Below are 49,149 nucleotides of genomic sequence, written 5' to 3' on the forward strand. Positions count from 1 at the left end.
CCGCCCAACGGTCAGACCAGCCGAGGGCGACGAGGGGATCGGTCGGCGACGTGATGCGAGCAGTCTCCCACCGCTGCCCCTCGGCCGGTCACTTCATCCGGTGGGAGTCGCCGCCTCGGCGGCCGGTGGCCGCCAACCCGGGCGAGCCCACGCTCAGGGCGCATTAATGCCAGCATTGCATGCAGGGCTCGCACCCGAACCCCGTGGGAGACTCGAGCATGGCCACGTTGACCATCAGGGCCTTCGACGACGATTGGAAGAGGGCACTGCAGCGCCGCGCCGCCGAGCACGGCCGTTCCATGGAGGCCGAGGCCCGAGCCATCCTCGGTGAGGCACTGGACGACGGCCCGGTCGAGAGGGGGTTGGCGAGCCAGATCCGCCGACGGGTGGCTTTGACCTCGGGGGCCGAGCTCGACATCCCGGAGCGGAGCGACCGACCCCGTGCTGCGGATCTCGAGGCGTGATCGTCCTCGACACCAAGGCCTCACCGCGGACGATCTGCGGGCGACCTACTGGGCTCCGTGACGCATCGATCAGGCGAGGACCTTGGTGAGGGTCTCGCCAAGGAGGGTGACGCGGCCCTCGATGTGGCCGTTGGCGGGGGCGCTGACGGTGACGCCGTCGATCCCGGTGGTGAGGCGCTCGGAGAACAGCTCGCCGATCTCGTCGGGGTCGCCGTGGGGCACCATGGCGCGGACGCCGGCCGCCTCGTCATCCGACATGGAGGCGAGGTCGAGGCCCCGCCCGCCGAGAAACGTGTCGAGCTCGGCCACCGCCTCGTCGTGGGTGGGGGCCACGCACGCCAGCCCGCTCCACGACACGGTGATCTCCGAGCGGTCGCGACCGAGCGCTTCGCAGTGGCCGTCGAGGGCTTCGAGCTTGGACGGGATCTCCTCGGCCCCGCAGATCAGGTTCGAATCGTCCGCGTACTGGGCCACGAGGCGCAGCGTCTTCTTGACCCCGCCGCCGCCGATCATGATGGGGATCTTCCCGACCGGGGGCGGCGAGTTGATGGCGTCGGAGACCTGGTACCACTTGCCGTCGAGGCTGGGACGCTCGCAGGCGAACATGCCCTTGATGATCTGCAGGGCCTCCTCGAGCTTCTCGAAGCGGTCGGTGAAGGTGCCGAACTCGAAGCCCAGCGAGTCGTGCTCGAGCTCGAACCACCCGGCGCCGATGCCGAGCTGGGCCCGGCCCCCGGAGACGACGTCAAGGGTCGTGACCGTCTTGGCCAACAGGGCCGGGTTCCGGTAGGTGTTGCCGGTGACCAGCGCCGAGAGGCGAGCGGTCGAGGTGTGCTGGGCCAGGGCCGAGAGCAGCGAGTAGCACTCGAGCATCTCGAGCTCGGGCGGGCCCAGCATGGGCAGCTGGTAGAAGTGGTCCATCACCATCACGGTGTCGAAGCCCGAGGTGTCGGCCTCGCGGGCCTGGCGGGCGATCACCGGAAAGAGCCCGGCCGAGTCGGTGTCGGGGTAGGTGAAGTTGGGGATCTGGTAGCCGAGTCGCGTCATGCCCCTGACGCTAGGACCGCTCCGCCCCACCTGCTCGCAGGCCACACTGGTCGGGTGGGTCGCACCGTCAACCTCGGCCGAGGGCAGATCGTGCCCTACCCGGAACCGTCGAGCCCCGAGGCGACCGCCGTCGGTAAGGCAAACCGGCGAACTGGCACCAAACCCGAAGTCGAGCTCCGGCGGGCATTGCACGCGACGGGGCTCAGGTTCCGAAAGGACCTTCTCATCCGTGCTGGCGGCACCAGGACGCGCGCAGACGTCGTCTTCCCCAAGCAGCGGCTCGCCGTCTTCGTGGACGGCTGCTTCTGGCACGTCTGCCCTGAGCACTTTCACATGCCCAAGACGAACCTCGGGTACTGGGAACCGAAGCTCCAGGCCAACATCGAACGTGACGCGAGGGTGAGCAAGGGTCTCTCGGCCGATGGCTGGCAGGTGGTCCGGTGCTGGGAGCACGTCGGCGTCGACGATGCGGTGCGCGTCGTCGCCGCGGCGCTTGTCGGACTCGGCCACGTGCGGGCTGGCGAGCTGCTTGCGGCAGCTTCGCCCGTTGTCGCACCCCCTCCGTAGGCTCTGGCCGAACGAGCCACGTGCTCGGAAGGGGGCCTCGGCCTCGGGTCATCCAGCACCGCGCCCGAGGAGGAAGCCGTGGCGGCGAGACGAGAGATCGAAGGTCAGATCGTGATGCCCCTTCGAGCGGAGGGAGGACCGTTACCCGGCGAGCCTCAGCTGCTAAGTTCCCGTTACGTGAGAGGTCCGAACGCGAGTTCCCCACCAAGCTTTCGTTTCGTTGATCTCTTCGCAGGCGTCGGAGGGTTCCATCACGCTTTGGCCGATCTTGGAGGTGATTGCGTCCTCGCGGTTGAGCTCGACGAAGAGTGTCGCCGGGTGTATCAGGCATCGTTCCCGGAGATGGATCCGTCGCAGATCCAGGACGACATTCGCAGGCTGACCAGGGGAAGTCCTCGGCCGGGCGCGGCCGATCTCGGCCTCGACCAGGTCCGTGAGCGCGTTCCGGAGCACGAGGTGTTGTGTGCCGGTTTTCCCTGCCAACCCTTCTCCAAGTCGGGGTTCCAGCACGGAGTCCGCGACCGGACCCGAGGGACGCTCTTCTTTGACATCATGTCGATCGTCCTGGCTCGCCAGCCGGAGTTCGTGATCCTTGAGAACGTACGCAACCTGGCCGGTCCACGCCATGAAGACACGTGGTGGACGATCGTCGAGTCGCTGCGAGACGCGGGGTACTGCGTGTCCGACGAGCCGGTGGTGCTGTCTCCTCACCTCCTCTCCCCGGATCTGGGCGGCGCTCCACAGGTTCGAGATCGCGTCTTCGTCTTGGCCCGGAGGCTGCCGTCGACGAGCGCGATCGAGCTGCGCCACGGTCAGCCCCTGGCTCGGCGGGAGCCGACTGCCGGGTGGGACCCCGACGACTGGAGCGTGGCCGACATCCTCGACGACGACGTCGACATGAGCATCTACGGCATCCGCGATGTCGAGCGGACCTGGCTCGAGGCGTGGCAGGCGTTCGTACAGGGCATCGATGCTGAGACGTTGCCCGGGTTCCCAATCTGGGTCGATGCATTCCGCGTGCGCCCGGTCATCGGCCCCGGCACGCCACGCTGGAAAGAGGACTTCCTCCGGAAGAACAGCGCCTTCTACAACGAGCACCGGGGGTTTCTGGACAGTTGGCGCCGGGAGAGGTGGGGACCGCTCGGCCTCAAGGTCGCCGAGTTCGTGCCCTCGCGTCGCAAGCTCGAGTGGCAGGCCCGCAAAGCTCAGCCTTGGTCCCACGATCGCGACCTCGAGGGTCTCGTTGCGCACTTCAGGCCCTCGGGGGTGCGGGTGAAGCCTCCGTCGTACCTTCCTGCGCTGGTCGCGATCACCCAGACCAGCGTCCTGGGTCCGCAGATCACCGGAACCGATTGGCGGCGCGTCACGCCGCGGGAGGCTGCGCGATTGCAGGACATCCCGTTCCGGGGGTTCGTGGCCGCAGAAGTTGCTGACAAGACCATCTACAAGCAGCTGGGCAACGCCGTGAACGTCGGCGTCGCGCGCCACCTCGCGAGAAGGCTGTTCGACGACGGCGATGCCCCGTGGTGCAACTTCGGTCGGTTATCGACAGCAGGCCAATGGTTAGTGAATCACTAAGATCGTCCTTCCAGGGCACCGCTACGTGTCCAATCTCGAGCATTTACCCGGGGCGCCTTGGACTGAAGAGGCTTTCGTACTCTTGGCTTTGGGTAATGAAGAGATCCGGAGGCACATCTGAGGCGTAAACGCCGAACCATAGCGAGGCCGGCGCGAAGGTGCCGTTGATGACGGCCTGCTGGAGGAGGCTTCGCACAGTCTCCTTAGGGATTTGACGACCTCGATTGTTCTTCTTCACCTGTATGTCTTGCAGGGTCTGCTTCGGTAAGAGGTATAGACCAGGCCGCAAGTACTTGGACTCCAAACTCAGTTCAGTAGCAAATGGAGGCGCGGACTTTGCGACGCGCTCGCAGAAAACTATCTCGACATCGTTCGCACCTGACCCCTTAGCGATCTGTTCGGCGATCCTTGGCCACGCCGCTTTGAAGGGTAGGGCCTCACGCAAGCCAAGGCTGACCTCGTCGTGGCTTGAACTATAGATGATCTCCAGGCTCTGTTGGCCTGCCCAAACACCAATGCCCACTCGCGATTTATTCCGCAGTCGGGCGTTGGTCGAGGCGAAAGAGACCGGCCTACTCAAGTTGGGTGCCAGGCCCATCCTTGGCCTACGAGGGTCGCCAGATCCCAAAAAAATTGCGATAGGATGCTCGGCAGACCAGACGGGCTCAGTGTGAGTGGCATCCCAGTCGATTCCAACATCGCTCACGGTGTGAATCACTTTATGTGAGTACTTAGTGTCTTCTATGGCGTAGTCCCACTCCTTCTCTCCCAGTTGGGCCCGGTTGAAAGTGAGTGTCGGTTCCACTCGATTGATGTAGCTTCCGAGCGCATCAAAGAAGAGATCCTCGAGCAGCGCTGCAGCGTTGAGGCGGTAGTAGTTCTTCCGATACTGCAACTCAGCTGCGGCAAGAGGCATCATGAACTCCGGACGAGCAAACATTCGCCTTACGGCTTCCCCGAGTCGGTGCTCGCTAGGAGACATGCGGACACTCTACGGTCTCACGACGTTCCACGATGGACTCGGCGTTGAAAACATGTTCTTGGTCGCCGGGATCGATGTTGTGGAGTCTCAATCGGGTCACCGGACGGCGGAGTTAGCGCGACAGCGGCGGTGCCGGGGTGGTGCGGGGGCCGAGCCAGTCGACGAGGTCGTCGGCCACGGCGGGGTGGTGCACGAGACGGACGTGGCCCACGCCGGCGTGCTGGCGCACCCGGACGTTGGGTCCGCCCCCCTTGGCCGGTCCGGTGGAGCTGCGGGGGTGGACGAGGCCGTCGCCGAGGAGACGGCTGAGCGGGTGGGTCGGGGTGCGGAGCGTGGAGGCGACGAACGAGTGGTGGGCGTGGGGCAACAGCTCGGCGAGGGTGCGGATCGCCGGCACGGGATCGTCGCCGTCGGCGGCCACGGGCGGGCGTCCGGGCCAGCCCTCGGTCAGGTCCCGGATGCCGGGGCTGCGCAGGTCGAGGATCCCACCCAGGCCCCGGGTCTCGGGGAGGCGCCCGAACGTCTGGGCGCCGCGGGCGGCCAGCACGGCCAGCCACGATCCCCGGTGCGGGGTGCCGAGGGTGACGACGTGGCGCACCCGGTCGGTCCAGGGCTGAGCCTCCTCGACCCCGTGGTGGCAGGCCACGCCGACGACCAGCCCGCCCATCGAGTGGCCGACGAGGGCGACCTCGGCCACCGGCACCGGCCACGCGTCCACGAGGCGGTCCACGAGGTTGGCGAGGTCGCGCCCGCTGGCGGTGACCGGGAGACCGGTGTTGTAGCCCACCTCGAGCGGTGTCCAGCCCTCGTCCGCCAGCCGCTCGGAGTAGGACGGCACCGGCCGGCCGTCGCGGTCGGCGGACCACCATCGCCACGACGCCGTCGTCTCCGCCAGCCCGTGGACGAGGAACACGACGCGGTCGGCGACGGCGCCGACCTCCTCGGCGAGGACGGCGGGATCGGTCGACACCGGACGCCCGTGCTGGGTGAGGGTGGTGCGCACGGTGAGATCGTCGGCCCGCCCGTCCATCCAGTCGCCGAGCAGGCCGCTGGCGAAGGCGAGGGCCTGGGCACCCCGGGGATGAGCCGAGAGCGAACGCCGGTCCTGGCGGCCGTGCGCCATGGCCAGCAGCGTGCCCGCCGCGGCCCCCGTGAGCCGGGCCCCACCTCGCACCGACGCGTACACCGCACCGGAGAGGCCGTCGTGGACGAGGCGCACCGGGGTGGCCGCCGGTCCGAAGGGCCGGAACACCCGGTCGGCGAGGGCCCGATGGGTGTCGCGCACCGGGATGGTGAGCTGGTCGACCAGGGCCCCGGCCAGCCGGGCAGCCCCCGCCACCTCGTCGATGACGGGCTCAGCGGCCGCCTCTAGGTCGCGCGGAGTCGTCATCGCCCCCCGAGGCTGCCACACCCGTGACCTTCGGACCCATGTCCGCCACCACGGTGGACTCGGGCCCCAAGGTCGGCGACCAGAACGCCTGACGGCGCCGGATCGGTCCGGGGCGTGGCTACCCTCGGCCCCGTCGACGTCGGCCGCAGGCCGTCTGACCCACCGACAGGAGCCACCGTGGCCGACAGCGAACCGCCTGTCTCCCCCGTCGAAGGGGCCTCGACGGGCGACTTCAACGACGCTCTCGGGCTCGAGTTCGTGTCCGTCGGCCCCGACGAGGTCGTGCTGCGCCTGCCCATCGGACCTCACCTGCACCAGCCCTACGGCATCGTCCACGGCGGGGCGTGGTGCGCCGCGGTCGAGACCGCGGCGAGCGTCGGCGCCGCCACCTGGCTCGCGGACAGGGGCAACGTGGTCGGCGTGTCGAACCACACCGACTTCCTGCGCGCCGTGCGCGAGGGCACCGTCACGGTCCGGGCCACCCCGATCCACCGGGGCCACACCCAACAGCTGTGGCTCGTCGAGCTCCACGACGAGACCGATCGGCTCGTGGCCCGTGGGCAGGTCCGGCTCCAGAACCTCGAGACCGCCGGCACCCTGGCCTCACCGACCCCCGGATGACAGCCCCGCTCCCGGTTGCGGTCGGCAACGACGCCGATGAGACTCGCCCGGGACCATCCCCGAGGGGGTCCGCGCCCCACCCGATGCCCAACCCCCAGGAGGGCCCGTGACGAGCGAGGGGTACCACGAGCCACTCGACAAGCTGAGCGAGCGCACGCTCGATCACCACCGCGCCATCGCGGCGCTGATGGAGGAGCTCGAGGCCGTCGACTGGTACGACCAGCGCGTCGAGGCCACTGGCGACGAGGAGCTGGCGGCGATCCTCGCCCACAACCGCGACGAGGAGAAGGAGCACGCCATCATGACCCTGGAGTGGCTCCGCCGACGCGACCCGGTGTTCGACGAGAACATGCGCACCTACCTCTTCACCGAGGGTTCGGTCCTCGATGCCGAGGACGACGCCACGAGCGGCGACGATGCCGACGACGCCGAGGGCGGCCCCGCTGCGGCCGCGACACCCGCGTCTCCGGGCGACGGCAGCCTCGGCGTGGGCAGCCTGCGCGGCGACGACTTCTCCCTCTGATCCTCCCTCCCGCACCGACCTGGAGCCTCCTGCTGTGAACCACCTCCTCCGCGACCTCGCCCCCGTCTCCGAGGCCGCCTGGGCCGAGATCGACAGCGACGCCACCCGCCACCTGACCCACTTCCTCGCCGCCCGCAAGCTGGTCGACTTCGTCGGCCCGTGCGGCTGGGACCGCTCGGCAGTCAGCCTCGGGCGGGCCTCGACGTTGCCCGACTCGCCCCTGGCCGGCATCGTCGCCGCCCAGCGCCAGGTGCTGCCCCTGCTCGAGCTGGGGCGCCAGCTGACCCTGGTGCGCTCCGAGCTCGAGGCCGTCGACCGTGGAGCCGCCGACGCGGATCTCGATCCGCTGGCCGACGCCTGCCGCGAGCTGGCCCTCGCCGAGGACAGCCTGGTGTTCAACGGGTTCGAGGGCGCCGGCATCACGGGCATCGCCGCCGCCTCGCCCCATGTTCCGATCGCCCTCTCAGAGCAGTTCGACCGCTATCCCAACCACGTGGCCAAGGCGGTGGCCGTGCTCAAGGAGGCCGGTGTCGGTGGCCCCTACGCCATAGCCCTCGGGCCCCGCTGCTACACCGGCGTCATCGAGACCACCGAGCGGGGTGGGTACCCGATCCTGCAAGCACCTGCACCTGATCCTCGGCGGCCCGGTAATCTGGGCGCCGGCGGTCGACGGGGCCATCGTGCTCAGCCAGCGCGGCGGCGACTTCTGAGCTCACCGTCGGCCAGGACATCTCGGTCGCCTACCGCAGCCACGACGCCGACTCGGTCACCCTCGAGCTGCAGAAGAGCGTGGCCTTCCAGGCCCCGTCCCCCGAGGCCGCCGTCGCCCTCCGCTACGAGGATTGACTTCCTCGCGGCCGACAGTTCCACTTGGTAGGTTGCTGATCCCACCAACTGAGCGAGGTGTCGATGAGAGTCGAGACGTTCAGGGTTTCGACGTCCGGTCAGATGAGCTTGCCGGCCGCAGCCCGTCGCCGCTGGAACCTCGACCAGGGTGGGCCGGTCGAGGTGATGGACCTCGGCTTCGGTGTGCTCACCGTCCCGGCGGGAGAGGCACGGCGGCCTCTGGACGAGGTCCTTCCGGCTGAGGACCACTACGCCGCGGTCGCCGCCGACGACGATCCTGACCTCGCGACGACGTGACGGTCGTCCTCGATGACCTCCTGGTGTCCAACCGGGACGACGGGCCCGGCGTCCGGCGGTGCTGCGAGAGACTCGGCGTCGCCTACGACGCCCTGCCTCGCTGAGGCCGGCTCCTTTGAGTTGAGCCGTCCACGAGCCCGATCTGGGCTCGGACCTGGCAGGTGCAGGCCGCTCTGGTAGACACGTGTCCAGCGTGGCACGATGCGGCGGCTGCCGACCCGAGGAACGCCCGATGACCGCACCGGACCCCACCACCGTGACCGCCGCGCTCTGGGACGCCGTCTACGCCCGGGACTGGGAGCGGCTCGCGGCCCACCTCGGCCCCGGGGCGATCTACTACGACGTGCCCACCGGGCCATCGACCGCGGCCAAGGGACCCGACGCAATCGTCGGACGGCTCCGGCTCGGCATCGAGCCGCTCGTCCGCTACGAGCACGTCGGTGGCCGGGTGGCCACCGCGGGCGACATCGTCATGGTCGAGCACGCCGAGATCTGGGGCTGGGAGACCGGCGAGGAGACCACGCTCCCGTTCGTGTCGGTGCATCGGGTCGAGGGCGACTCGGTGGTGCTGTGGAAAGACTACTGGAGCTACGGCCAGCTGCTCGACCACGCCCCCGAGTGGTGGAAGGAGCGCCGCTTCAGCGCGGATCTCTGGTGGCTCCACGACGCCGCCGACGACCCCGGCCTGTGAGGGCGGTGCGGGTGCCCGTCGGCGGCGGCATCGAGCTGGCCGACGTGCCCCAGCCGGACCCCGGGCCGGGCCAGGTGCTGGTGCGGGTGGCCGGAGCGGGGCTCTGCCACTCGGACGTCACCATCGCCCGCGTCCCCGACTTCTACGGCGGTGGTCCCTTCACCCTCGGCCACGAGACTGCCGGGTGGATCGCCGGGTGGGGCCCCGGCGTCGTCGGCCTCGAGGAGGGCGCGCCGGTCGTCGCCCACGCCGAGTGGGGCTGCGGCGGGTGTGCGACGTGCCGCCGGGGCGACGAGCGCCTCTGCCCCGTCGTCGCCCCCATCGCCGGGGCCGGGCTCGGCGCCAACGGCGGCATGGCCGAGTACCTGCTCGTGCCCGCCGCCCGCTACCTCGTGGCCCTGGGTGACCTCGACCCCCGCGACGCCGGCCCCCTCGACGACGCCGCCCTCACGCCGTACCACGCCATCCGCAGGGCCCGCGACGAGCTGGTCGGCGGCTCGCTGGCAGTGGTCATCGGAGCCGGCGGCGTCGGCCACATGGCCATCCAGATCCTGAAGGCGGTGAGTGCGGCCACCGTCGTGGTGGTCGAGCCCAACGAGGCCCGCCGCTCCTTCGCCCTCGACCTCGGGGCCGACGTCGCCGTGCACCCCGACGACGACCTGGCCGGCCAGGTGCGGGCTCTGCGCCCCGACGGCGCGTCGGTCACCTTCGACCTCGTCGGCACCGACGCCACCCTCGCCCTGGCCGCGTCGGTGGCGTCGCCCCGCGGACGGGTGGTGCTGATCGGCACCAAGCTCGGGTCGTTCTCGTTCAACCTCCTCTCCCTGCCGTGGGAGTGCCGGCTGCACACCTCCTACGCCGGTGAGCCCCGCGAGCTCGAGGAGGTCGTGGCCCTGGCCCGAGCCGGGCACATCACCGTGCACACCCGCCACCTCGACCTGGACGCGGTGCCCGCCGCCATCGCCTCGCTCGAGCGGGGCGACCACGGCGTCGGCCGCGCCATCGCCGTCCCCTGACCTCGAAGGGTGACCCCGGGTCGTCGCCGCACCCGACGGTGTGGTCCCATGGGGCATGGCTCGAAACGTCCTCGGCACCGAGCTGCAGTCGTGCAGCACCGATCCCGTCACCGGCTTCTACCGCGATGGCTGCTGCAACACGGGCGGCGACGACGCCGGGGTGCACACGGTGTGCGCGCGGGTCACCGCCGACTTCCTGGCCTTCTCGGCCCAGGCCGGCAACGACCTCTCGAGCCCTATGCCCCAGCACGGCTTCGCCGGCCTCCAGCCGGGAGACCAGTGGTGCCTGTGCGCCAGCCGGTGGCACGAGGCCCTCGAGGCGGGCGCCGCACCGGCGGTCGTGCTCGAGGCCACCCACGTCGCCACCCTCGAGTGGGCCGACCTCGCCGACCTGCAGGCCCACGCCGCCCCACCCCGCGCCGCCGCCGACTGATCCCACGGGCCCGCGCGAGGCTCCCGCGGCCGGCTGCAGGACCGTCACCACCATCAAGGTCGAGATCGCCACCCTGCTGGACCGAGAGGGCGCAGGGAGGCGGCCGTTTCGCAGGTCTGGCGCCACAGCTGCCGGACGTGCGGTCAAGGGAGGATGAGGTGGGTGTCGCCGAACTCGTGCCAGAGGTAATCCTCGGCGATGGCCGCCGCGTAGGACCGGCGCAGCAGGGCCTCGCCGCCGACGGCCTCGAGCATCAGCAGGTGCGACGCCTCAGGTTCGTGCCAGCCGGTGAGTATGCCGTCGACGACTCGCACCCCGCGCTCGGGGGTGACCACGAGATCGGTCCACCCGTCGAAGCGACGGACCCGACCGGCGGCGTCGACCGCGGACTCCAGCGCCCGCACCACGGTCGTGCCGATGGCGATCACCCGCCCACCGGCGGCACGGGTCTGGGCGACGCGTGCGGCGGTCACCTCGGGCACCACGACCCGCTCGGGGTAGGGCAGCTCGTCGGCCTCCAACGACGCCACACCCGTGTGGAGCAGCACCGGCGTGACGCCAACGCCCTTGGCCACCAGGCGGGTGAGGATCTCGGGGGTGAAGGCCCGTCCGGCACTGGGCATCTCTGCCGACCCGGGGTTGGTGACATAGACGCTCTGGTAGGCCGCCAAGGGCCACTGGCGCGCCACGTAGCCGTAGCGGATGGCCCGGCCGTGGGTGCCGAGCCAGGCTCGTAGGGGCCCCGGGGTCGCCACCGCCGCGACCCAGAGGCGACCGGCCTCGCCGTAGGGCTCGACGAGGGCCAGGGAACCGCCGGCGGCGAGGGTGAGCTCGCCCACCGGGAGCGGCCCGTTCCACCGCTCGGTGGTGCCCCCCGACGGTCGCCGGGGCTCGACCACCCACTGCCCGTCGTCGAGGCGGGTCGACAGGTGGACCACCAGCCGCGTCCCGTCCACCGCAACGGCGTCGATCGCGGCGGGCAGGGTGCCCGACGTGTTGACCACGACCAGGTCGCCGGGGTCGAGAAACGTCGGGAGCAGGGTGAAGGTCGAGTGCACCAGCACCTCGTCACCGCGGCGGGCCACCATCAGGCGCACCGCGTCGCGGGACAGGCCCCGAGCCTCGGGTGGTTCGTGGGCCTCGAGCGCGGTCGGTAGCTCGAAGGCGAGGCGACGGGGCGCGGGTGCCGGGACCCGCGAGGGACCCGGTCCACCGCTCGCGGCGGGCCCTCGGTCGGTGGCCGCCGCGGTCACGTCGTCGCTCCGGCGCGGTCGGCCGCCCGATAGCGGCCCGAGGGTGGACGCTCGGCCAGGAGGCGCCGCAGGACGGGCAGGACCGTCTCGGGCTCGGGGCGGTCCGAGATGTCGTCGCCGGGGAACGCGTCCTGGTGCATCCGGGTGCGCATGTCGCCCGGGTCGAACCGGTACACGCGCAGGGCGGGTTCCTCGGCGCCGAGGATGTGGGCGAGCTGCTCGAGCGCCGCCTTCGACGCGCCGTAGGCGCCCCAGCCCTCGTAACCCTCGACCGCCGCGTCGGAGGTGACGGCCACGACGGTGCCGCCGGCGGCGCGCAGCGCGGGCAGGGCCTGCTGGACCAACCCGACCTGGGCGACGGTGTTGACCCGGAGGGTCACCTCGAGATCCGCCAGCGACAGCTCGGCGAGCGACGGGAGCGGGCTGGGCCCGAGGGTGCCGGCGTTGGCCACGAGCAGGTCGAGCGGACCCCGCTCCTCGGCCGCCTCGACCAGGGCCCGGCGGTGGGCCGGGTCGGCGATGTCGCCGGCGAGCGCCCGGACGGTGCCGCCCGCCGCCTGCAGCTCGCGGGCCACCTCCTGGAGGGGGCCGGCGGATCGGGCGTCGATGACGAGGTCCCACCGGTCGCGGGCCAGGTCGAGAGCGAGAGCCCGACCGAGGCCTCGGGATGCGCCGGTGACGATTGCGGTGGACATGGGTGGTCTCCTTGGTGGGTTCTCGGTTTAAACAAGCACCTACTTGTGATATTCCACGGCGCTGAGCCGGCGGGGTGCCGAGGACGAGCCGGTGATCGGGCCATGACCGGTTGCGACCCGCGGCCGAGGTCCTCGTCGACGAGGCGCGGGTGCGGGCCCTGCTCACCGAGCAGCACCCCGACCTGGCGGACCGGACCCTGCGGTTGCTCGGCTCGGGCTGGGAAAACGTGCTCTACCGGCTGGACTCCGCCGACGCCCCCGGCTACGGCGAGCTGGGCCTCCGCACCCTCGCCGCCGTCCTCGCCGACGCCCCTGGCACAGGGCTGCGGTCCCCGACCGACGCGGAGGGACACTCCTAGAGGAAGGGCACCAGCAACGGGTCGAGCAGGTCGTGGAGGGCCCGGCGGGCGAGCTCGTCGTCATGGAGGGGCAGGGTGCTCTGCGGCGTCGTCACCAGCGTGGCCGCGAACCGCACGAGCAGCTCAGCGGTGTGGCGGGCCCGATCGGTCGGCTCGCGCCCGTTGGCCCGGCGGTCCTCCTCCACCAGGAACGTCACCGCCACGTTGATCAGCGCACCGGCCTCGACCGACAGGAGGCGCAGCAGCTCGGGCTCGGAGCGCACCAGCGGGGCGAGCGGCGAGCTCTCGACGGCGCGGAGGCCGGCGAGCAGTCCCTCGATGATCCGGTCCTCGTGGCGCTCGAGGTGCCCGACGGCGGCGGCGATGGCAGCGAACATCCGCCGCACCTCGCGAGCCAGCACGGCGTGGATCAGGTCGTCGCGCCCGTCGAAGCGGCGGTAGATCGTGGTTCGCCCCATGCGCCCGTGCTCGGCGATCGCCTCGACGGTGCAGTGCCGGAGCCCGCCGGAGAGCAGCACCGAGGCGGCGGCGTCGAGGATGGCCTCGGTGATGTCATCGGTGGGGTCAGGGGCGAGCTCGGGACCGGCCACGGCCCCGACGAGGGGGCCGAGGCGGATCTGGGGGACCCGGCGCATCAGCGGGGGCGCACGGCGACGGCTCCGCCCGCTGCGGTGCTCGGTGCCCCGGCGGCGAGGTGCGCCGTCACGCCGCGACCCGGCGGCGGGCCTCGATGGCGATCATCGGCGGGGGCAGCAGGGCCCCGAGGTTGCGGATGATCGCCCGGCACAGCGCCAGGTCGACCGGGTTGGTGCGTTCGATCCCCATGAGCCGGCGGGCGAACGGGGGCAGGCTGGCCATCGCGCCGGCGTGGAGGGCCCGCCAGAGCGGCCGGGCCGCCGAGGGGAGGAAGGGTGGTTCGGCCAGGTAGCGGAGGCCCTCGCGCGCCTGCTCGCCGATGGCCAGGTCGGGCCGGTGGCGGTCGAGTGCGGCCATGGCCTCGGCCCACGTCCGGGGCGGGTCGAGAACGCCGACGGCGGCTCCGACCCGTGCGTTCTCCGCGATGTAGCGGTCGAGGTCGGCATCGCTCAGGGGGTGGGCACCGAAGCGACGGTGGGCCGCCGCGGTGGCCACGAACTGCGCGACGTGGACGAAGTCGAGCAGCTCGGGCTCGTTGGCCGAGTACGGCCGGCCGTCGGGGGCCACGCCCACCACCCGGTCGTGGATGCGCGGCAGCAAGGCGGTCGCCCGCTCAGCTTGGTCGCTGGTGCCGAAGCTGACGGTGAGGACGTACTCACCGGTGCGCTGGGTGCGGCCCATGAAGTCGCCGTCGAAGGCGCTGTGCTCGACCACACCGGCGAGGGCCCGCGGGTGGAGCGCCTGGAGGGCGAAGCTGGCGAACCCGCTCACGAGCAGCGAGTGGTCCGAGTGCACCCGCCAGGTGGCGCTGTCGGGCCCGAACCAGCCCGGGTCGCCCGCTCCCGCAACGGCTTCCTCGACCGGGTGGGGCGGGGGCCGCTCGGCGCCCATCATGCGCCCGAACGCCATGGCCAGGGGCTGGGCGATCAACGGTGCCGACACCCGGCCCGATGCCCCGGCGGCCAGGCCGAGGGCCAGCTCCATCGGGCTGGGTAGGGCGGGCCGCCACAGCTCGACGTCCGACGTGGGGATCCCCCGGGGGGTGGGAGCGGACGGCGGCAGCGTGGACGACGAGGTGGTGGGGGCGGCCATGAGGCCTCCGTTCGCGAAGGGGTCGGTACCCGACCGACCAAGGGAAGAGGAACAGAACCTGCACCTTTGTACCGGCCACGACAGGTGTCGGCAACGTGGAGACGACGACCGGGCCCGACCCGCGCCGCCGCCGGGTGGCCGCGGTGACGACGGCCGATCTAATCGGTCCCCGGCGCGGGGGCGCGGTTGCGGGTACGGTCGGGTCGCCGGGCGGCGAGGAGACCCTGATGAAGCGTGCACTGATGCCGGCCCTGGCCGCCATGGCCCTCGTGTTGAGCCTCACCGGCTGCGCGGCCACCGACAACAGCAGCGTGTCGCGCCCGGGCCAGCCCCTGGTGCTCACCGGGGTCCAGCTGCCGGCGCTCGTCGGCAAGGCGCCCGGGCGCATCGTCGCCTTCCGTCACACCCGCCGCGACGACACCCCGCGGTGGACCCAGATCCCGGTCCAGATCGACGAGCGCAAGGTCGTCCCCTTCGGCACCCAGCCGCCCGACAACCGAACCCCGGGCGTCACCGGCACCGTCTACGGCCACGGTGGCGGTGGACCCGCCGCCGTGCAGTACGTCGACCCGAACACCTTCGTCGGACCCGACGACGACCCCGCCTTCGACGGCAACGACGAGCTCGTCTTCATGGTGAGCGACAGCGGCGGCAAGCCCCGGCCCGAGGATCCTCAGACCCCGCCCGGCGTGGTGGCCGGCAGCGGTGTCGCCGTGCAGATGGACGATCCGCAGCGTGACGGCCAGCACGCCTGGGTGTACCTGTTCGTCTCCAACGGGTCCCTCGATCCGTCCGCCGGCAAGGACTACGTCGACTACGACTTCGAGCTCACGAGCGGCGACTACAAGACGACCTACCGGCGCAGCCAGGGCCGCAACCCCGAGACCTCCCGGGTCGTGACCGACCAGTACCGGATCGACTTCAGCGACCGCTGGTTCGAGGACAGCTGGCAGGTGCGCGCCGGCGACGCCTCGGGGGTCGACCTCCTCGACGGCCACAAGAACCAGTTCGCCATCGACTTCTGCGGGCGCAGCAACGCCACCTTCGCCGACGCCGAGGGCGCCTTCGTCGCCAACATCGACGGTCCGGTGCGGGCCATCCGCTCCTACGTGGGGGCCAACAGCGGGCCCCGCACCCAGCGAACCCACAAGATGTACCGCGACCGCGAGACGATCGTGACCAACCTGCGGGTGCACGCCATCCCGGGGGTCATGGACTTCATCGACTACAGCGCGGCGGCATCGGGGATGGTGTACCGCAGCTCCACCCGGCCCAGCGGCGTCAGGGTGAACGGCGCTCCCGACCCGATCTCCACCGAGCCGGCCTCCTGGGAGGTCGTCAACGGCCCCCAGGGGGCGGTGTTCACCCGCTCGGTCTTCTCCACCAGCGTCGCCGGTCTCGACGATCGGACCTCATGGTTCTACCGCGACCAGGTGGACCCACCCGAGGAGCAGTGCTGGGGCGACGACTCGTTCTACGCGGCGTCGGGCAACGAGATCACCGGCGGCATCCCCAACACCGATCCCGCGGTGGGCCCGGCGGCCACGGTGACCGGCACCCGCACCGTCCACTTCTCGCCGCCCTTCGACGACGGCACCCGGCTGGTGGCCGCGGCCCGGGCCCTCGCCGCCGACCTGGCCCAGCCCCTCCGAGTCACCGTCAGTCGCCACCAGCCCTAGCCCGGCACCGCCCCTAGCCCGGCACCGCCCTAGCCCGGCACCGCAGGACCGCACGGAGCAACCGCCACGCGGAGCCGGCGGGGCCCATCTCAACGTGTCAACATGAGCCACCGCAGGAGTCCCGGCGCAGTCGGCCGGACTCGGGGGAGGGGCCATGGTGGATGAGCGCTGGTGTGGATCGTGCGGTGAGCGGCTGGGGCCCGGGGGCGGCTTCTGTGGTGCGTGCGGGACGCCGACCGCGTCTGGCGCAGACGGGTTGCCCGCGGGACCGACGCCTCCTGCCGTCACCACGACCGGCCCGGCACCGGTCACGATGGGCGCGGCGGCGGTCGGCGGGCCCGGCGCGCCCCCGCCGCCGCCTTCCGCCGGTGGCGGGAGCCAGGTGCCGGGGGCCGCAGGCGCCGGCAGCTGGCGCTGGGCCCTGGTCGGTGCCGTCGTGGTGGTCGCGGTGCTCGCCGGCGCGCTGGTTGCGGTGGTCGCCTCCCGTGACATCGACGCTGGCGAGGATGAGGCTGCCACCGTTGAGGTCGTGCTCGAGCCCGTCGGCCACGTGAGCGAGGAACCCTTCACCGAGTCGGTGGTGAGCGAGGGCGTGGTCCCCGCGGAGCTGCAGGCCTTCTCCACGGTCGAGGGCCCCGGGGCGCGCCCCTCCGCCTCGTCGGACGTCGTCATCTCCCAGGTGGCCGGCGACCGGTCCGGCCTCTACGGCTCGACGGCCGAGGGTGCGGTGTGCGACGCCGACGCCTTGGCGGTGCGGATCCTCGCCGACGAGGAGGTCAACCGCGTGTGGTCGGGGGTCATGGGCGTCGACCCCGGCGACTCCGCCGCCCTCATCACCGCCGCCCTCACCCCGGTCGTCCTCGGCCGCGACACGGCGGTGACGAACCACGGCTTCGGGCCCGACGGGGCTGCCCCCTACCAGTCGGTCCTGCAGGCGGGCACGCCGGTGATGGTCGACGCGAACGGAACCCCTCGGGCCCAGTGCGGGTGTGGGAACCCGCTGCTGGCCCCCGACGCGGGCGGCGGGCGAGTCGACCTGGTGGGCGACGTCTGGGAGGGCTTCGACCCGCGGCAGGTGACCGAGGTGCGGCCGTCCGACGAGCCGGTGACCGAGATCGAGACCGTCGACATCGAGTCCCGCGAGCCGGTCACGGTGCCAGTCGGTGGCGAACCCGACACGGTGGAGCTCGACGGCCTGCTCGTCGCCGACCATGCCGGTGTGCACGTCCACGGGGAGGCGGGTGAGCGGCTGGCGACCGTCATCGACGAGCCGGTCGGACAGGTCTTCGACGACGGCGCCGGTGGACTGGTCTGGGATGCGCCCGCGCCCGTCGATCAGGAGCCGGCACCCGTCACCGACCCTGAGAGGAGCAAGGTCTGGCACCTCCCAGCGGGGGCGGAGGAGCCCGAAGTCGTCTTCGAGAGCGAGGACCCCGGTGCCCGACGCTACGAGCTGGAGAGCGCGGGCCGGTTGGGCGACCGCTCCTACGTCGTGGTCACCGAGATCGTGGCCGACCCGTCGGGGCCGGGCCTCGACCCGTTCGAGGGGGACCTCGTGGCCCTGGACCTGGGGTCCGGTGAGACCGAGGTGATCGCTGACGACGTGACCCGGGGCGCCTTCGAGGACGGGTACCCGTCCTCGTCGCCGGTGGCTCGCTCTGTCAGTCTCAACGCCGAGATGTTGGCCTACGCCACCTACACCAGCACCGCTGAGTACGACGGCGAGGTGACGTGGACCCTCCTCGGGCCCGGGTTCGAGGCCATCGAGTCCTCGTGTGTTGGGGTCTCCACCGCCTTCGCGGCGGACGAGCCGTGTCCGACGGGGGGCACCCTCGACAGCAGCGGGGAGGTCGTCGCGCCCTACCTCAGCGAGTCCGGCGACAGCGTCGCCGGGTTGGAGGTGGGTGATCCTCGCGCCGGCGCCCCGCTCCGGCTCGTCGAGGTGTCCCAGGGGGTGAACCTGACCGAGTGGAGCGGCGCGACGGAGCTCGACGTGCTCGACGGTCGGGCCATCTACTCATACCGACCCGAGCCGGGGTTCGAGGCCCTCGCGGCCATCGACATCGACCTGGCCGACGGCACGTCCACCGAACGAGAGCTCCCGGGCCTGGTCCGCTTCCTGCGCGCCCCCCTGGTGCGCCCGGCCGAGACCGACGCGTCCGCCCCGGAGCCGGCGCCGCCCACCACCACCACCACCACCACCACCACGACGGCACCTTCGACCACCAACCCGCCCACGGCCGCACCTTCGACCACCAACCCGCCCCCACCCATGACCACCGCACCGCCCACCACCATCGTGCCGCCGCCCGAGCTCGACCTGCTCAACATGGTGCTCCCCGCCGGCGCCTGCGGCCCCGACACCCTCGCCGTCCCTTTGATCGGCGGAGAGGGTGAGGCAGGCGAGGTCTTGTACGAGGACACCGTCTACGCCTCGGTTCAAACCGACGAAGCGGTGCAGGTCGACGTCGACGGTGACGGTCGTCCCGAAACGGTGGTGTCTGTCGTGTGCAGCTTCGGTGGGTCCGGTCACGTGAGCCCGCTGGTCACCCTGCGCCCGACATCAGACGGAGTCGAGATGGCAGCCGAACCCATCCCGTTCGGTCGGGGCGACCGCGACCCGACGGCGATCGAGCTTGATGGCCAGGCCCTCATCGTGCGCGGGCTTGCCTACCTCGACACCGATGCAGGGTGCTGCCCGTCCGGGTCCTTCACGACTCGCTTCGAGCTCGAGGACGGTGCGTGGGTTGAGGTTGGCTGACCGGAACGTCGCGCACGTCGTTGCAGGTGGTCCCGGCGCGCTTGCGTACGACGGTACGAGGGCTGATCCACGGGCGCGACACCGCCCCGGGCGGGGGAGGGTGACCCGGGGCGGTGCGACGCGGTGCTGGTGGCGGTACGAGAGCGTCAGGCCTTGACCTGGGCGTCCTTGCGAGCGGGGTTGGCCTGCTCGCCGGCCTTCGGGTCGGTCTCGTCCTGCTTGGCCCGGACGCCGTCGGCGACCCGGTCGCCGAGGTCCTTGTCGACGTTGCGCCAGTACTCGAAGGCCCGCTCGAGCACGGGCTCGCTGACGGCGTTGAGCAGGTGCCCGACGATGTTGTCGACCAGCCGGGTGCGGCCGTCGTCGTCGAGCACCTCGCGGACCATGGTGCCGGGCTGGCCCCAGTCGTCGTCCTCGGCGTGGCTGACGTAGCTGGCCCGCACCATGTCCCCGTCGGCCTCCCAGCCGGCCGGCTCACCGTACCGGGCGGTGTCGGCCGCGGGGCCGCCGTAGGAGTTCGGGGCGTACACCGGGTCCGACACGTTGGTGACCCGCATCGCCCCGTCCTTGCTGTAGCTGTGGACGGGCACCTGGGGCCGGTTCACCGGGATCTGCGTGTAGTTCGTCCCGAGCCGGGCGCGGTGGGCATCGGCGTAGGAGAACAGACGGGCCAGCAGCATCCGGTCGGGGCTGGGGCCGATGCCGGGCACCAGGTTGTTGGGCTGGAACGCGGCCTGCTCGATCTCGGTGTGGAAGTCGGTCGGGTTGCGGTCGAGGGTGAGCCGGCCGACGTCGATCAGCGGGTAATCACCGTGAGGCCACACCTTGGTGAGGTCGAACGGGTTGAACCGGTAGTCCTTGGCGTCCTCGAACGGCATGACCTGCACCTTGAGCGTCCAGCTCGGGTGCTCGCCGTCGCGGATGTGCTCGAAGAGGTCGCGCCGGTGGTAGTCGGTGTCGATCGAGGCCATCTGGTCGGCCTCGTCCTGGGTGAAGAACTCGACGCCCTGGTCGGTCTTGAAGTGGTACTTGACCCAGAACTTCTCGCCCGAGGCGTTCACCCACATGTAGGTGTGCGAGCTGTAGCCGTTCATGTGCCGCCACGTGCGGGGGATGCCCCGGTCGCCCATGAGCCAGGTGACCTGGTGGGCCGACTCGGGTGACAGGGTCCAGAAGTCCCACTGCATGTCGTGGTCGCGCAGGCCGTTGTCCGCCCGACGCTTCTGGGAGCGGATGAAGTGCTGGAACTTCATCGGGTCCTTCATGAAGAAGACCGGCGTGTTGTTGCCGACCATGTCGTAGTTGCCCTCGGTCGTGTACATCTTGAGCGAGAAGCCGCGGGGGTCACGCCACGTGTCCGGGCTGCCCCGCTCGCCGGCCACGGTGGAGAACCGGATCAGAGTGTCGGTCTTGGTGCTCGGCGCGAAGACGGCGGCCTTGGTGTACTGGCTGACGTCGCTCGTCACCTCGAAGTGGCCGAAGGCGCCTCCGCCCTTGGCGTGGGGCTGGCGCTCGGGGATGCGCTCCCGGTTGAACTGGGCCATCTGCTCGATCAGGTAGTGGTCCTGCAGCAGGATCGGCCCACCGGGACCGACGGTGAGGGAGTGTTCGTCGCTCTCGACCGGGATGCCGGCGTCGGTGGTGGTGGGGGGACGGTTGTCGGTCATGGCGTCGTCTCTCGGGTCGTGGATCGGGGATCCGATGGGCTGGGGGGGTGGTGCAGGTGGTGGGCTGCGCAGTGCTGTGGTGGCGCTCGGCGTCGGGGTCCGAACGGCCGCGGGGGCGGCGGTCCTGCATGCCGGGCAGGTGCCCCAGTAGACGACCTCGGCCTCGTCGACCTCGTAGCCGTGGCGCTCGGAGGGGGTCAGGCACGGCACGACGTCGACGGCGCAGTCGACGTCGTCGATCGCGCCGCAGGTCCGGCACACCAGGTGGTGGTGGTTGTCACCGGCGCGGGTCTCATAGCGCGCCGAGCTGCCCGCCGGCTCGATGCGGCGCACCAGCCCGGCGTCGGAGAGGGCCCGCAGCACGTCGTAGACCGCCTGGGTGGACACGGTGCCCAGGTCGCGGCGGACCGCCGCCGCGATCTCATCGGCGGCGGCGTGCGGCGATGCGTCGAGCATCCGCAAGGTGGCCACCCGGGGGCCAGTCACCCGCAGTCCGGCGCCACGGAGGGCGATGACGGGGTCGAGGGCCGACGTGGTCACGCGGACCTGTCTACGCCTTCAACTGGAACGAGTCAAGAGTTGGGTGAGATCGATTGTGAGGTCGTCCCGGGACTGCTCAGACCCGCACGACCTCCAGCCCGGCCACGCCCTCCAGGGGGTCGAAGTCGGCGTCCTGGGTGACCACCGGCAGCCGGTTGGCCGCCGCCGTGGCCGCAATCCACAGATCGTTCACGTTGACCCGGCGACCGGACTCGGCGAGGTGGGCCCTCATGTCCGCCCAAACCTGAGCCACCGACTCGTCGATGGGGAAGACGATCAGGTCGCCGGTTCCGTCGAGGGTCGTCTGGCGCCGGACCTGGATGTCGGGGTCCGAGGCCGTGAGCACGCCGACGCTCAGCTCGGCCACCACGACGACCGACGTGGCCAGTTGGGCTGGCAGCGCGCCGACCGCGCGACCGGCTTCGGTCGCGATGAAGACGCTGGTGTCGAGAAGGCCGGCGGGAGGGACGGCCATCGGGACTAGACGATCGGTCCAAGGTCGTCGGTCGTGTCGCCGGCAAGCCGCTCGAGGTCGTCACGCAGGCCGGGGTCGGCCTGGACGCGAGAGAGGCGCTCCCGCATCTCGGCGCCCGAGACCCACCGCCGGCGCCGGAGGGGCACGACCTGGGCGACGGGCCGGCCCCGTACGGTGATGGTGATCTCCTCGCCGGCCTCGACCCGGCGCAGGACGTCAGCGGTGTGGTTGCGCAGTTCCCGGGAGGCGACCTCGGCCATGGCGACGACCGTAGTACGTGCGTCGCACATGCCGTCTGGAGGCCACCACGGCGGCTCAGCGCCGGGCCAGGGCGAAGGGGAGCACGGGACCGGTGCCGGCGTCGCGCAGGGCGGCGGCCACCACGGTCATCGTCCAACCGGAGTCCCGCAGGTCGTCGAGCAGGAGAACCGGCCCCGAGCGCACCGCCGGCTCAGGGAGCCCGGCACCGTCGATGACGAACGCCCCCCACACGTTGACCAGCTTGTGGGCCGAGTTCTGCTGGTCGGCCTGGGGCGGGCGGCCCTCGCGGCGCCCGACGGCGGGGTGCACGGGCAACTTCCCCAGGGCGCCGAGGCGCTCGGCGGTCGCGGCCAGGAGGGCCTCGTGGCGGGTCGAGGGGATCCACGTGATCCACGTGGGTCGCGCCTCCCACGGCCAGCGCTTGAGCACCGCCGCCATGGCGTCGATCAGCTCGTCGTCAGGGGCGCCGGAGGCCAGCGCGCGGGCCACCACCGGCCACCACCCGGCGTCGTCGACGCGGGTGAGGGCGCGGCCCTCCTCGGCCCGGGCGGCGGGACCGATGTTGCCCCGCGGCTCGGGCAGTCCGCGGGCCCACTGCTTGCGGGGTTCGAGGGGCACGTCGACGCCGCGCAGCAGCTCGACGGCGCGACGCACCACGGCGGGGTCGAGCTCGACGGGGTCGCCGGTGCCCGTGCACACCGCGCAGCGCCCGCACGGAGCGGCGTCGACCTCGGGGTCGTCGAGGCTGGTGCGCAGGAAGCCCATCAGGCACGAGGCCCCCTCGGCGTAGGTGAGCATGGCCTGGGCCTCCTGGCGGCGCGCCGCGCTGACCCGGTCCACGCGCTCGGTGTCGTAGTGCCAGTCGTGCCCGGTGAGCACCCAGCCCCGCCCCTCGCGCGCCACGGCTCCGTCGACGTCGAGGATCTTCAGCAGCGTCTCGAGCCGACCCCGCCGCAGGTCGACGCGGCGCTCGAGGTCGGCCACGCTCGCCGGCTCGCCGCCGGACTCGCCGATGGTGTCGAGCACGCGGCGGGCCAGGGGCTCGGGGGGCATGCCGACCGACGCGAACCACGACCAGATGGCCCGGTCTTCCTCGCCGGGCAGCAACCACGCCTCGGCCCGGGGTACCGAGCGCCCGGCCCGCCCGACCTGCTGGTAGTAGGCGATGGGCGACGGCGGGGCGCCGAGGTGGTGGACGAAGGTGACGTCGGGCTTGTCGACGCCCATGCCGAGGGCGGAGGTGGCCACCAGCACCTTGACCCGGTTCTCCTTGAACGAGGCCTCGAGCCGGAGGCGGTCCTCCGCGTCGGTGCCCGAGGAGTAGGCGACGGCGTCGATGCCCTCGGCGCGGAGGAACGCGGCGACCAGCTCGGTCTGGGCCACCGTCAGGCAGTACACGATGCCGGTGCCCTCGACGTCCGGTATGCGCTGGGCCAGCCAGGCCAGGCGATGAGCGTGTGTCGGCAGGGCGACCACGCCGAGGTGCAGCGACTCGCGGTCGAGCCGACCACGCATCACCGCCACGCCCGCGCCCATCTGCTCGGCCACGTCCGCGCAGACCCGTTCGTTGGCGGTGGCGGTGGTGGCGAGCACCGGCGTCTCAGGGGAGAGGTTGGCGATGGCGTCGCGGATGCGGCGGTAGTCGGGCCGGAAGTCGTGGCCCCAGTCGCTGATGCAGTGGGCCTCGTCGATCACGAGCAGGCCGAGCCCGGCGGCCAGGCGGGGCAGCACCCGGTTGGCGAAGCCGGGGTTGTTGAGCCGCTCGGGGCTGATGCAGAGCAGGTCGATCTCGCCGGCGGCCACCGCGGCCTCGATGGCCGACCAGTCGTCGAGGTTGGTGGAGTTGATGGTGGCCGACCGCACGCCGAGGCGCTCGGCCGCCGCGACCTGGTCGCGCATGAGGGCGAGCAACGGCGAGACCACGAGGGTGGGCCCGGCGCCGTCCTCGCGCCGCAGCTTGGTGGCGATGAAGTAGATGGCGGACTTCCCGAAGCCGGTGCGCTGGACCACGAGGGCCCGGCCCCGATCACCGGCGGTGACCTCGATGGCGGCGAGCTGCTCGGGGCGGAGGCGGGCGTCGGGCCCGGCGAGGGCCTCCAGCAGCTCCTGGGCCCGGTCGGCCCGGGCGGTGACGGTGGGGATCACCTGGCCATCCTGGCGCGCCGGTGCGACAACCGGGGCGGTCGGCGGGAGATCTACCGCTGGCGGTGGTCGATCACCTCGATCGAGCAGGCGGGACCGGTCGCGGCGGCAAGCCGCTGGTCGGTGGTCACCAGGATCGCATCCAGCGCCTCGGCCAGCGCCACGTACATCGCGTCCCATCCCCGCACGGTGTCTCGCAGCGCCCACGCCCGGGCGAGCAGGAGCCGGTGGCCGAAGCGCTCGCCGGGCCAGGCTTCGAGGTCCTCGACCGCCTGGGTCGCCGCGGTGTGGTCGAGGCGTCCCTGCTGGTGCTCGCGCCGGACGACGCCGAAGACCTCGACATCCACGATGTGCGGTGCGGCGTGGTCGCCGTCGGCCGCCAGCCGGTCGCGGATCGCCTCGGCGCCCGGCCCTCCGATCAGGACCTCGACGAGGCAGGAGGCGTCAACCACCAGCATCGGGCCACGGGCCGCGCTGCTCGTCGAGCGCGGCCAGGACCTCGACCCTTCCGAGCGGCGACGAGCGCCGCCGCGTGCGCTCGAGCCACTCCGCCACGCTGGGCCGTGCTGCGAGGCGCGCCGCCTCGGCGCGCAGCAGCTCCGGCACGCTGACCCCGGCCTCGGCGGCGCGCCGGACGAGGCCGGCGTAGACATCGTCGTCGAGGTCGCGGATCTGCACGGTCTTGGGCACGGTGGCACCCTAACATGCAACTTCGCATCAAGGCATGCGAGGGCGCATGACGTAGCGCGTGTCCGACGAGTGCGGTGCGCACCCGTGGGGTTGGCGCGGGCTGTCGAATCCGCCGCCCTGGTGGGCGCCCGGCGCCTCTGACGGTGGCCGTTCCCGGGCGTGTCAGCCGGGGCGGGTCCAGATGATCGAGTACCGGAAGAGGGGATGGCGGCGGTAGCGGCAGCCCGGCAGGAGCAGGGCCGCCATCCGCAGGACCTCGGTGTAGCTGGACCTCGGATCGACGATGGCGGCGGAGTGCTCCCAGTAGCCCCGGCGGCGGCGGAGGACCCGGGACTCGACCGCCCCGACGGCGTCGTGGGCCAGGTCCCAGAGGCCTCGGGTGCGGGCCAGGCCCACGACGCCCAGCACCCCACCGGGGGCGACCAGCTCGGCCAGGCGTCGAAGACCTACTTCGAGCTCGATGTGGTGGAGCGTGGCGACCGAGAGCACGGCGTCGAACGACCCGGGCTCGAAGGGATGGGTGAGCACGTCGGCGGAAATGACGGTGACGTTGGTCAGTCCGTCGACCTCGCGCCGGGTGGAGGCCACGCTCGCCGGGTCGACGTCGATGGCGGTCACCTGCCGGGCCCGGTCGGCCAGGGCCCGGGTCAAGAGGCCGTCGCCGCAGCCGACGTCGAGGGCCCGCTCGCACCCAGGGGGAACGGCGTCGAGCAGCACCCCGTGGTGGGCGATGTTGTGGTTCCAGCGCCCGGCGGGGGCGCCGCCGCGAGGGATGGCCACCCGGTGAGGCTACGGCCCGCCGCTGGTCGCCGGGCCTGGGCCGGCGGGCTCCGGCGCGCCCGTTGCGGTCGCGGCGTCGCCGTCGCTGGTGGGTCGCGCGCCTCGCAGGGCGGCGACCGAGCTCAGCACCACGGCGGTGAGGGGGACGGCCGCCACGGTGCCGACGAAGCCGAAGAGAGCGGTGCCGGTGGTGATGCTGAGCAGGATGGTGGCCGGGTGCATCGAGAGGGCCTTGCCGTAGATCCACGGCGCCAGCAGGTCGTTGTCGAACTGCTGCACGACGACCGCGACGGCGGCGATGATGAGGGCGTCGATCAGCCCGCCTGACGCCAGGGTCACCAGCACCGCCACGATGCCGGCGACGGTGGCGCCGACAAGGGGCACGAAGGCGGCGACGAAGGTCAGCAGCATCACCGGCAGCACCAGTCCGGACCCGACGATGGTCATGGCGATCCCGATGGTGATCGCCTCGACGATGCCGAGCAGGGCGGCGCCGCGCAGGTACCCGCCGAGGCTGCCCCACGACGCCCGGGCGACGGTCACGGCCTCGTCGCGACGCCGCTCGGGGACGGTCCGGGTCGCCCACTGCTGGAGCGCGGGGCCGTCCTTCAGGGCGAAGAACGTGAGTATCAGGGCGAGGAGCAGCCCGGCCAACCCGCTGAGCACGGCCAGGGCCCCCTGGGTCACCTGGTCCTGGGACTCCCCGAGCGCCTCCCGGCCCCGGTCGGCGGCGTCGTCCTTCAGGTCGTCGAGTTCGGACCGGGTGACATCGACCGGGGCGTCGCGCACGAGCCAATCCTCGATGTCGGTCAGGCCCTCCTCGACGGTGGGCCCCAGATCCCGGAACTCCTCGATCATCGGTGGGGCGATGAGGGCGACGGCGAGAGCCACGACGGCGAGGAAGCCGAGCAGCACCGTGGCCGCAGCGGGTGCCGGTCGCCACCCCCGGCGGCGGAGCCACCCACCGGGCACCGAGAGGACCCGGGTGAGGAAGATGGCGACGGCCACGGGGAAGAGCACGAGCGTCAGCTGGGCGACGACCTGGAGCACCAACCAGATCGCGGCTCCGATCACCACCAGGCACCCGGCGTGGGCCGCGACCCGCAGGATGGTCGGGTGCGGGCGCCAGGACGACGTAGCAGAGGGGGCCATGGGCCCTGCCCTACCCGCTCCCCGGGTCGGCACCCCGTTCAGGCGCGACGGCGCCCACCGCGCCACACTGGCGCAGCCGGGCAGATCCCCGGCCGGGCGATCGTGGGGGGAGCACCTGCCCTCGCCCGCGGAGCGACGCGAGGAGACCACCGTGGGCGAGTGGGCGAAGGACGACGAGACCACCTCCGACCACGGTGACGTCTTCATCGACGCGATCCGCAAGCTCGACCAGGCGGCCGAGTTCGGCAGGATCGACGCCGAGGTCACCGAGCGGCTCCGGCACCCCAAGGCCATCCTCCAGGTGTCCGTCCCGGTGCGCCTCGACGACGGGTCGCTGCGCACCTTCGAGGCCTACCGGGTGCGCCACGACGACACCCGGGGCCCGGCCAAGGGCGGCATCCGCTACCACCCCGACGTCAGCCTCAGCGAGATCAAGGCCCTCGCTCTGTGGATGACGCTCAAGTGCGCGGTGGTCGACATACCCTTCGGCGGCGCCAAGGGCGGGGTGATCGTCAACCCCAAGGAGCTCTCGCCCCTCGAGCTCGAGCGCCTGAGCCGCGGTGTGGTCGTCGCCTTCGGCGACTTCATCGGGCCCGACACCGACATCCCCGCGCCCGACGTCTACACCAACGCCATGGTGATGGGCTGGATGATGGACGAGTACTCCAAGCACCAGCGGCGCCGCACCCCGGCGGTCATCACCGGCAAGCCCCTCGCCCTCGGCGGCAGCCTCGGGCGCACCGAGGCCACGGGGCGCGGCGCCTACTACGCCATCAAAGAGGTCGAGCAGCGCAAGCGGTGGGACCCGAAGGACATCACCGTCGCCGTGCAGGGGTTCGGCAACGCCGGACAGCACGTCGCCCGGCTCCTCCACGCCGATGGCTACCGCATCGTGGCCGTCAGCGACTCCAAGGGCGGCATCCACTCCGACGAAGGCTTCGACGTGCCCAGCCTCATCACCCAGAAGAACGAGCGGCGCGAGCTGCGGGCGGTCTACTGCGCGGGCCGTCTGCGAGATGGTCGACGCCACCGAGATCGGCAACGAGCAGCTGCTCGGGCTCGACGTCGACATCCTGATCCCGGCGGCGCTGGAGGGCGTCATCACCGCCGAGAACGCGCAGGACGTCCAGGCGGGCCTCGTGGTGGAGGTGGCCAACGGGCCCACCACCAGCCGGGCCGACGCCGTGCTCCACGAACGGGGCATCGTCGTCCTCCCCGACATCCTGGCCAACGCCGGAGGCGTGACGGTGAGCTACTTCGAGTGGGTCCAGAACCGCACCGGCCTGGCCTGGTCGCTCGACCAGGTGAACGACGGTCTGGCCGAGATCATGGCGAGGGAGACCCGCCACGTGCTCGACCAGGCCGAGGAGCTCGGAACCGACCTGCGCACCGCGGCCTACGTCCACGCCCTCAAGCGCGTCGCCGAGGCCATCGAGGCCACCGGCACCCACGAGTACTTCGCCAACGGCGGCTGACAGGACCGTCGCGTCGACCCGCAGCGAACTGGTCGCGGAACCCGGCGTGGGAGCGACGGATCTCGCGACCAGTTGCGTGGCTCCGGGGAACTGGTCGCGGAACCCGTCGTGGGAGCGACGGATCTCGCGACCAGTTGGGTGGTTCCGGCGGGCGGCGGTCGGTCAGCGGCGGCGGGCGCGGCGGGCGGCGGGAGGGGACGAGGACGCCGGGTCGGTGGGCCAGGGGTGCTTGGGGTAGCGGCCGGCCATGTCCTTGCGGACCTCGGCCCAGGACCCAGCCCAGAAGCCGGGGAGGTCGGCGGTGACCTGGACGTCGCGGCCGGCGGGCGAGCGCAGGTGGATCACGACCGGCACCCGGCCCTCGTCGACGCTCGGGTGGACGGTGGTGCCGAAGAGGTCCTGCACCCGCACGTGCACGGCGGGCGCCTCGCCCGCGTAGTCGACCTGCAGCTCGTGGCCCGAGGTGGGGACGGTGATCGTCGTGGGGGCGACGGCGTCGAGCCTCCCGGTCCACGGCCACCCGAGCTTGCCCCGCAGCACGTTCGTCACGTCGACCTTGGCCAGGCCGCCCCGCCCCGTCGCCCGCCCCAGGAGGGGCGCGAGCCAGTCGTCGAGCTCCGCGAGAAGAACCTCGTCGGAGAGGTCGGGCCACTCCTCTCCCCTCACGGCCCGCACCCGGCGGGCGAAGGTCGCCCGCTGCTGGAGGCGACGGGCTCCGGGCGTCCAGCGCAGGACGTCGAGCCCGGTGGCCCGCACGCGATCGAGGAGGGCGGCCACCGTGTCGGGCCCGGCGCCGGGCGGGCTCTCGGACACGAACAGGACGAGGGCCCCGAGTCGACGCTCGGTGCGGCGGCGGAGGTCGTCGCGGGCGTCGTCCCAGGCCACCCGAGTCGTCGTCTCGACCGCGTCGCCTCCGAGGGCCACCACGTCGGCCTCGTCGAGCGCGGCGGCGATGCGGACCCGACCCTCCGGGGTCGGCTCCGCCGCGATCGCGCGCCGAGGCCCGCGCCCGGCCAGGGGCCGTCCCGGGCCGGGCGCGGGCCCGGCATCGACCTCGGCGACGGCGAGGAAGGCCTCACCGGCCAGCGGGTCGTCCTCGGCCAGCGCCGCGCCGGTGCCGTTGCGGAGGCGGAAGCGCCGTCCGCCGCGCGCCTGGGCGATCCGGTCGGGGTAGGCCAGGGCGATCAGCGGGCCGCACGCGGTGAGGTCGATCTCGTCGCGCCGGCGCACCCGAGCCCGCCGGGCGATCTCGGCCGCGCGCCGGCGGGCCGCGCGCACCGCGTCGCGATCAGCACGGGGGTGTGAGGCCCGGCCGTCGGCCAGCAGTCGCAGCCGCTCGGCGGCGTCGACGGGCACCTCCTCGGGACGGCCCCCCAGCACGTCGCGCTCCTCGAGGGTAGCGGCGAGCAGGCACGCCTCCCAACCGTGCCCGGAGCGGGCCCCGTCGACCACCATCCGGGCCAGGCGGGGGTGCAGCGGCAGCTCGGCCATGGTCCGACCGGCGGGCGAGGGCCGGCCCGCGTCGTCGAGGGCGCCGAGCGTGGTGAGCAGGGCGCGGGCCTCGGCCAGGGCGGGGGCCGGAGGCGGGTCGAGGAAGCGCAGCTCGTCGTCGGCGGCGCCCCACAGAGACAGGTCGAGGGCCAGGCCGGCCAGGTCGACCTGCAGGATCTCGGGGGTGGCGAAGCGGGGCCGCGGCGCGTGGTCGACCTCGGGCCAGAGCCGGTAGGCGACGCCGGGCGCCGTGCGCCCGGCTCGGCCGCGGCGCTGATCGGCCGACGCCTTCGAGGCCGTCACCGTCACCAGACGGGTCAGCCCGGTGCGGGCATCGAGCCGCGGCACCCGCGCCAGGCCGGCGTCGATGACCACGTGCACCCCGGCGACGGTGAGGCTCGTCTCGGCGATGTCGGTGGCCAGCACGACCCGGCGCCGACCGGGGGGCGACGGGGCCAGGGCGAGGTCCTGCTCGGCCAGGGGCAGGGCGCCGAACAGGGGCCGCACGTCGACGTCGTCGAGCCGCCGGCTCGCGACGGTGAGCTCGCCGGTCACCCGGCGGATGTCGGCCGCGCCGGGCAGGAAGACGAGGACGTCGCCGGCGTCGCGCCCGAGGGCCTCACCCACGACCCGCGCCACGTGGTCGGCCAGGCGCTCCCGTTCGCGAGCCGGTGCCCAGCGAAGGGCGACGGGGTGTTGGCGGCCGACACTGGTGACGACGGGCGCCGGCGCATCGCCCCCGAGCACCTCGGCGACCCGGCCGGTATCGAGGGTGGCCGACATGGCCAGCACCCGCAGGTCGGGGCACAGCGCCGAGCGGGCGTCGAGCAGCAGGGCCAGGGCCAGGTCCGAGTGGATGCTGCGCTCGTGGATCTCGTCCAGCACCACCAGGGCGGTGCCCTCGAGCGACGGGTCGCGCTGGAGGCGCCGGACGAGGATCCCCTCGGTCACCACCTCGATGCGGGTCGCCGGCCCCGTGACGTCCTCGTCGCGGGTGCGGTAGCCGGCGGTGGCACCGACCGGTTCGCCGAGCAGGGTCGCCATCCGCCGGGCGGCGGCGCGGGTCGCCAGACGTCGCGGTTCCAGCACCACGATGCGCCCACCGGCGACCCAGGGCTCATCGAGGAGGCGGAGGGGCACCACGGTGGTCTTGCCCGCCCCCGGCGGGGCCTGCAACACGGCGGTCCCCGGACCGCGCAGCGCGGCCCGCACCTCCTCGATGCACCCCTCGACGGGGAGGCCGGTCGGGGCAACGGTCACCCCGGCAGTGTGGCTGACAGCCGAGCTTCGTACGGAGGTGTGCCACGGAGGATCACGTTCGTCCAGGGTTCGAGGGGCGCCGGCGGAACTTCGTACGAAGGTGTGCCACGGGGATCACTTCCGTACAAAGCTCAGGGGAACGCGACGCCGGGCCGGCCTCGTGACGCCGTAGGCCACCGTGGGTCGTCGTCGGCAGGTGCGTCACCGGCACCGTCCTCGAGCCGTTGGCCGACGGCGGACCGATCCCGCCGTCGGGCAGCCCGCTCCGGTGCTCGACTAGGAGACCCCGACCGGCGACGCCATCACCATCGACCCGTCCGAGGGTCCGATGGTGATCGCCTTCCTGGCCCACTGGTGCCCTCACTGCCCCGCCTCGTCGAGCTGGCCGACGCCCAGGGTGACCTCGACGGGGTCGAGCTGGTCGCGGTGGCGACGCGCAGCGACGACCGCCGACCCCAGTTCCCCCCGGTGAGTGGCTCGCCGGCGAGGACTGGCCCGGCCGGGTCATGGTCGACTCCGACGCCGCGCCCGATGAGGCTCCCGCCGCCCTCGCCGCCTACGGCGTCAGCAGCTTCCCGTTCCTCGTGGCCGTCGACGCCGACGGTGAGGTCGTCGCCCGGGCCGCCGGCGAGCAGGGAACCGACGGGCTGCGGGCGCTGTTCGAGGCGGCCCGAGCCGGGGGCGGCGAGGCCGGCGGCACCTCGGACAGGGGAGTGACGCCGGCTGATCCCGGACGCCGGCCGGTCAGTTCGGGTTGATCGAGAGGATCGTGCCCTGCTCGTGGTCGGTGACGAGCAGGCGGTCGCCGACGGCGAGGAGGTGCTGGGGGCGTTCGATGCCCTCCACGAGGGTGGTGACCTCGGCCGGGGTGTCCTCGGTGGTGCGAGGGATGGTGACGACCCGGCCCTCGACCCAGAGGGCGACGACGAGCAGGTCGGGGTCCCACGGGGCGATCTCGATCGAGGTCGGCGTGGCGCCGGGGCCGAAGAGGGCGTGGGACGGCGGGGTGTCCGCGCAGTCGTCCTCGTTGCCGCCGTAGACGGCCACCGGCTCGCGGTCACCGATGCAGCGGGGCCAGGCGAAGTCGTCGCCGGGATGAACGGCGACCACCTCGTCGGGGGCGGGCTCGCCCTCGTACTCACCGTCGGACATCTCGGTGACCCAGAGGGTGCCGTCGTCGTCGTAGACGTGGGCGTAGGCGTGCTTGAACCCGTCGGCGAGCATCACCGGCTCCTCGCCGGGCGTGAGCGAGAACAAGATGCCCGAGCCCTCGGCGGCCCGGGTGCCGTCGAGCGTGCCCGAGGTGTTGTAGAGCAGGTCGCCCTCGGGGGTGGTGGTGAGGGTGCCCTCGGAGCGGCCGTTGTAGGGCAGGTCGTCGAGCACCACCTTCAGCTCGCCGCCGTCGAGGGGGCCGCGAGAGAGGGTGCGCTCCTCCATCACCCAGATCTCGTCGTCGACGACGGCCACGCCGGTCGGGGTGGTGAGACCGTCGAAGAGCACCTCGGGCTCGGCCCGGCGCTCATCGGCGTCGAGGCGCAGGATCTGGCCGTCGGAGCTGCCCTCCTCGCCGTTGAGCTGGGCCACGAGGAGCGTGCCCGACCCCTCCAACACCATCTGGGTCGGCCCCTCGAGCTCGGAGTACACCTCGGTCACCTCGAAGCCGTCAGCCACCTTCACCTCCGAGCTCGGCTCCGGTGCGCCGCCCGTCTCGTCCTCGCCGCAGGCGGCAGGCACGAGCAGCACCGCCAGCGCGAGGAGGAGGAACCGTCGTCGTCTCATGGGGTGGCCAACCTATGGGCCGGCCCACCCTGATCCACAGCGGGTCCGGTCCGTCACGCTTCCGCGACGGTCGCGGCGCGTCTCGACCCCGAACCTCAGGTGCCGGCGAGGCGCTCGATCACCGGGGTCATGGCCTCGAGGTCGCTCAGGGCGATGCCGACCGCGCTGATGCCGTAGCGATCGCGCCGGGCGACGAGGTCGGCTGCGATCTCCTCTACCGAGCCGCACAGGGCGTGGGGTGTCTCCAGGGCCTCGGTCGGGCTGAGGCCGAAGCCCTCGGCGAGCAACTCGGCCGTGCCGGCGCGATCGTCGGTGACCACGATGAGGTGGACGCGGACCTGCAGCTCGATGGCGTCGAAGCGATCACCAGCGGCGGCTCGGATCCACCCGATCTTGCGCTCGGTGGCCGCGGCGGTGGCGTCGGGTCCGGCCGAGGCGTCGATGACGCCGTTGGGCAGCCGTGGGTTGAGCCCGATGACATCCGCGTGGCGACCGGCCAGCTCCAGCACCATGCGCCCGCCGCCGCCGACGACGATGGGCGGGTGCGGGGTCTGCACCGGCTTGGGGCTCCCACTCAGGCCGTCGACGCGGTAGTGCTCGCCGACGAAGGTGCAGGGCCCCTCGGAGAAGAGCCCCTTCACCACGCCGATGGCCTCCTCCAGCCGGGCGATCCGGGTGGGCGCGGGGTCGAAGGGAATGCCGGCGTGCTCGTAGTCCGAGGTCATCCACCCCGCGCCCAGCCCGAGCTCGAAGCGGCCGTCGGAGAGCACGTCGAGGGTGGCCGCCTCCTTGGCCATCACCGCCGGGTGGCGGTAGTCGTTGCAGAGCACCATCGACCCGATCCGCAGCGTGGTGGTGGCGTCGGCGGCGGCCATGAGCGAGGCGATGGGCGCCAGCTGGTCGTCGAGGTGGTCCGACACCGTCATGCGGTACACGCCGAGGTCCTCGAGCCGGCGGGCGAGGGTGGCCCACGACCGCCGGGTCACGAACGGCGGCGACGAGCACTGGACGCCGAAGCGGAACGGGCGGGGTGAGGTGGGCTCAGGCATCAGCATTTCGGGAACCTTCGCCGAATCGGCGTCGCTCCGTCGCGCTCAGCGCCACGAACCGACGCCGCTTCGGGCGCGCAGACCTGGGGTTAGGCGTCGCCGACGAGGTGGGGCACGGCGTCGCCGAGGAGCTCATCGACGGACTCCTCGCGGGCCGCGCCTTCGGGCCGCACGACGTACAGCTCGGCACAGTGCCACCCCTCCTCCTCCATCTCGTTGGGCAGGATCCCCCGATCCTCGAGGACCCCGAGCACGTGGTCGCGCTCGACGGCGTCGGCGAAGCGGCGTTGGCGGACGGCGTAGCCGTCCAGGCGCTCGGTGACGAGACCGTGCTCCTCGAGCGACTCCGCGATCGGGTCGAACCCGATCCAGCGCAGTGACAGGGCGGCGATCCACGGCGGGGCGTCGCAGGCCGAGACGATCTGCTCGAAGGTGCCCTCGTTCACGTAGCCAACGCCACCGGTGATGGTCACCAGGTCGACCGGTCCGAGCTGGGCCGCCACCTCACCGGGCACCGCCTCGGACTCGAGGTCGGCCACGATCCCGCCGTCGAGCAACCCGGCCTCGACCGCATAGCCCACGGCGTTCTCCGAGACGTCGAGGCCGAGCACCCGGCGGGCATCGGGGCGGCGGCGCGCGGCGAGCAGCTGACGGTCGGCGTCCACCAGCTCGCGGCGGGACAGGCCCTCGACGGCGGGCGAGGTGTAGTGGTGGCGCAAGTCTTCGAAGCTGAGGTCGTGGTTCAGGAGGGCGGCGTTGATGCCGTAGGAGCAACAGACGTCGAGCACCGTCGGAGGCCCGGAGCGCTCGTCGATCACATCGGAGAGGTGTCGGAACACGGCGGACCCGTGGGCCGGGACCTGGTAGGCGAGATCGCCCAGGTTGGCGTAGTACGCCCTCGGGTCGGTCGCGTTGTACTCATCGGTGAAGTCGGCTTTGGCCGTCATCGCGGTCTCCTCGTCAGTGGCGGGGTGACACGGCGGGTTCAGCGGGGGAGCAGCGGGCCGGGGTCAGCGACAGCGCCACGGGCTCGTCCTGCTCGTGGATCGGTACTGACCGTACAGGGAGATGGCGGAGCGGGACAACCATCGCCCTGACAGATGGCGACACATCCGGGCGGGACGCGGTGCCTGCGCCGCCGCGGCTCTCATCGTCCCGCCAAGGCAGCCCGGATGCTGGCGTCGAAGCCGATCTGGGCTGCGTCGAAGCCCCCTTCGGAGGCAAGGCGCTCGGCCGCCCCGCCGAGGACGTCGACGAGGTGGCGGCGCCCCTGTCGCCCCCACTCGTCGGTGACCCAGCGCTCGAAGAAGTGCGGCTCGCGCTCGGCGTGGGACCGGGGGGTCCGTGTCGCGATCACCTCGAGCATGGCCGCGGTGAGCTCGGGCACGCCCTGGCCGGTGCGAGCGCTGGTGCGGTGGATCGCCGGTGGCTCCTCGTCGAAGGGGCGGGCCAGGCCCAGGCTGGCCTTAAGGTGGTGGTAGCTGCGATCGGCCGACGGTTCGTCGCCCTTGTTGAGGACGAAGGCGTCGGGCACCTCGACGATGCCGGCCTTCAGGAACTGCACCTCGTCGCCGCCGAGGGGCTGGAGCACAAGGTAGACGCGATCTGCGAGGTGACGGATGTCGGCCTCGCTCTGGCCGATGCCGACCGTCTCGACCATCACGCACCGGAACAGCCGGGTGAGCAGGCGGCAGACCTGGAAGCTCGACGGCGACAGGCCGCCGAGCTCGGTCGCCGAGGCCTGGCTGCGGAAGAACAGACGCCGCTCGTCGAGTGGGCTGCGCATGCGGGTGCGGTCGCCGAGGAGGGCGCCACCGGAGACGGGGCTGGAGGGGTCGATGGCCAGCACCCCGATCGAGAGGTCGGGGTCGGCCGCCAAGAGGTCGAGGGTGAGCCGGGCCAGCAGGGTCGACTTCCCCGACCCGGGCGTGCCGGTGACGCCCAGCACCATGCACTCAGAGCACTCGTTGTCATCGAGGAGCTCGAGCACCCGAGCGCGCTCGGCCGCGGCCGACGGTCGGGAGTCCTCGAAGATCCCGATCAGCTCGGCGACGCCGGCCTTGTCGAGCGCCCGACCCCGCTCGACGAGGTCCGCGAGCCCATCGGACCCGCGGCTCAACGGTGCACCACCTCGTCGTGGGTCACGTCCGGCCGCGCTCGCTCACGCCGCGCTGGGGGCGGCCGCGGTCTCGATGACGTCGGTGATCGACTCCATGATGTCCATCAGCTCGAAGTCGGCCGGCGTGAACACGCGCTCGACGCCGATGGCGGCCAGCTTCTCGAAGTCCGACGGCGGGATGATGCCGCCGAACACGACCCGGACGCGCTCGGCGCCGTTGGCGCGCAGCCCGTCGACGATCTGACGGGCCAGCTCCATGTGGCTGCCCGAGAGCACGGAGGCACCGATCAGGTCGACGCCCTCCTCCACCGCGGACTGGACGATGTCGGCCGGGCTCAGGCGGATGCCAGAGTAGACGACGTCGAAGCCGACGTGGCGGGCCGAGACGGCGATCACCTCGGCCCCGTTGGAGTGGCCGTCGAGCCCGGGCTTGCCGACGAGGATCTTGGGCCGGTGGCCGAGGGTGTCGGCCAGGCCCTCGACGCGGGCACGCAGGGCTTCGACCCGGTCACCGCTCAGGCCGAGGCGCTGGCCCTCGACGCCGGTGGCGGGCCGGTACTCGCCGAACACGTCGCGGAGGGCCCCGGCCCACTCGCCGGTGGTGACCCGGGCGAGGGCGCACTCGATCGACGGCTCCATCATCGACGAACCGTCGCGAGCCGCGGCCTTGAGGGCGGCGATGGCGGCCTCGGCGCGGGCCCCGTCGCGGGTGGCGCGCACGGTGTCGAGGTTGGCCATGGCCTCGGCGATGGCGGTCTCGTCGAGCGTGAAGAGCCCGCCGTCCTCGCCACCGAGCAGGGGGGACGGGATGCCGTCGGTCCACCGGTTGAGGCCCACGACGATCTGCTCGCCGTCGTTGATGCGCGTGACGCGCTCGGACATCGAGCGCACCAGGGCCGACTTCAGGTAGCCCGACTCGATGGCGGGGATCACCCCGCCCATGCCGAGGATGGTCTCGATCTCGGCCCGGGCGTCGCGCGTGAGCTCGGCCACCTTGGACTCGACCACGACCGAGCCCTCGAAGAGGTCGGGGTACTCGAGCAGGTCGGTCTCATAGGCGAGGATCTGCTGCAGGCGCAGCGACCACTGCTGGTCCCACGGGCGGGGGAGCGACAGGGCCTCGTTCCACGCCGGCAGCTGCACGGCCCGGGCCCGGGCGTCGCGGCTGAGGGTGACGCCGAGGGTCTCGATCAAGATGCGCCAGGCGTTGTTCTCGGGCTGGCTCTCGGTCAGCCCGAGGGAGTTGACCTGCACGCCGTAGCGGAACCGGCGGTACTTGGGATCGGTGACGCCGAAGCGGTCACCGGTGTATTCCTCCCACAGCTCGCCGAAGGCGCGCATCTTGCACATCTCCTCGACGAAGCGGATGCCCGAGTTCACGAAGAAGCTGATGCGCCCGACGGCCCGGGCGAACTGCTCGTCGGTGAAGTGGCCCCGCTCCTTGATGAGGTCGAGGAGGCTGATGGCGTTGGCCAGGGAGAAGGCCAGCTCCTGGGTGGGCGTCGCCGCCGCCTCCTGCAGGTGGTACGAGCAGATGTTGGATGCGTTCCACGACGGGATCTCCTCCAGGCAGTACTCGTACATCTCGGCGATGATCCGCAGACTGTCGGCCGGCGGGAAGATGTAGGTGCCCCGCGCCAGGTACTCCTTGATGAGGTCGTTCTGGGTGGTGCCGGTGAGCTCGGCGGGCGGAACGTCGCGCTCGCGGGCCAGGGCCACGTAGAGGGCGAGCAACCACATGGCGGTGCCGTTGATCGTCATCGAGGTGTTCATCTTCTCGATGGGGATCTCGTCGAACAGGACGTGCATGTCGTCGAGGCTGGTGATGGGCACGCCGACCTTGCCGACCTCGGGGCGGGCGATGGGGTCGTCGGAGTCGTAGCCGCACTGGGTGGGCAGGTCGAAGGCGATCGACAGGCCGGTCTGGCCGGCGGCCAGGTTCGAGCGGTACAGCTGGTTCGACGCCTTGGGGCTGGAGTGACCGGAGTAGGTGCGGATGATCCAGGGGCGCTCGGTGGTGGGGTCGCCCTCGGCGTCGTAGAGGCGGTGGGCCTCGCGCTCGGTCGGCGTCTCGTCCGCGTCGGTCATGGCACCAAGGTACGCCCGCCCCTGCAGACGTCCCACTCCGGGGTCGGCACCGGAGCGTGAGCTCTGGACGGCGAACGTTCCCCCGGGGTGGCAACCGTCCCCGGTCGGGAGCTGGGCCGAGGGTTCGAGTGGGCTTGGGGCGGCGCCCGGCGAGCCATAGCGTTGCTCACCCATGCTGTCCGCTCCCTCGGCGTCGAGGGGCACCTCACCGCTCGTGGTGCAGTGCCTCGTGTTCGCCTCGTTCGCGGCACCGCTGGCCATGTACGGCGCAGCCTGGCCGGACGCCAGGAGCCTCTTCGACCAGTCCTCGGCCGCCCTCGGCACCGTCGCCACCGCCTACGGCATCGGCCGCATGGCGACCTCGGCGTCAGCCCTCGCCGTGCTGTCCCGCGTCCACGTGCGCCCCGCGACCACGGCCCTGTGCCTTGTGCTCGCCGCGGTCGACGTCCTCATCTCCTCCACCCGGTCGTTCCCGGTGCTGCTGGCTGCGGTCGGCACCGTCGGTCTCCTGAGCGGCGTCCTCGACTCGCTGGGCAACCGCTACCAGACGGTGGTGCGCGACATGCGCCGGGCGGGCCTGATGTTCGGCGCCTACGGGCTCGGCGCCACCCTCGGACCGGCGCTCATCTCGATCACCTCGTGGCGCGTCGGCTTCCTCGCCGCCGCCGTCGTCGCCCTGGCCGCCGCGGCGGCCGCCGCCAACCCCGCCGTGGGGTGGCCCGACGGACTGGCGGAGGGCTCGCGCCGGGACCGTCGGGCCCGATCCGCCGGCCCCGTCCGGTTCGACGGCCGGGCCGTGGCCCTCTCCCTCGCCCTGGCGGGCACGTTCGTCGGCCTCGAGGCCCTGACGGGCAACTGGATGGCCACCTACTTCGAGGACCACCGGGGGTCCTCGGGTCGGGCTGCGGGGCTGGCGGTCAGCGGCTTCTGGGCCGGTGTGACCGTCGGTCGACTGGGGCTCAGCCGGGTGCGGGGTTCCGCCGCCCGGGTGCTCATCTGGGGATCGGTCGCGGTGGTCGGGGCCTACGCCCTCATCCCGGTCCTGCCCACGCCGGCCGCCCTGCCGGCGCTGGCCGGGGCCGGCGTGGTGCTTTCTGTCATCCTCCCGACCGTGCTCTCGACCACGGCCGACCGCGTCGGTCGGGTCGCGGCCGGTCGGGTGAGCGGCTGGCAGCTGGTGGCGGCCAACTCCGCCGCCATCACCCTCATCGCCCTCGTGGGGGTGAGCGTCTCGCGCTGGGGCGGGGGCATCCCGATGATCGCCCTGATGGTGCTCGCGGTGCTCGGCGTGCCGCTGTGCTGGTCCGCGGCCCGCAGGCAGGAGACCGCACCCGCCGAGCCGCGGGCGGACCCGGTGGCGCCGCCCGCCTGACGGCTCTCCACCCCGGGGCCGATCCCTGAGGCAGACTCCGGGCGTGGCCGGGCCCTGCGACTCCGACGCTGCGGTGCTCATCCGGCTGCGGCAGGTCTTTCACGCATTGCCGGAGGTGACCGAGCGCCTCAGCCACGGCTCACCGACGTTCTTCGTGCGCGGCAAGAAGACGTTCGTGATGTTCCTGGACGACCACCACGGCGACGGCATCGTCGGTCTCTGGTGCGCGGCGCCGCTCGGCGCGCAGGCCGAGCTGGTGGACACCGAGCCCGAGCGCTTCTTCATCCCGCCCTACGTCGGCCACCGCGGCTGGCTCGGGGTGCGACTGGACGTCGACGTCGACTGGGGCGAGGTGGCCGACATCGTCATCGACGCCTACTGCCAGGTCGCCCCCAAGGCCCTCGTGCGCCAGGTGCGCGGGGAGACATGACGGAGCCCGCCCTGGGCGGACCCTTGCCATCGTGTGTTAGGTATGCTTATCATCAGGGCCGGGAGCCATCCGAACGAGGCGGTTCCCGTGCCACCGCGTGACCGACCCGAGTGGATCCGGGCCAGGAGCGCGATGTGAGCCATCCCCGTGGTGGCGCCGGGCCCCGTGGATCCGGCCCGACGCCACCACCGGATGAGCGTCTCCGGACGAGCGACGTCAGCGCGCCCGACCCAGGCGACCGGCCTGGAAGTCGTCGTGGGCCTGGCGCAGCTCGGCGCGGGTGTTCATCACGAACGGGCCCATCATGGCGACCGGCTCGCGGATGGGACGCCCACCGAGGAGGAGCACCTCGAGCGCTTCGGTCCGGCTGTCCTGGGTGGCGGACGCGGCCACGGCGACGGACTCCCCGGGGCCGAAGACGACGGTCTGGCCGGCCGCGACGGGGCGCCGGTCGGGACCGACGTCGCCCACCCCGGCGAGGACGTAGGCGAGGGCGTTGTAGCCCTCGGGCCACCGCAGCACGAGCTCGGCGCCGGCGGCGACGGTGGCGTGCACCATGGCCATGGGGGTCCGGGTCGACCCCGGGCCCCGCATCCCGGCCACCTCACCGGCGATCACCCGCACCAGCGAGCCGGCGTCGGGAGAGGCGGCCAACGTGACCTCGCCGGAGCGGAGGTCCTGGTAGCGGGGGGTGGACATCTTCTCCGCGGCCGGCAGGTTCACCCACAGCTGGATGCCGTGGAACAGGCCGCCGCTGGTGACGAGCGCCTCGGGCGGCCGCTCGATGTGGAGCAGACCCGACCCGGCGGTCATCCACTGCGTGTCGCCGTTGGTGATGACGCCGCCGCCCTCGGAGTCCTGGTGCTCCATGGTGCCGTCGATCATGTAGGTGACGGTCTCGAAGCCGCGGTGCGGGTGCCACGACGTGCCCTTGGGCTCGCCCGGGGCGTAGCTGACCTCGCCCATCTGGTCCATGTGGATGAACGGGTCGAGGTCGGCGAGGTCGACGCCGGCGAAGGCCCGGCGCACCGGGAAGCCCTCGCCCTCGAACCCCGCCGGGGCGGTGGTGAGCGAGCGCACGGGGCGGGAGCGGTCCCTCGGGCTGGGAGCGATGCGCTCGAGGGTCGTGAGGTCCGAGACGGTGGTGGCGGGCATGGGTGCCTCCTCAGAACTTCTTGTCTGCGCAAACACTCTGTTGGGGCGGGTATTCCGCGCTGGTCGCCCAGCTTGAGCGGGCCCTCGTGCGGAGCCTGCGGCGCTACCCGCGGTCGCTGCGGTCAACCACCGCCCTCGCGCCCCGTGGCGCTGCGCTCGCGCCGGCGGGGTGGTGGAGCACGGTGGGGGCGTCGCGGCCCCGCAGGGTGACCACCTGCCCGGGCCCCCACCGCGCCGCTTCGCGCCGATCCGCGGCCGCGACCGCCTCACCCGACGCCAGCACCCGACCGGGGACCGCCTTGGCCCGCTCGCTCAGCCGGGCCGCGGCGTTCACCGGGTCGCCGATCACCGTGTACTCGAAGCGCTCCTCGGCGCCGATGTTGCCGGCTACCGCCGGTCCGGCATCGACGCCGATGCCGGCCTGGCAGTCGGGCACCTCCGCCTCGAGGCGTCGGGCCAGGTTTCGGGCCGCGGCGAGGGCGGAGCCGGCGGGATCCGCCCGTGCGTCGGGGGCACCGAAGATGGCCAGGGCCGCGTCGCCCTGGAACTTGTTGATCCACCCGCCGTGGTCGTCGACCGCCGCGACCACGACCGAGAAGAACCGGTTCAGCACATCGACCACCTCGGCCGGCGGGCGTTCGACGGCCAACCGGGTGGACCCGACGATGTCGACGAAGAGCACGGCGACGTCTCGCACCTCTCCGCCGAGCGGCATGTCGCGGTCGAGGGCGTCGCGCGCCACCCCGGCGCCCACGTGACGCCCGAAGAGGTCACGGATCCGCTCCTGCTCGCGCAAGCCCTCCACCATGCGGTTGAAGCCGTCCTGCAGGAGGCCCATGTCGCTGCCGTCGTAGACGGGGATCTCGACCTCGAGGTCTCCGTCCTGCACCCGGCTCAGTCCCTCGCGCACCGAGCGGACCGGGTCCGACACGGAGCGGGCGCCGAGGACCGTCACCCACAGCCCGACGGTCAGCACCACCGCGCCGAGGCAGATCATGGTGACCGAGAGCGAGACCCGGCTGGCCGTGCCCTCGGCCAGGCCGAGGATGCCGGTGATGACGAGGCCGAGCACGGGCACCCCGCTGCCGAGGGCCCAGGCGAGCAGCTGACGGGCCGCAACCCCCGGCAGGCGCGGCCGCTCGACGGCGCCCTCGGCCAGCGCCCGGGCCGCAACGGGCCGCATGAGGCGCTCGGTGGTGAGGTAGGCGACGGCGCTGGTCGAGAGCCCGCCGAGCACGACGGTGAAGCCGACCCTGCTGATCAGTCGGGCGGAGATGAAGCCGTTGACGATCGAGAACAGCACCGCGGAGGCGAACCACAGCGTCAGCTGCACCCGGAAGACCCGTAGCGGGCTGCGGAGGACGGCGACCTCCTCCTCCGGTGTGGGCGCCCGCTCCTCGAGGAGCCACCGCCGGGCCGGGCCCATGGTGCGCGCGCTCCAGATCGTCCCGACGGCCACGGCGACCGGCAGCCAGATCGCGACGCCGACGGCGTTGGCCAGCACCACCTGGTCCTCCTGCGGGATGGGGTCGCTCGGGAGCACCCACACCGCGAAGGCGAACACGATCACGGCGCCGATGAGGTTCGTGAGCGCGGACGACAGGGCGATCCTCACCTGCACCCGACGCGACAGGCGGCGGCCGCCGTGACGGTGGCCGTCGGGGTCGGGCCCGCTCGGTGTGCGGTGGCGCGGGCGCCGGTGTCGCCGGGTCATGTCTGCTCGGGCCCGAGGCGACGGGCGGCACGGGGGTCGACGGGACCTGCCACCTCAGGGTGCAGGATCGACGCCAGCACGCGGGCCGCCTGAACCGCGACGGGCGTGCAGCGGGAGAACACGCGCGTGGCGTCGGTGGCCCACGTCCGGCCCTCGGCGACGGCGCGGAGGCCGGTCAGCTCGGGGCGCGCCAGCAGGGCGCGACCCTCGTGGGTGGCGGCGTCGAGGTCGTAGCCGCAGGGGAGGAAGACGATCACGTCGGGATCCGCGGTCGCCACCTCGTCCCAGCTCACCCGGCGCGACGGGGCACCCGGCGCGCCGAGGGCATCGATGCCGCCGGCGACCTCGAGCAGCTCGGGCACCCAGTGCCCGGCGACGAAGGGAGGATCGCCCCACTCGAGCAGCAGCGCCCGGGGGCGGGGCTGGCCGGCGACGGTGGCCCGCACCGCCGCCAGGCCGTCGTCGAGGGCCGCGATGGCCGCCTCGGCTCGATCAGGGCCCTCACCGCCGAGGGCCCGGCCCACGGTGCGCAGGTCGGTGCGCAGGCCGTTCAGGTCGACGGCGCCGAGGCGGACGACCTCGGTCCCCTCGGGCACCTCGCAGGCCACCTGGTCACCGGTGACCGCGCACACGTCGCAGACGTCCTGGGCCACCACGACCCCGGGCGCAAGGCGGTGCAGGGCGGCCCGGTCGGTCAGGTAGAGGGGGGCATCCGCGGCCCGGGCGGCGGAGACCGCGGCGTCGAGGGCGGCGGGATCGGCCGCGGCGCGCCCCGGATCGGGTGCGCCGGGCACCGCAGAACGGGTGAGGATCGGTCGGCCGGTGACCGCCGGGTGGTCGCACTCGTGGCTGATGCCGATGATGCGGTCGGCCGCGCCGAGCGCCACGACTAGGTCCGTCGCGGAGGGGACCATGGTGGCCACCGTGCGCCCGTCGGGCCCGCCCCTCGTCCCGTGTGCCATGGCGACAGCCTGGCACCCGGGCCTCGGCCCGGTCGCTCCCGCCGCCGGTACATGCCGGCGGTCGGGTCCTCGAGGGTGGTGGGGGAGATCGCCGGTCTTTGATGCCGCTGCAGTAGAACGGCGCTTCGTCCACTGCCCACCCCGGAGCGTGCACCATGGCCATCGACTTCACCCTGGAACCGGAGATCGAGGAGCTCCGCATGCGGGTGCGGGCCTTCGTCACCGACGTGGTCAAGCCCGGTGAGGCCCAGATCGGCGCCCTCGACACCGGCATCGAGCGCGACGAGTACGTGAAGATCCTCATCGGCATGCGGGGCGAGGCCCAGAAGGCGGGGCTCTGGCTGCCCCACATGCCCGAGGAGTGGGGCGGCATGGGCTTGGGCCACGTCAGCCTGGCCATGGTGCAGGCCGAGGGGGCCAAGTCGAGCTGGGGTCCGTGGGTGATGAACTGCCAGGCCCCTGACGAGGGCAACATGCACACGCTGTTGCACTGGGGCACCGACGCGCAGAAGGAGACGTACCTGCGCCCGCTGTGCGAGGGCCGGGTGATGAGCTGCTTCGCCATGACCGAGCCCGAGGTGGCCGGATCGGACCCGACCCTCATCAAGACCAACGGGTACCCCGACGGCGACGAGTGGGTCCTCAACGGCCACAAGTGGTTCATCTCCAACGCGCACCGGGCCGGGTTCGCCATCCTCGTGGCCCGCACCGAGGACGACCCCGACCTGCCCCAGGCGGCCAACACCGCGTTCATCGTCGACATCCCGACCGAGGGCTGGACCGAGGTGCGCCAGATCGAGACCATGCACGGCTCGACCGGCCACTCCGAGATCCGCATCGAGGATCTGAGGGTGCACCAGGACCAGATGCTCGGCGGCCGGGGCCAGGGCCACCTGCTGGGCCAGTACCGCCTCGGTCCGGCGCGTCTGGCGCACTGCATGCGGTGGATCGCCCAGGCCGAGACCGCCCTCGACATGATGGTCGAGCGCTCCCTCGACCGCTACGCCCACGGGTCGCTCCTCGCCGAGAAGCAGGGCATCCAGTGGATGATCGCCGACTCCGCCATGGAGCTCTACCAGGGAAAGCTGATGGTCCTGCACGCGGCGTCGAAGATCGACGCCGGGGTCGACTTCAAGTCCGAGGTGTCGATGGCCAAGCACTTCGTGGCCAACGCCCTGGGCCGCATCATCGACCGCTCGATCCAGGTCCACGGTGCCCTCGGCTACTCGACCGACACCCCGCTGGCGGGCATGTACCAGCACGCCCGTTGGGCCCGCTTCGCCGACGGCGCCGATGAGGTCCACCAGATGCGCATCGCCCAGCGCACCATCGCGGCGTGGAAGGACCACGGCTCCACCCGCACCGCCACCGGCGACCTCCCCATCTGACGCCCCGCCCCATCCCCGTTCCGCCCGAAGTGGTCGCCATCGCCGTCGCGGGAAGCGACGGATCCCGCGACCATCCTTCGGGGTGGGGCCGGGGTGGGGCCGGGCTTCGATCGAAGTGGTCGCGATCGACGTCCCTCGAGCGACGGGTTTCGCGACCAGTTCGGGTGCGGCCGGGGTTTCGGGAGGGTCAGCTCGGGCTGCTCCGGTGTCAGGCGTCGGGGTCGGGCTCGGTTGGGGGCGGGGTGGGCTCGAGGGGAGCGACGGGGAGGAACAGCGCCGCGGTCTCGGCGCCGCCGTCGACCTCCACGACCTTGCCCGTGACCCACCCGCCGGCGGGCGAGAGCAGCCACAGGGCCGCAGCGGCGATGTCGGTGGGGTCACCGGCGCGACCCATGGGTGTGCCCGCCTCGAGGGTGGCGCGCATGGCGTCGTCGTCGAGGACCACGTCGAGGGCGCGGGTCGCCACCGCTCCGACCGACAGGGCGTTCACCCGCACCCGCGGCGCCCACTCGACGGCGAGGCTCTGGGTGAGCTTGTTGAGCGCCGCCTTGGCGGTGCCGTAGGCGGCGAGGCCGGGGACGTTCTGCTGGCTCGAGCGCGACGAGATGTTGAGGATGGCGCCCGAGCCGGTGGTGTCGACCATGGCCCGGGCGGCGCGGACCGAGAGCAGGAACGGGCTCACCGCGTTGAAGGCGAGCGCCCGCTCCAGGAACCGCCGACTGGTGTCGACCGCGGCGCGGGGCGGGGTGCCGCCGGCGTTGTTCACGAGCAGGTCGAGGTGGCCCAACTCCCGGACGGACCGGGCGACCAGGCGGTCGAGGTCATCGTCGACCATCACGTCGGTCACCACGGCCATGGCCCGGCGCCCCATGGCCAGGATCTCCTCTGCCACCGCATCGATGTCGGCCTCGGTGCGCGCCGCGACCACCACGTCGGCGCCGGCCTCGGCGAGGACGAGGGCGGTGGCCCGGCCGATGCCGTGCCCTGCCCCGGTGACGATGGCCACCTGACCGTCGAGGCGGAAGCGGTCGAGGATCATGCGCGCGGGCTGGCTCCAAGGGCGGGGGACGCGACGGGTTCTGACGACGCCTCAGGCTATGGGTCGGCCGAGGGCGTAGCAGGCGATGCCGGCGGCCACGCCGACGTTGAGCGAGTCGACGCCGGCGGCCAGAGGGATGCGGACCCGCACGTCGGCGGCCGCCTCGGCCTCGGCGGTGAGCCCCGGCCCCTCCGAGCCGAGCACTAGGGCGAGGCGATCGTCGGGTCCGATGCGAGCGGCGAGCTCGGGGAGCGTCAGCGCGTCGGCGGCCGGGGTGAGGGCGACGACGGTGAACCCGGCCGCCCGCACCGGCGCCAGACCCTCAGGCAGTCGGTCGACCCTCGCGTGGGGGAGAGCGAAGCCCTCGCCCATCGACGCCCGGTTGGCCCGCCGGTACAGCGGGTCACACGACGTGGGGTCGAGCAGCAGGGCGTCGATGCCGAGGGCGGCGGCGCTGCGCACGATCACGCCCAGGTTGGTGGGGTTGACGATGGCTTCGCCGAGCACCACCCGACGGGCTCCGGCCAGCACCTGCTCCGGGGTCGGGAGCGGCCGGCGGGCGAAGGCGACCAGTGCCCCCCGGTGCATCTGGTAGCCGGTGACCGCCGGGATCACCCGCGGGCCGGCCCGGTACACCGGCACCGTCGGGTCGAGGCCGGGGGGCAGGGGGTCGCGGCGCGAGGCATCGACGAAGACCGACAGCGCCCGGTAGCCCGCCGCCAACGCCCGGCCGGCCACCAGCTCACCCTCGGCCACGAAGACGCCGTCCATGTCGCCCCCCGGTGCCTCGCGCCGGCGGCGCAGGTCGTGGTCGCGCAGGCCCATGAAGAGCGAGATCCTCGGGTCGTCGGGCTCCTCCACGGCGATGTCGACCACCCCGTGATCTTGACAGCGCCCCGTCCCCCGCCTCGCGCACCGACGACGAGCAACGGTCAGGCGCCGGCCCCCGAGCGTCAGCGCGCCGGACGCGTCCTCAAGCCGAGTGCTCGGCCAGGGTGATGCCGACCTCGGCGGCATCGGCTGCGGTGCCCGGTGCGGCGAGCGACGGATCGTCGTCCACGGTCGGGTCGACGGCGCTGCGGGCCCGGCTCACGCGGACGGCGACCACCGCGACCCCGGCCGCGACCAGGTTCCCGATGAACCACGACACGCTGGCCCCGTCGATGCCGTCGTCGGGCACGAGGATCAGGGCCGGCACGACGATGGCGACGGTGAGCGAGAGGGTGATGGCCACCGTCGCGGTGTGGCGGTGGAGGATGCGCACCTCGGAGAGCAGCAGCGAGGTGATGGCCCACGGGATGCCGGCGGCGACCATCGCCGGCAGCACCCGCGCCGCGTCGGCGTACCCGTCGCCGTAGATGGCGGTGACGACGTCGCGACCGACGGCCACAGCGACGGCCCCGACCACCATCAGTCCCACGGCCAACACCAGGGCCAGGCGGACCTGTGAGCGCAGGTGGGCGCCGTCGCGGCCGCCCTCGGCGAGCAGGGCCTGTCCCAGCGCGGTGGGTACGTAGAAGGCCACGGCCACGATGCCCCATGCCACGTTGAAGCTGGCGTAGCTCTCCGACGACACATAGGTGAGCACGATCACCGGCAGGGCGAAGTAGGGCGCCTGGTAGGCCAGCGTCGAGAGGTAGTTCACCGCCGAGTAGCGCGCTGCGGCACGGGCCGCGACGGGGCGGGGCCCGAGGCGGAGGCGGCCGCCGGCCAGGCGCGGCGCGACTGCGGCGCTGAGGAAGCCGGAGACGGCGACGGGCCCGCCGGCGAACACGAAGAGCCACAGCGAGCGGTGGTCGTGGTCGCGCATGAGGAACAGGAGCGGTAACCGGGCCAGGCCCACGAGGGTGATGCGCACCATCACCAGGTTCCAGCGCCGGGCGGTCATGCACCGCACGTCGGCGATCATCGACAGGGCGGCGCCGACCACCAGCACCGCGAAGAGCAGCGGACCGCCGACTGTGTTCCAGTCGGTGAGCACGTCGGTGGCTGACGAGTGCAGCACGGCCACGTAGACCAGCCCGAGGGCGGCGCCGGCGATGGAGGTGGCGATGGCCGCCCAGGTAAAGGTGGCGTCGGAGTCGTCGTCGCGATCCGCGGCGTAGCGGGCGAGCGCGACGGGCAGGCCGAGGCCGCCGAGGTAGGTCACGAACAGGACGGACTGGAAGAGCTTGGCCGCGGCACCGACGTCGCCCTCGGTGTCGAGCTTGGCCGCGATGAGCCAGAAGATGGCGCCCGATGCAGCCTGGATCGCCGCCCCCACGACGAGCATCGCCGAGCCGGTCAGGAGGTGGCGGTGCCCCTGGGCGCGGCGCAGGCGCGCGATGGGGGCACCGGTCCTCACAGGGGAGGGATGCTACCGGTCACCACCTGGCCCGTCGGCATCTCGTCCTGACCCCGCCCGGGCGGCTCGCGCCCCGCCGTCGACCCCCCTTCGCGAGCGCGGAACTGACCGAGCGGTCAAGGCGACCGGTAACGTCGTCCCGATGACCGCCCCCACCGCTCCGCCCACCATCGTCGTCGGCGGTCGGGCCCGGCTGGAGGGTGAACCCGCACCCGCGGGGGTCGACGCCCACCATCACCCCGGCGCCCGGCGCCCCGACCGGCACCGGTGGATCGACAGCCACGGGTTGCGCCTGAGCGTGTGGGAGTGGGGCGACCCCGAGGCGCCTCCGGTGCTCTTCGCCCACGGCGGGTTCGACTTCGCCGGCACCTACGACGCCCTGGCCCCCCTCGTGGCCGACGGTGGCTGGCGCGTCGTCGCCTGGGACCAGCGGGGCCACGGCGACTCCGACCACGCCATGCTCTACTCGTGGGAGGCCGATCTGCGCGACGCGGCGGCGGTGCTGACCACGGTCGCCGACGGCGCCGTCCCGGTGCTCGGCCACAGCAAGGGCGGCGCCCTCTCACTCCAGCTGGCCGACGCCTGCCCCCACCGCGTCAGCCACGTGGTCAACCTCGACGGCCTGCCCTCGGCCCGCAGCTGGCCCGACGTGCCCGAGCACCACCGGACCCGTCTGCGAGCCGAGGAGCTGGCGGCCTGGCTCGACCACCGCGGCACGGCCGGGGACGCGGCCCGCCGGCCCGGGACGATCGACGAGCTGGCCGCGCGACGGGGCCGCATGAACCCCCGCCTCGACCCGAGCTGGCTGCGCTACGTCGTGCCCATCGGCGCCGGTCGCGCCGAGGAC

At 72.6% G+C, this 49,149-nt stretch carries 45 protein-coding genes and 2 pseudogenes; 19 read left to right on the plus strand and 28 right to left on the minus strand.

Annotated elements, in window-relative coordinates; translation table 11 throughout:
• Positions 1 to 218 precede the first annotated feature (218 nt).
• Positions 219 to 464, plus strand: a complete 246-nt coding sequence (locus VNL12_RS17755) for a FitA-like ribbon-helix-helix domain-containing protein (RefSeq protein WP_325596280.1) — start codon at positions 219 to 221, stop codon at positions 462 to 464.
• A 69-nt stretch (positions 465 to 533) separates the two neighbouring features.
• Here VNL12_RS17755 and VNL12_RS17760 read toward each other — a convergent pair whose 3' ends face one another.
• Positions 534 to 1,511, minus strand: a complete 978-nt coding sequence (locus tag VNL12_RS17760; RefSeq protein WP_325596281.1) for an LLM class F420-dependent oxidoreductase — start codon at positions 1,509 to 1,511, stop codon at positions 534 to 536.
• Between the two features lie 54 nt (positions 1,512 to 1,565).
• Between VNL12_RS17760 and VNL12_RS17765 the strand changes: the two genes are divergently transcribed.
• Together VNL12_RS17765 and dcm are read left to right on the plus strand one after the other, a co-directional pair.
• Positions 1,566 to 2,078 (plus strand): very short patch repair endonuclease, encoded by a 513-nt coding sequence (locus VNL12_RS17765; RefSeq protein WP_325596282.1) that lies wholly within the window; start codon positions 1,566 to 1,568, stop codon positions 2,076 to 2,078.
• Between the two features lie 177 nt (positions 2,079 to 2,255).
• Complete coding sequence (gene dcm / locus VNL12_RS17770) at positions 2,256 to 3,656, plus strand: DNA (cytosine-5-)-methyltransferase (RefSeq protein ID WP_414654926.1); 1,401 nt, start codon at positions 2,256 to 2,258, stop codon at positions 3,654 to 3,656.
• A 43-nt stretch (positions 3,657 to 3,699) separates the two neighbouring features.
• Here dcm and VNL12_RS17775 read toward each other — a convergent pair whose 3' ends face one another.
• Both VNL12_RS17775 and VNL12_RS17780 read right to left on the minus strand, forming a co-directional pair.
• Positions 3,700 to 4,638 carry a hypothetical protein gene (locus VNL12_RS17775; protein ID WP_325596283.1) on the minus strand — a complete coding sequence of 313 codons (939 nt, stop codon included), beginning with the start codon at positions 4,636 to 4,638 and terminating at the stop codon, positions 3,700 to 3,702.
• A 112-nt stretch (positions 4,639 to 4,750) separates the two neighbouring features.
• Positions 4,751 to 6,028: a hypothetical protein gene (locus VNL12_RS17780; RefSeq protein WP_325596284.1), complete on the minus strand. Its 1,278-nt coding sequence runs from the start codon at positions 6,026 to 6,028 to the stop codon at positions 4,751 to 4,753.
• Between the two features lie 177 nt (positions 6,029 to 6,205).
• Here VNL12_RS17780 and VNL12_RS17785 point away from each other — a divergent pair, with 177 nt between their 5' ends.
• The 7 genes from VNL12_RS17785 (at position 6,206) to VNL12_RS17815 (ending at position 10,455) form a co-directional block, all read left to right on the plus strand.
• Positions 6,206 to 6,649 carry a PaaI family thioesterase gene (locus VNL12_RS17785; protein ID WP_325596285.1) on the plus strand — a complete coding sequence of 148 codons (444 nt, stop codon included), beginning with the start codon at positions 6,206 to 6,208 and terminating at the stop codon, positions 6,647 to 6,649.
• A gap of 106 nt (positions 6,650 to 6,755) precedes the next feature.
• The gene (locus VNL12_RS17790; RefSeq protein WP_325596286.1) at positions 6,756 to 7,172 is read left to right on the plus strand and encodes a ferritin-like domain-containing protein; all 417 of its coding nucleotides are present in this window, start codon (positions 6,756 to 6,758) and stop codon (positions 7,170 to 7,172) included.
• 34 nt (positions 7,173 to 7,206) lie between these two features.
• Positions 7,207 to 8,049, plus strand: coding sequence for a family 1 encapsulin nanocompartment shell protein (locus tag VNL12_RS21360; RefSeq protein ID WP_325596287.1), 843 nt, complete (start codon positions 7,207 to 7,209; stop codon positions 8,047 to 8,049).
• Between the two features lie 32 nt (positions 8,050 to 8,081).
• Positions 8,082 to 8,315, plus strand: a complete 234-nt coding sequence (locus VNL12_RS17800; protein WP_414654927.1) for an AbrB/MazE/SpoVT family DNA-binding domain-containing protein — start codon at positions 8,082 to 8,084, stop codon at positions 8,313 to 8,315.
• A 232-nt stretch (positions 8,316 to 8,547) separates the two neighbouring features.
• Positions 8,548 to 9,006: a nuclear transport factor 2 family protein gene (locus tag VNL12_RS17805; protein ID WP_325596289.1), complete on the plus strand. Its 459-nt coding sequence runs from the start codon at positions 8,548 to 8,550 to the stop codon at positions 9,004 to 9,006.
• 11 nt (positions 9,007 to 9,017) lie between these two features.
• Positions 9,018 to 10,022: a zinc-binding dehydrogenase gene (locus VNL12_RS17810; RefSeq protein ID WP_325596290.1), complete on the plus strand. Its 1,005-nt coding sequence runs from the start codon at positions 9,018 to 9,020 to the stop codon at positions 10,020 to 10,022.
• A gap of 55 nt (positions 10,023 to 10,077) precedes the next feature.
• Entirely contained in the window at positions 10,078 to 10,455 is a 378-nt protein-coding gene (locus VNL12_RS17815) for a DUF2237 domain-containing protein (RefSeq protein WP_325596291.1), read from the plus strand.
• A 143-nt stretch (positions 10,456 to 10,598) separates the two neighbouring features.
• Here the strand turns inward: VNL12_RS17815 and VNL12_RS17820 are convergent, their stop codons facing one another.
• Together VNL12_RS17820 and VNL12_RS17825 are read right to left on the minus strand one after the other, a co-directional pair.
• Positions 10,599 to 11,708, minus strand: coding sequence for an S-adenosylmethionine:tRNA ribosyltransferase-isomerase (locus VNL12_RS17820; protein WP_325596292.1), 1,110 nt, complete (start codon positions 11,706 to 11,708; stop codon positions 10,599 to 10,601).
• A complete protein-coding gene (locus VNL12_RS17825; protein WP_325596293.1) occupies positions 11,705 to 12,403 on the minus strand; it encodes an SDR family NAD(P)-dependent oxidoreductase in 699 nt (232 codons plus the stop codon). The genes VNL12_RS17820 and VNL12_RS17825 overlap by 4 nt, the downstream gene beginning before the upstream one ends.
• Before the next feature lie 110 nt (positions 12,404 to 12,513).
• Here VNL12_RS17825 and VNL12_RS17830 point away from each other — a divergent pair, with 110 nt between their 5' ends.
• Positions 12,514 to 12,762 carry a hypothetical protein gene (locus tag VNL12_RS17830; protein WP_325596294.1) on the plus strand — a complete coding sequence of 83 codons (249 nt, stop codon included), beginning with the start codon at positions 12,514 to 12,516 and terminating at the stop codon, positions 12,760 to 12,762.
• Here the strand turns inward: VNL12_RS17830 and VNL12_RS17835 are convergent.
• Complete coding sequence (locus VNL12_RS17835) at positions 12,759 to 13,397, minus strand: helix-turn-helix domain-containing protein (protein ID WP_325596295.1); 639 nt, start codon at positions 13,395 to 13,397, stop codon at positions 12,759 to 12,761. The genes VNL12_RS17830 and VNL12_RS17835 overlap by 4 nt on opposite strands.
• A gap of 67 nt (positions 13,398 to 13,464) precedes the next feature.
• Positions 13,465 to 14,490 carry an oxygenase MpaB family protein gene (locus VNL12_RS17840; RefSeq protein ID WP_325596296.1) on the minus strand — a complete coding sequence of 342 codons (1,026 nt, stop codon included), beginning with the start codon at positions 14,488 to 14,490 and terminating at the stop codon, positions 13,465 to 13,467.
• A 227-nt stretch (positions 14,491 to 14,717) separates the two neighbouring features.
• Between VNL12_RS17840 and VNL12_RS17845 the strand changes: the two genes are divergently transcribed.
• Both VNL12_RS17845 and VNL12_RS17850 read left to right on the plus strand, forming a co-directional pair.
• A complete protein-coding gene (locus tag VNL12_RS17845) occupies positions 14,718 to 16,169 on the plus strand; it encodes a hypothetical protein (RefSeq protein WP_325596297.1) in 1,452 nt (483 codons plus the stop codon).
• Positions 16,170 to 16,551: 382 nt separating this feature from the next.
• Positions 16,552 to 18,930, plus strand: a complete 2,379-nt coding sequence (locus VNL12_RS17850) for a DUF6777 domain-containing protein (RefSeq protein WP_325596298.1) — start codon at positions 16,552 to 16,554, stop codon at positions 18,928 to 18,930.
• Between the two features lie 146 nt (positions 18,931 to 19,076).
• Here the strand turns inward: VNL12_RS17850 and VNL12_RS17855 are convergent, their stop codons facing one another.
• The 9 genes and pseudogenes from VNL12_RS17855 to VNL12_RS17890 form a co-directional block, all read right to left on the minus strand.
• Positions 19,077 to 20,597: a catalase gene (locus VNL12_RS17855; RefSeq protein WP_349257881.1), complete on the minus strand. Its 1,521-nt coding sequence runs from the start codon at positions 20,595 to 20,597 to the stop codon at positions 19,077 to 19,079.
• Between the two features lie 237 nt (positions 20,598 to 20,834).
• Positions 20,835 to 21,137 (minus strand): annotated as a pseudogene (locus tag VNL12_RS21055) (Fur family transcriptional regulator); the annotation flags it as partial.
• A gap of 76 nt (positions 21,138 to 21,213) precedes the next feature.
• Positions 21,214 to 21,612 (minus strand): PIN domain-containing protein, encoded by a 399-nt coding sequence (locus tag VNL12_RS17860; protein ID WP_325596300.1) that lies wholly within the window; start codon positions 21,610 to 21,612, stop codon positions 21,214 to 21,216.
• A gap of 5 nt (positions 21,613 to 21,617) precedes the next feature.
• Positions 21,618 to 21,872: a type II toxin-antitoxin system prevent-host-death family antitoxin gene (locus VNL12_RS17865; protein WP_325596301.1), complete on the minus strand. Its 255-nt coding sequence runs from the start codon at positions 21,870 to 21,872 to the stop codon at positions 21,618 to 21,620.
• Between the two features lie 55 nt (positions 21,873 to 21,927).
• Positions 21,928 to 24,018, minus strand: a complete 2,091-nt coding sequence (locus tag VNL12_RS17870; protein ID WP_325596302.1) for a RecQ family ATP-dependent DNA helicase — start codon at positions 24,016 to 24,018, stop codon at positions 21,928 to 21,930.
• Positions 24,019 to 24,068: 50 nt separating this feature from the next.
• Positions 24,069 to 24,473: a type II toxin-antitoxin system VapC family toxin gene (locus tag VNL12_RS17875; RefSeq protein WP_325596303.1), complete on the minus strand. Its 405-nt coding sequence runs from the start codon at positions 24,471 to 24,473 to the stop codon at positions 24,069 to 24,071.
• Positions 24,460 to 24,705, minus strand: a complete 246-nt coding sequence (locus tag VNL12_RS17880) for a FitA-like ribbon-helix-helix domain-containing protein (RefSeq protein WP_325596304.1) — start codon at positions 24,703 to 24,705, stop codon at positions 24,460 to 24,462. Before VNL12_RS17880 ends, VNL12_RS17875 begins: the two co-directional genes overlap by 14 nt.
• 162 nt (positions 24,706 to 24,867) lie before the next feature.
• Positions 24,868 to 25,485 (minus strand): class I SAM-dependent methyltransferase, encoded by a 618-nt coding sequence (locus tag VNL12_RS17885; RefSeq protein ID WP_325596305.1) that lies wholly within the window; start codon positions 25,483 to 25,485, stop codon positions 24,868 to 24,870.
• Between the two features lie 9 nt (positions 25,486 to 25,494).
• Positions 25,495 to 26,637 carry an AI-2E family transporter gene (locus tag VNL12_RS17890; RefSeq protein ID WP_325596306.1) on the minus strand — a complete coding sequence of 381 codons (1,143 nt, stop codon included), beginning with the start codon at positions 26,635 to 26,637 and terminating at the stop codon, positions 25,495 to 25,497.
• Between the two features lie 151 nt (positions 26,638 to 26,788).
• Between VNL12_RS17890 and VNL12_RS21060 the strand changes: the two are divergent.
• Positions 26,789 to 28,112 (plus strand): annotated as a pseudogene (locus VNL12_RS21060) (Glu/Leu/Phe/Val family dehydrogenase).
• 162 nt (positions 28,113 to 28,274) lie between these two features.
• On the opposite strand, the gene hrpB reads toward VNL12_RS21060, so the two are convergent.
• Entirely contained in the window at positions 28,275 to 30,863 is a 2,589-nt protein-coding gene (gene hrpB / locus VNL12_RS17905; protein WP_325596309.1) for an ATP-dependent helicase HrpB, read from the minus strand.
• A 506-nt stretch (positions 30,864 to 31,369) separates the two neighbouring features.
• Here hrpB and VNL12_RS17910 point away from each other — a divergent pair.
• Positions 31,370 to 31,621 (plus strand): hypothetical protein, encoded by a 252-nt coding sequence (locus VNL12_RS17910; protein ID WP_325596310.1) that lies wholly within the window; start codon positions 31,370 to 31,372, stop codon positions 31,619 to 31,621.
• Here the strand turns inward: VNL12_RS17910 and VNL12_RS17915 are convergent.
• The 5 genes from VNL12_RS17915 to VNL12_RS17935 form a co-directional block, all read right to left on the minus strand.
• Positions 31,608 to 32,642: a hypothetical protein gene (locus VNL12_RS17915; RefSeq protein ID WP_325596311.1), complete on the minus strand. Its 1,035-nt coding sequence runs from the start codon at positions 32,640 to 32,642 to the stop codon at positions 31,608 to 31,610. The genes VNL12_RS17910 and VNL12_RS17915 overlap by 14 nt on opposite strands.
• A gap of 95 nt (positions 32,643 to 32,737) precedes the next feature.
• Positions 32,738 to 33,691 (minus strand): LLM class F420-dependent oxidoreductase, encoded by a 954-nt coding sequence (locus tag VNL12_RS17920; RefSeq protein WP_325596312.1) that lies wholly within the window; start codon positions 33,689 to 33,691, stop codon positions 32,738 to 32,740.
• Positions 33,692 to 33,780: 89 nt separating this feature from the next.
• Complete coding sequence (locus VNL12_RS17925) at positions 33,781 to 34,638, minus strand: hypothetical protein (protein ID WP_325596313.1); 858 nt, start codon at positions 34,636 to 34,638, stop codon at positions 33,781 to 33,783.
• A 200-nt stretch (positions 34,639 to 34,838) separates the two neighbouring features.
• Positions 34,839 to 35,810 carry a hypothetical protein gene (locus tag VNL12_RS17930; protein ID WP_325596314.1) on the minus strand — a complete coding sequence of 324 codons (972 nt, stop codon included), beginning with the start codon at positions 35,808 to 35,810 and terminating at the stop codon, positions 34,839 to 34,841.
• 42 nt (positions 35,811 to 35,852) lie between these two features.
• Positions 35,853 to 37,898 carry a protein meaA gene (locus VNL12_RS17935; protein ID WP_325596315.1) on the minus strand — a complete coding sequence of 682 codons (2,046 nt, stop codon included), beginning with the start codon at positions 37,896 to 37,898 and terminating at the stop codon, positions 35,853 to 35,855.
• A gap of 172 nt (positions 37,899 to 38,070) precedes the next feature.
• Between VNL12_RS17935 and VNL12_RS17940 the strand changes: the two genes are divergently transcribed.
• Both VNL12_RS17940 and VNL12_RS17945 read left to right on the plus strand, forming a co-directional pair.
• Positions 38,071 to 39,270 (plus strand): MFS transporter, encoded by a 1,200-nt coding sequence (locus tag VNL12_RS17940; protein WP_325596316.1) that lies wholly within the window; start codon positions 38,071 to 38,073, stop codon positions 39,268 to 39,270.
• A 43-nt stretch (positions 39,271 to 39,313) separates the two neighbouring features.
• Positions 39,314 to 39,700, plus strand: a complete 387-nt coding sequence (locus VNL12_RS17945) for an MmcQ/YjbR family DNA-binding protein (RefSeq protein ID WP_325596317.1) — start codon at positions 39,314 to 39,316, stop codon at positions 39,698 to 39,700.
• Between the two features lie 216 nt (positions 39,701 to 39,916).
• Here VNL12_RS17945 and VNL12_RS17950 read toward each other — a convergent pair whose 3' ends face one another.
• The 3 genes from VNL12_RS17950 to VNL12_RS17960 all read right to left on the minus strand — a co-directional run bounded on the left by VNL12_RS17950 (position 39,917) and on the right by VNL12_RS17960 (position 43,531).
• Positions 39,917 to 40,855 carry a pirin family protein gene (locus VNL12_RS17950; protein ID WP_325596318.1) on the minus strand — a complete coding sequence of 313 codons (939 nt, stop codon included), beginning with the start codon at positions 40,853 to 40,855 and terminating at the stop codon, positions 39,917 to 39,919.
• A gap of 103 nt (positions 40,856 to 40,958) precedes the next feature.
• Positions 40,959 to 42,569: an adenylate/guanylate cyclase domain-containing protein gene (locus VNL12_RS17955; protein ID WP_325596319.1), complete on the minus strand. Its 1,611-nt coding sequence runs from the start codon at positions 42,567 to 42,569 to the stop codon at positions 40,959 to 40,961.
• Positions 42,566 to 43,531 (minus strand): ABC transporter substrate-binding protein, encoded by a 966-nt coding sequence (locus VNL12_RS17960; RefSeq protein WP_325596320.1) that lies wholly within the window; start codon positions 43,529 to 43,531, stop codon positions 42,566 to 42,568. Before VNL12_RS17960 ends, VNL12_RS17955 begins: the two co-directional genes overlap by 4 nt.
• Positions 43,532 to 43,686: 155 nt before the next feature.
• Here VNL12_RS17960 and VNL12_RS17965 point away from each other — a divergent pair, with 155 nt between their 5' ends.
• The gene (locus tag VNL12_RS17965; RefSeq protein WP_325596321.1) at positions 43,687 to 44,919 is read left to right on the plus strand and encodes an acyl-CoA dehydrogenase family protein; all 1,233 of its coding nucleotides are present in this window, start codon (positions 43,687 to 43,689) and stop codon (positions 44,917 to 44,919) included.
• A gap of 208 nt (positions 44,920 to 45,127) precedes the next feature.
• On the opposite strand, the gene VNL12_RS17970 is transcribed toward VNL12_RS17965, so the two are convergent.
• The 3 genes from VNL12_RS17970 to VNL12_RS17980 form a co-directional block, all read right to left on the minus strand.
• Positions 45,128 to 45,958, minus strand: coding sequence for a glucose 1-dehydrogenase (locus tag VNL12_RS17970; protein ID WP_325596322.1), 831 nt, complete (start codon positions 45,956 to 45,958; stop codon positions 45,128 to 45,130).
• Positions 45,959 to 46,009: 51 nt separating this feature from the next.
• Positions 46,010 to 46,834, minus strand: a complete 825-nt coding sequence (locus tag VNL12_RS17975) for an RNA methyltransferase (protein ID WP_325596323.1) — start codon at positions 46,832 to 46,834, stop codon at positions 46,010 to 46,012.
• Positions 46,835 to 46,931: 97 nt separating this feature from the next.
• The gene (locus VNL12_RS17980; RefSeq protein WP_325596324.1) at positions 46,932 to 48,302 is read right to left on the minus strand and encodes a hypothetical protein; all 1,371 of its coding nucleotides are present in this window, start codon (positions 48,300 to 48,302) and stop codon (positions 46,932 to 46,934) included.
• Positions 48,303 to 48,444: 142 nt separating this feature from the next.
• Between VNL12_RS17980 and VNL12_RS17985 the strand changes: the two genes are divergently transcribed.
• Positions 48,445 to 49,149: alpha/beta fold hydrolase (locus VNL12_RS17985; protein ID WP_325596325.1), on the plus strand; the 705-nt coding region annotated here is incomplete at its 3' end.

This window comes from Iamia sp., from assembly GCF_035575815.1.
Taxonomy (GTDB): Bacteria; Actinomycetota; Acidimicrobiia; order Acidimicrobiales; family Iamiaceae; genus Iamia.

What these genes read in the sequence shown, in the direction of transcription:
- VNL12_RS17755 (WP_325596280.1), top strand. Translation starts at nt 219, where the DNA reads ATGGCCACGTTGACCATCAGGGCCTTCGACGACGATTGGAAGAGGGCA.
- VNL12_RS17760 (WP_325596281.1), bottom strand. Translation starts at nt 1,511, where the DNA reads ATGACGCGACTCGGCTACCAGATCCCCAACTTCACCTACCCCGACACC.
- VNL12_RS17775 (WP_325596283.1), bottom strand. Translation starts at nt 4,638, where the DNA reads ATGTCTCCTAGCGAGCACCGACTCGGGGAAGCCGTAAGGCGAATGTTT.
- VNL12_RS17780 (WP_325596284.1), bottom strand. Translation starts at nt 6,028, where the DNA reads ATGACGACTCCGCGCGACCTAGAGGCGGCCGCTGAGCCCGTCATCGAC.
- VNL12_RS17800 (WP_414654927.1), top strand. Translation starts at nt 8,082, where the DNA reads ATGAGAGTCGAGACGTTCAGGGTTTCGACGTCCGGTCAGATGAGCTTG.
- VNL12_RS17805 (WP_325596289.1), top strand. Translation starts at nt 8,548, where the DNA reads ATGACCGCACCGGACCCCACCACCGTGACCGCCGCGCTCTGGGACGCC.
- VNL12_RS17815 (WP_325596291.1), top strand. Translation starts at nt 10,078, where the DNA reads ATGGCTCGAAACGTCCTCGGCACCGAGCTGCAGTCGTGCAGCACCGAT.
- VNL12_RS17825 (WP_325596293.1), bottom strand. Translation starts at nt 12,403, where the DNA reads ATGTCCACCGCAATCGTCACCGGCGCATCCCGAGGCCTCGGTCGGGCT.
- VNL12_RS17835 (WP_325596295.1), bottom strand. Translation starts at nt 13,397, where the DNA reads ATGCGCCGGGTCCCCCAGATCCGCCTCGGCCCCCTCGTCGGGGCCGTG.
- VNL12_RS17840 (WP_325596296.1), bottom strand. Translation starts at nt 14,490, where the DNA reads ATGGCCGCCCCCACCACCTCGTCGTCCACGCTGCCGCCGTCCGCTCCC.
- VNL12_RS17845 (WP_325596297.1), top strand. Translation starts at nt 14,718, where the DNA reads ATGAAGCGTGCACTGATGCCGGCCCTGGCCGCCATGGCCCTCGTGTTG.
- VNL12_RS17855 (WP_349257881.1), bottom strand. Translation starts at nt 20,597, where the DNA reads ATGACCGACAACCGTCCCCCCACCACCACCGACGCCGGCATCCCGGTC.
- VNL12_RS17860 (WP_325596300.1), bottom strand. Translation starts at nt 21,612, where the DNA reads ATGGCCGTCCCTCCCGCCGGCCTTCTCGACACCAGCGTCTTCATCGCG.
- VNL12_RS17865 (WP_325596301.1), bottom strand. Translation starts at nt 21,872, where the DNA reads ATGGCCGAGGTCGCCTCCCGGGAACTGCGCAACCACACCGCTGACGTC.
- VNL12_RS17875 (WP_325596303.1), bottom strand. Translation starts at nt 24,473, where the DNA reads ATGCTGGTGGTTGACGCCTCCTGCCTCGTCGAGGTCCTGATCGGAGGG.
- VNL12_RS17890 (WP_325596306.1), bottom strand. Translation starts at nt 26,637, where the DNA reads ATGGCCCCCTCTGCTACGTCGTCCTGGCGCCCGCACCCGACCATCCTG.
- VNL12_RS17910 (WP_325596310.1), top strand. Translation starts at nt 31,370, where the DNA reads ATGGTCGACTCCGACGCCGCGCCCGATGAGGCTCCCGCCGCCCTCGCC.
- VNL12_RS17915 (WP_325596311.1), bottom strand. Translation starts at nt 32,642, where the DNA reads ATGAGACGACGACGGTTCCTCCTCCTCGCGCTGGCGGTGCTGCTCGTG.
- VNL12_RS17920 (WP_325596312.1), bottom strand. Translation starts at nt 33,691, where the DNA reads ATGCCTGAGCCCACCTCACCCCGCCCGTTCCGCTTCGGCGTCCAGTGC.
- VNL12_RS17925 (WP_325596313.1), bottom strand. Translation starts at nt 34,638, where the DNA reads ATGACGGCCAAAGCCGACTTCACCGATGAGTACAACGCGACCGACCCG.
- VNL12_RS17935 (WP_325596315.1), bottom strand. Translation starts at nt 37,898, where the DNA reads ATGACCGACGCGGACGAGACGCCGACCGAGCGCGAGGCCCACCGCCTC.
- VNL12_RS17940 (WP_325596316.1), top strand. Translation starts at nt 38,071, where the DNA reads ATGCTGTCCGCTCCCTCGGCGTCGAGGGGCACCTCACCGCTCGTGGTG.
- VNL12_RS17950 (WP_325596318.1), bottom strand. Translation starts at nt 40,855, where the DNA reads ATGCCCGCCACCACCGTCTCGGACCTCACGACCCTCGAGCGCATCGCT.
- VNL12_RS17955 (WP_325596319.1), bottom strand. Translation starts at nt 42,569, where the DNA reads ATGACCCGGCGACACCGGCGCCCGCGCCACCGCACACCGAGCGGGCCC.
- VNL12_RS17960 (WP_325596320.1), bottom strand. Translation starts at nt 43,531, where the DNA reads ATGGCACACGGGACGAGGGGCGGGCCCGACGGGCGCACGGTGGCCACC.
- VNL12_RS17965 (WP_325596321.1), top strand. Translation starts at nt 43,687, where the DNA reads ATGGCCATCGACTTCACCCTGGAACCGGAGATCGAGGAGCTCCGCATG.
- VNL12_RS17970 (WP_325596322.1), bottom strand. Translation starts at nt 45,958, where the DNA reads ATGATCCTCGACCGCTTCCGCCTCGACGGTCAGGTGGCCATCGTCACC.